The 57,671-nt window shown below is 39.1% G+C and carries 49 protein-coding genes and 1 tRNA gene; 16 read left to right on the top strand and 34 right to left on the bottom strand.

What is annotated here, in order from left to right; all coding sequences use genetic code 11:
• The 8 genes from LG369_RS05205 to LG369_RS05240 all read right to left on the bottom strand — a co-directional run.
• Positions 1-5,722: Spy0128 family protein (locus LG369_RS05205; protein WP_225750502.1), on the bottom strand; the 5,722-nt coding region annotated here is incomplete at its 3' end.
• A 379-nt stretch (positions 5,723-6,101) separates the two neighbouring features.
• Positions 6,102-9,278 carry a carbamoyl-phosphate synthase large subunit gene (gene carB, locus LG369_RS05210; RefSeq protein WP_225750503.1) on the bottom strand — a complete coding sequence of 1,059 codons (3,177 nt, stop codon included), beginning with the start codon at positions 9,276-9,278 and terminating at the stop codon, positions 6,102-6,104.
• A gap of 200 nt (positions 9,279-9,478) precedes the next feature.
• Positions 9,479-10,558 (bottom strand): carbamoyl phosphate synthase small subunit, encoded by a 1,080-nt coding sequence (locus tag LG369_RS05215; protein WP_006151564.1) that lies wholly within the window; start codon positions 10,556-10,558, stop codon positions 9,479-9,481.
• A gap of 49 nt (positions 10,559-10,607) precedes the next feature.
• Positions 10,608-11,531: an aspartate carbamoyltransferase catalytic subunit gene (locus LG369_RS05220; RefSeq protein ID WP_225750504.1), complete on the bottom strand. Its 924-nt coding sequence runs from the start codon at positions 11,529-11,531 to the stop codon at positions 10,608-10,610.
• 17 nt (positions 11,532-11,548) lie between these two features.
• Entirely contained in the window at positions 11,549-12,070 is a 522-nt protein-coding gene (gene pyrR, locus LG369_RS05225; RefSeq protein ID WP_004252509.1) for a bifunctional pyr operon transcriptional regulator/uracil phosphoribosyltransferase PyrR, read from the bottom strand.
• Positions 12,071-12,279: 209 nt separating this feature from the next.
• Positions 12,280-12,909 carry an endonuclease III gene (gene nth / locus LG369_RS05230; protein WP_004252508.1) on the bottom strand — a complete coding sequence of 210 codons (630 nt, stop codon included), beginning with the start codon at positions 12,907-12,909 and terminating at the stop codon, positions 12,280-12,282.
• A complete protein-coding gene (locus LG369_RS05235) occupies positions 12,910-13,452 on the bottom strand; it encodes a YceD family protein (protein ID WP_070677886.1) in 543 nt (180 codons plus the stop codon).
• A 120-nt stretch (positions 13,453-13,572) separates the two neighbouring features.
• A complete protein-coding gene (locus LG369_RS05240) occupies positions 13,573-13,842 on the bottom strand; it encodes a hypothetical protein (RefSeq protein ID WP_004252503.1) in 270 nt (89 codons plus the stop codon).
• A gap of 323 nt (positions 13,843-14,165) precedes the next feature.
• Between LG369_RS05240 and LG369_RS05245 the strand changes: the two genes are divergently transcribed.
• Both LG369_RS05245 and LG369_RS05250 read left to right on the top strand, forming a co-directional pair.
• Positions 14,166-14,495, top strand: a complete 330-nt coding sequence (locus LG369_RS05245) for a helicase BlpT (protein WP_225750505.1) — start codon at positions 14,166-14,168, stop codon at positions 14,493-14,495.
• Positions 14,496-14,738: 243 nt separating this feature from the next.
• Complete coding sequence (locus tag LG369_RS05250; protein WP_225750506.1) at positions 14,739-16,298, top strand: ATP-binding cassette domain-containing protein; 1,560 nt, start codon at positions 14,739-14,741, stop codon at positions 16,296-16,298.
• Between the two features lie 43 nt (positions 16,299-16,341).
• Here the strand turns inward: LG369_RS05250 and htpX are convergent, their stop codons facing one another.
• Positions 16,342-17,241, bottom strand: a complete 900-nt coding sequence (gene htpX / locus LG369_RS05255; RefSeq protein WP_004252497.1) for a zinc metalloprotease HtpX — start codon at positions 17,239-17,241, stop codon at positions 16,342-16,344.
• A gap of 1 nt (position 17,242) precedes the next feature.
• Complete coding sequence (locus tag LG369_RS05260; protein ID WP_004252496.1) at positions 17,243-17,803, bottom strand: LemA family protein; 561 nt, start codon at positions 17,801-17,803, stop codon at positions 17,243-17,245.
• Positions 17,804-17,897: 94 nt separating this feature from the next.
• Between LG369_RS05260 and rsmG the strand changes: the two genes are divergently transcribed.
• Together rsmG and LG369_RS05270 are read left to right on the top strand one after the other, a co-directional pair.
• Positions 17,898-18,611, top strand: coding sequence for a 16S rRNA (guanine(527)-N(7))-methyltransferase RsmG (gene rsmG, locus LG369_RS05265; RefSeq protein ID WP_004252494.1), 714 nt, complete (start codon positions 17,898-17,900; stop codon positions 18,609-18,611).
• Between the two features lie 312 nt (positions 18,612-18,923).
• Positions 18,924-20,207, top strand: a complete 1,284-nt coding sequence (locus tag LG369_RS05270; RefSeq protein WP_004252492.1) for a uracil-xanthine permease family protein — start codon at positions 18,924-18,926, stop codon at positions 20,205-20,207.
• Positions 20,208-20,285: 78 nt separating this feature from the next.
• Here LG369_RS05270 and LG369_RS05275 read toward each other — a convergent pair whose 3' ends face one another.
• The 5 genes from LG369_RS05275 to LG369_RS05295 all read right to left on the bottom strand — a co-directional run bounded on the left by LG369_RS05275 (position 20,286) and on the right by LG369_RS05295 (position 26,068).
• Positions 20,286-21,197 (bottom strand): DMT family transporter, encoded by a 912-nt coding sequence (locus tag LG369_RS05275; RefSeq protein ID WP_004252490.1) that lies wholly within the window; start codon positions 21,195-21,197, stop codon positions 20,286-20,288.
• A 9-nt stretch (positions 21,198-21,206) separates the two neighbouring features.
• Positions 21,207-22,139 carry a serine hydrolase domain-containing protein gene (locus LG369_RS05280; RefSeq protein ID WP_004252488.1) on the bottom strand — a complete coding sequence of 311 codons (933 nt, stop codon included), beginning with the start codon at positions 22,137-22,139 and terminating at the stop codon, positions 21,207-21,209.
• Complete coding sequence (locus LG369_RS05285) at positions 22,136-22,861, bottom strand: CppA family protein (RefSeq protein WP_225750507.1); 726 nt, start codon at positions 22,859-22,861, stop codon at positions 22,136-22,138. The genes LG369_RS05280 and LG369_RS05285 overlap by 4 nt, the downstream gene beginning before the upstream one ends.
• 148 nt (positions 22,862-23,009) lie before the next feature.
• A complete protein-coding gene (locus LG369_RS05290) occupies positions 23,010-23,828 on the bottom strand; it encodes an endonuclease/exonuclease/phosphatase family protein (protein ID WP_225750508.1) in 819 nt (272 codons plus the stop codon).
• A 53-nt stretch (positions 23,829-23,881) separates the two neighbouring features.
• Positions 23,882-26,068, bottom strand: a complete 2,187-nt coding sequence (locus tag LG369_RS05295) for a PTS transporter subunit IIBC (RefSeq protein ID WP_225750509.1) — start codon at positions 26,066-26,068, stop codon at positions 23,882-23,884.
• Positions 26,069-26,259: 191 nt separating this feature from the next.
• Between LG369_RS05295 and LG369_RS05300 the strand changes: the two genes are divergently transcribed.
• From LG369_RS05300 to LG369_RS05320, 5 genes are read left to right on the top strand one after another with little or no spacing between them, the layout of a single operon-like run.
• Positions 26,260-27,207 carry a TIGR01212 family radical SAM protein gene (locus LG369_RS05300; protein WP_413252025.1) on the top strand — a complete coding sequence of 316 codons (948 nt, stop codon included), beginning with the start codon at positions 26,260-26,262 and terminating at the stop codon, positions 27,205-27,207.
• Positions 27,191-27,748 carry a tRNA (mnm(5)s(2)U34)-methyltransferase gene (locus LG369_RS05305; RefSeq protein WP_225750510.1) on the top strand — a complete coding sequence of 186 codons (558 nt, stop codon included), beginning with the start codon at positions 27,191-27,193 and terminating at the stop codon, positions 27,746-27,748. The genes LG369_RS05300 and LG369_RS05305 overlap by 17 nt, the downstream gene beginning before the upstream one ends.
• On the top strand, positions 27,741-27,995 hold the full coding sequence (locus LG369_RS05310; RefSeq protein WP_006148185.1) for a hypothetical protein: 255 nt from the start codon (positions 27,741-27,743) through the stop codon (positions 27,993-27,995). The genes LG369_RS05305 and LG369_RS05310 overlap by 8 nt, the downstream gene beginning before the upstream one ends.
• Positions 27,996-28,006: 11 nt before the next feature.
• Positions 28,007-30,061, top strand: coding sequence for a cation:proton antiporter (locus LG369_RS05315; RefSeq protein WP_225750511.1), 2,055 nt, complete (start codon positions 28,007-28,009; stop codon positions 30,059-30,061).
• 38 nt (positions 30,062-30,099) lie between these two features.
• Positions 30,100-30,963, top strand: a complete 864-nt coding sequence (locus LG369_RS05320; RefSeq protein ID WP_225750512.1) for a YihY/virulence factor BrkB family protein — start codon at positions 30,100-30,102, stop codon at positions 30,961-30,963.
• A 172-nt stretch (positions 30,964-31,135) separates the two neighbouring features.
• Here the strand turns inward: LG369_RS05320 and LG369_RS05325 are convergent, their stop codons facing one another.
• A complete protein-coding gene (locus tag LG369_RS05325; protein ID WP_225750513.1) occupies positions 31,136-32,077 on the bottom strand; it encodes an ATP-grasp domain-containing protein in 942 nt (313 codons plus the stop codon).
• Positions 32,078-32,091: 14 nt separating this feature from the next.
• Entirely contained in the window at positions 32,092-33,342 is a 1,251-nt protein-coding gene (locus LG369_RS05330; RefSeq protein WP_225750514.1) for a dicarboxylate/amino acid:cation symporter, read from the bottom strand.
• Between the two features lie 245 nt (positions 33,343-33,587).
• Between LG369_RS05330 and LG369_RS05335 the strand changes: the two genes are divergently transcribed.
• From LG369_RS05335 to LG369_RS05345, 3 genes are all read left to right on the top strand, one after another.
• Positions 33,588-33,947, top strand: coding sequence for a DUF3397 domain-containing protein (locus tag LG369_RS05335; protein WP_025170162.1), 360 nt, complete (start codon positions 33,588-33,590; stop codon positions 33,945-33,947).
• 109 nt (positions 33,948-34,056) lie between these two features.
• Positions 34,057-35,727: an N-acetylmuramoyl-L-alanine amidase gene (locus LG369_RS05340; protein ID WP_225750515.1), complete on the top strand. Its 1,671-nt coding sequence runs from the start codon at positions 34,057-34,059 to the stop codon at positions 35,725-35,727.
• A 165-nt stretch (positions 35,728-35,892) separates the two neighbouring features.
• Complete coding sequence (locus LG369_RS05345) at positions 35,893-36,651, top strand: hypothetical protein (RefSeq protein ID WP_225750516.1); 759 nt, start codon at positions 35,893-35,895, stop codon at positions 36,649-36,651.
• A 161-nt stretch (positions 36,652-36,812) separates the two neighbouring features.
• On the opposite strand, the gene LG369_RS05350 is transcribed toward LG369_RS05345, so the two are convergent.
• From LG369_RS05350 to LG369_RS05425, 16 genes are all read right to left on the bottom strand, one after another.
• Positions 36,813-37,127 (bottom strand): hypothetical protein, encoded by a 315-nt coding sequence (locus LG369_RS05350; RefSeq protein WP_225750517.1) that lies wholly within the window; start codon positions 37,125-37,127, stop codon positions 36,813-36,815.
• A 183-nt stretch (positions 37,128-37,310) separates the two neighbouring features.
• Positions 37,311-38,096 (bottom strand): ABC transporter permease, encoded by a 786-nt coding sequence (locus LG369_RS05355; protein ID WP_225750518.1) that lies wholly within the window; start codon positions 38,094-38,096, stop codon positions 37,311-37,313.
• Position 38,097: 1 nt separating this feature from the next.
• Positions 38,098-38,916 (bottom strand): ABC transporter permease, encoded by an 819-nt coding sequence (locus tag LG369_RS05360; RefSeq protein ID WP_225750519.1) that lies wholly within the window; start codon positions 38,914-38,916, stop codon positions 38,098-38,100.
• 1 nt (position 38,917) lies between these two features.
• Positions 38,918-39,910, bottom strand: a complete 993-nt coding sequence (locus LG369_RS05365; protein ID WP_006151906.1) for an ATP-binding cassette domain-containing protein — start codon at positions 39,908-39,910, stop codon at positions 38,918-38,920.
• A gap of 315 nt (positions 39,911-40,225) precedes the next feature.
• The gene (locus LG369_RS05370; RefSeq protein ID WP_036753482.1) at positions 40,226-40,771 is read right to left on the bottom strand and encodes a histidine phosphatase family protein; all 546 of its coding nucleotides are present in this window, start codon (positions 40,769-40,771) and stop codon (positions 40,226-40,228) included.
• Positions 40,772-40,822: 51 nt separating this feature from the next.
• Positions 40,823-41,755 carry an alpha/beta fold hydrolase gene (locus LG369_RS05375; protein WP_225750520.1) on the bottom strand — a complete coding sequence of 311 codons (933 nt, stop codon included), beginning with the start codon at positions 41,753-41,755 and terminating at the stop codon, positions 40,823-40,825.
• A gap of 130 nt (positions 41,756-41,885) precedes the next feature.
• Positions 41,886-42,767, bottom strand: a complete 882-nt coding sequence (locus tag LG369_RS05380) for a class II fructose-bisphosphate aldolase (RefSeq protein ID WP_016466093.1) — start codon at positions 42,765-42,767, stop codon at positions 41,886-41,888.
• 147 nt (positions 42,768-42,914) lie between these two features.
• The gene (vncS, locus tag LG369_RS05385; protein ID WP_225750521.1) at positions 42,915-44,234 is read right to left on the bottom strand and encodes a sensor histidine kinase VncS; all 1,320 of its coding nucleotides are present in this window, start codon (positions 44,232-44,234) and stop codon (positions 42,915-42,917) included.
• Complete coding sequence (vncR, locus tag LG369_RS05390) at positions 44,231-44,887, bottom strand: response regulator transcription factor VncR (RefSeq protein WP_225750522.1); 657 nt, start codon at positions 44,885-44,887, stop codon at positions 44,231-44,233. Before vncR ends, vncS begins: the two co-directional genes overlap by 4 nt.
• A gap of 71 nt (positions 44,888-44,958) precedes the next feature.
• Positions 44,959-46,338, bottom strand: a complete 1,380-nt coding sequence (gene vex3 / locus LG369_RS05395) for an ABC transporter permease subunit Vex3 (protein WP_225750523.1) — start codon at positions 46,336-46,338, stop codon at positions 44,959-44,961.
• A 43-nt stretch (positions 46,339-46,381) separates the two neighbouring features.
• Complete coding sequence (vex2, locus tag LG369_RS05400; RefSeq protein ID WP_225750524.1) at positions 46,382-47,029, bottom strand: ABC transporter ATP-binding subunit Vex2; 648 nt, start codon at positions 47,027-47,029, stop codon at positions 46,382-46,384.
• A gap of 13 nt (positions 47,030-47,042) precedes the next feature.
• Positions 47,043-48,320, bottom strand: a complete 1,278-nt coding sequence (locus tag LG369_RS05405; protein WP_225750525.1) for an ABC transporter permease — start codon at positions 48,318-48,320, stop codon at positions 47,043-47,045.
• A 132-nt stretch (positions 48,321-48,452) separates the two neighbouring features.
• Positions 48,453-48,538 (bottom strand) — tRNA-Leu (locus LG369_RS05410).
• Between the two features lie 77 nt (positions 48,539-48,615).
• Positions 48,616-49,191 (bottom strand): cysteine hydrolase family protein, encoded by a 576-nt coding sequence (locus LG369_RS05415; protein WP_225750526.1) that lies wholly within the window; start codon positions 49,189-49,191, stop codon positions 48,616-48,618.
• Entirely contained in the window at positions 49,191-49,979 is a 789-nt protein-coding gene (gene codY, locus LG369_RS05420; RefSeq protein WP_225750527.1) for a GTP-sensing pleiotropic transcriptional regulator CodY, read from the bottom strand. The genes LG369_RS05415 and codY overlap by 1 nt, the downstream gene beginning before the upstream one ends.
• 272 nt (positions 49,980-50,251) lie before the next feature.
• Complete coding sequence (locus LG369_RS05425; RefSeq protein WP_225750528.1) at positions 50,252-51,826, bottom strand: DEAD/DEAH box helicase; 1,575 nt, start codon at positions 51,824-51,826, stop codon at positions 50,252-50,254.
• Positions 51,827-52,167: 341 nt separating this feature from the next.
• Between LG369_RS05425 and LG369_RS05430 the strand changes: the two genes are divergently transcribed.
• The 4 genes from LG369_RS05430 to LG369_RS05445 all read left to right on the top strand — a co-directional run bounded on the left by LG369_RS05430 (position 52,168) and on the right by LG369_RS05445 (position 56,895).
• Positions 52,168-53,484: an FAD-containing oxidoreductase gene (locus LG369_RS05430; protein WP_225750529.1), complete on the top strand. Its 1,317-nt coding sequence runs from the start codon at positions 52,168-52,170 to the stop codon at positions 53,482-53,484.
• A gap of 87 nt (positions 53,485-53,571) precedes the next feature.
• Complete coding sequence (gene murT / locus LG369_RS05435; protein WP_225750530.1) at positions 53,572-54,915, top strand: lipid II isoglutaminyl synthase subunit MurT; 1,344 nt, start codon at positions 53,572-53,574, stop codon at positions 54,913-54,915.
• Positions 54,915-55,697 (top strand): lipid II isoglutaminyl synthase subunit GatD, encoded by a 783-nt coding sequence (gatD, locus tag LG369_RS05440; RefSeq protein ID WP_225750531.1) that lies wholly within the window; start codon positions 54,915-54,917, stop codon positions 55,695-55,697. Before murT ends, gatD begins: the two co-directional genes overlap by 1 nt.
• Before the next feature lie 115 nt (positions 55,698-55,812).
• Positions 55,813-56,895 carry a M24 family metallopeptidase gene (locus LG369_RS05445; protein WP_225750532.1) on the top strand — a complete coding sequence of 361 codons (1,083 nt, stop codon included), beginning with the start codon at positions 55,813-55,815 and terminating at the stop codon, positions 56,893-56,895.
• A 45-nt stretch (positions 56,896-56,940) separates the two neighbouring features.
• Here LG369_RS05445 and LG369_RS05450 read toward each other — a convergent pair whose 3' ends face one another.
• Positions 56,941-57,483 carry a GNAT family N-acetyltransferase gene (locus LG369_RS05450; RefSeq protein WP_225750533.1) on the bottom strand — a complete coding sequence of 181 codons (543 nt, stop codon included), beginning with the start codon at positions 57,481-57,483 and terminating at the stop codon, positions 56,941-56,943.
• Positions 57,484-57,671: the final 188 nt, after the last annotated feature.

Here is a 57,671-nt window from a genome sequence, read left to right on the forward strand (position 1 = left end):
GTGGTGTTGGTGGTGTTGGTGGTGTTGGTGGTGTTGGTGGTGTTGGTGGTGTTGGTGGTGTTGGTGGTGTTGGTGGTGTTGGTGGTGTTGGTGGTGTTGGTGGTGTTGGTGGTGTTGGTGGTGTTGGCGGTGTTGGTGGTGTTGGCGGTGTTGGCGGTGTTGGCGGTGTTACCTTGTTGTTAAACTCAGTATCTTCAGGCATTTGTGAAGTAAGAGTTAATACTTTACCGTCCTTCGTCACAGTAACTCCAACAGTCGCTACCATCTTATCGTACTCAACTCCAGCCTCTGTACCTTTCACTTCTTCTACATGATAAATATAAGTACCTTCTTGACCACGTTTGAATTCAAGAGCTGAGAACTTGATCTTACCTTCAGCATCATTGCTTACGGTTTCAATCACGTTACCATCTTTGTCCTTCAATACGAAGTTGAATTCACTAGCTTTCAACGCACGACCTTCTAATTTCTTCGTGAAGTTGAATTCAACTTTCACTGGAATATTAACAACACGTTTTTCAGTTGGTTTTTCTGGTTTTTCAACTGATTTCTTAGTTGGATCATATTGGTGAACAATTTGAGAAGCTGTATTTTCAATATCTACACCTTCTTTAGCAGTTCCCTTGATACGTGCTAGAATATCAAACTTGTAGTAACGTCCAAATGCTAATTTAGCAGTGTCGATTACTTGAGTATTTTCTGCATCTCCAAGAGACATAGTCAAGTCAGCCTTAGATGTAGCAGTAATGACACCATCCACAATTGAGATATCAAACTTAGCTGTTACATCTTCACCAGTTACTGAATCGTAAGCTTTAATATTAGCTACATTAACATCCAAGTTTTCACTGTCATATTTATCTGTAATTCCAACAGATTGAATATTGTGAGCTTCTGTAAATTTAGTTGTATCAAGCCATACTTGGTAAACAACCTTATCACCTTTATGGAGTGTTTGAGTATTGATATTTTGCGCTTCATTATTATCAACTTTGTCCGCATATGGATCTTTGTTGGTATCAGCTACTTTATCAGTTAACTCTTTATCATCATCCAGAAGTTTAGTTCCAGTAATGTCAAATTTCTCTTCGTTAAGAATATATTTTTCTGGGTTAAACTCAGGAGTTTCTGGAGGAGTCACAGTGTTATTGAACTCTTTATCTGGAGCATCAGTTAGTGTCTTCACAAGTGCTTTAGCTGTACCATCGTATTTAACTTCTACTGTGATTTCAGCCTTCATAGAGTCGTAAGTGACTGTCGCATCAGATCCTTTAACTTCTTCTACAGTGTACTTATGAGTTCCAACTTGGGCTTTAGTGAATTCAAGTTTAGCGAATTTCACCTTGCCATCTTTATCGTTCTGAACCGTTTCGATTTCAGTACCTTTAGAGTCTTTCAATACGAAGCTGAACTCACCAGCTTTCAATTCACGGCCTTCCAATTTCTTAGTGAAGTTGAATTCGACTTCAATTGGAACTGAGTTTACACGTTTTTCAGTTGGTTTGCTTGGTTTTTCAACTTTCTTCGTAGATGGGTTGTAGTAGTTCACTACTTGAGCCGCAGTATTTTCGATGTCTACTCCACCTGCAACGTCTGCTTTAACAGTTGCTGGGATATCAAATTTGTAGTAACGTTCAAATGCAAATTTTGTTGTGTCAATGATTTGAGTTTTTTCTGCATCACCCAATGACTTCGTGAAGCCAGCTTTAAGAGTTGCGGTCATCACACCATTTTCAACCTTGATGTCGAATTTGTTTGTTACATCGTCACCAGTTACTGAATCGTAAGCTTTAATTTTAGAAGCAACGACATCAACCTTCGTTTCATCGAAGTCATCAGTGATTCCTACTGATTGAACGTTTTCTTTGTTAGTTGCTGAGAATTTAGTTGTATCCAACCATACTTGATAGTAGATCTTATCTCCGCGGTTAACAGTCTTGGTATTGATGTTTGCTGCTTCGTTGTTTGAAGTTCCATCAACATATGGATCAGTATTTGTTTCACCATATTTATCAGTCAACTCAGAATCATCATCAAGAAGTTTGTTATCAGTGATTGAGTATTTTGCTTCATTCAATACATACTTCTCTGGTTGGAACTTAGGTTCTGTTGGAGGAGTTACTGTATTGTTGAACTCTTTGTCAGTTGGTTCAGTTACGTTAGCAATCAATGCTTTTGCTGTTCCATCGTGTGATACTGTTACAGTTACTTCTGCCTTCATAGTATCGTAAGTGACAGTTGCGTCTGTACCTTTCACCTCTGTTACAGAGTAAGTATAAGTACCTTCTTGACCCTTCTTGTATTTAAGGGCAGTGACTTTTTCACCAGCTTTATTTGTGTACTCTACTGGAGAGAATTTAATCTTACCATCTGCATCGTTGGTTGCAGTCGCAATCACAACATCGTCGCTGTCTTTCAACTCAAATGTAAATTCGCCAGTTTTAAGCTCACGACCTTCCAAACGTTTTGTGAAGTTGAATTCTGCAGTAATTGGTACACTATTCACACGTTTTTGAGTTGGTTTTTCAGGTGTTTCTACAGATTTACTTACTGGGTTGTAAACATGAACGATTTGGTTGGCTTTATTTTCAATATCAGCTCCTGCCTTAACTGTGTCTTTAACAGTGGCTGGGATATCGAATTTATAGTAGCGACCAAACTCGAATTTAGTTGTGTCGATAACTTGAGTATTATCCGCATCACCTAAAGACTTGTTCATAGAAGACTTGGAAGTTGCTGTGATTACAGCATTTTCAACCTTAATGTCAAACTTATCAGTTACATCTTGGCCAGTTACACTGTCATAAGCTTTGATGTCAGCAGCGTTAACTGTTACTTTTTCAGCATCATATGTATCAGAAATACCAACAGATTGGATATTGTTCTTATCTGAGAAGTTTCTAGTATCTAACCATACTTGGTAAACTAATTTATCGCCACGTTCAACTGTCTTAGTATTGATGTTTTCTGCTTCGTTATTAGTAGTTTTATCAGCGTACGGATCAGCATTGGTTTCTGTATACTCATTAGTCAATTCGTTGTCATCATCGACTAATTTAGTACCAGTGATGTCATACTTTTCTTTGTTAAGTACAAATTTTTCTGGTTGGAATACAGGCGTTTCTGGAGGAGTAATCTTGTTGTTGAATACTTTATCTTCACTACCATCAGTTGATGCTCCATTATCGTCCACACCGCCAGCAGAAACTACGTTAGTTACTGTTGTTAATGTGTGACCTTTTTTAGAAACTTCTACAGTAATCGTAGCCTTCATAGAATCGTAAACCATTCCAGCTTCTTTAGCTGCAGGTACAACTTCTTCTACAGTATAGGTATGTGTGCCAACTTTAGAGTTGTCAAACGCTATTTCTGTGAATGTTACAGTTCCATCCTTTTTGTTGGCTACAGTCTCAACTTCTTGACCATCAGAATTTTTAAGAACGAAGTTGAATTCTCCATCTTTAAGATCGCGTCCAGCCAATTTTTTCGTGAAGTCAAATTTAACTTTTACTGGTGCTACAACATAGTTGTTGAAGATTTTATCATCATCACTTGATTTGAATCCACCTTCAGCACTGTATTTAACTGTAGCTCCTAGGTCACCTTTAGAATTCTCAGTTACAGTAACGGTCATGGTAACAGTCATTGCGTCGTAATCAACGTCTGTATCAGAACCCTTTTGTTCAGTGATCTTGTATTTATAAGTACCAGCTTTGTTAAAGGTAAGTTTGCTGAATGTAGCTTTTCCATCCTTGTTGGTAACAGTCTCTTCGTGCTTATCAGGAGTACTTTTCTCTTCTGTTAATTTGAAAGTAAACTCGCCGTCTGTCAAGACACGTCCGTCCAATTGTTTTTCAACTTCAGGAATTACTTCAGCTGGTTCTTGTTTCACGTAATAGTAAATAGGTTGTTTGTACGGTGTCAATGAATTGAGCAAGTCAACGTTTGTACCGATACCATTTACTCCACGAACCAATTGTTCATTAGGAGAAAGGTGACCAATGTTATCTCCCAAGAATGGAACAAAGACAGTCTTATACGGTGTATATCCTGCAGCTTTTTGGAAGTCAAATGGAATTTCCTTACCATTTGCATAGTTTACACCTTTACTATCTGTGAAAGGAATGGTGTTAAGAGGTGATTTCTTAACATTCAATTCTTGTTTGTTATAATCACCAGGTTTAATCGGTTTCGTTTCTGCTAGCAACATGTAGCCATCAGTGCTCAAGCTACCGTCAGAACGTTTGCTTTGTTGTTTTGGATCTAGAAGATAAACACGAACGACTACTGATCCGTCTTCGTCTACAATTTCTTTAATCCGTTTAATTCCTGCACGCTCAGCGTCCATGAATTTGGTACCAACAGTATAAGGGCGGCTTACATAACCAGATGTTGAATCTGGATCTGCCGTTTGATACAATTTGTAGCCGTCAAATTGACGCTCACCAGATGCTGTGAAGTTTTGTCCTTCCATGGCTTTAGTGGTATATCTAGCCAAATCTTCTTCATTGCCATTTGGAACGTAGTCTTGAACAGTTTTATCTGTTTTATTGGCGTTAAATGTCGCATTGTTTTTGTCAACTACTCGATAGTAAGTTGTTTTATTAACAAAACGTGGGATCTTACTATTAGTATCCGTAATTGTACGACCATTATAAGCTGGTTCTACAACGTTAATAATGTCTGTTGATGTACGAGCAGCATATACAGCATCGTATAATTTTTGCTCATCTGGAGTAAGGTTGTGACCAGAAGCGACTAAAGCTTGGATACTTGCGCCAACTTCATAACCGTATTGCAGGAATGGTTGAGCTGGTTCAGCTTTACTAGCAGGTGTCCCTTTATCATAATCTACTTGATAAGTTAACTCTCCCCTCGATGCAGTCGCAGTAGTTGTAAATTTTTGAATACCACTTGATGCAGTAATCGTTCTAGTTTCTACTACATTACCAGTCGTTTTATCAATCAATTCAACAACTGTATCTGTAGAATCATCAAATCTCTTATAAGCACGAGAGTAATATTTTGTGTTGTAACGTTCGTTGAAGCGAGTAAGGTCTACGATACTATATGTATAGTAATCACCTTCTTTTCTTGCATATCCAGCTGGTACAGTTTGAGACCCAACCGTAGCTCCATTTGGATTTTGTATAGTTGGATCAACTGTTTCACCATCTTTTAGATATGTACTAACACTTACTGGTTTAGTGTTGTGATCTCCAGTAACTGCATCTTCCGTTGTAGCACGACGATTACGTACTCTTGGTTTGTTTGATTCGTCTGTAGCTGGTTTTACTTCAGTTGCTGCTGGTTTTGCTTCTTCTGCTTTTTCAACCGGCTTAGCAGTTTCCTTATTTGCAACCTCAGTCTCAGTTGAAGCAGGTTTTACTTTTTCTGCTTTTTCTGAAGACACTGGTTCAGATTTAGCTTCTTCTGTTTTAACCTCAGAAGCTGCTTTTACTTCTTCAAGCTTATTTGTCTCAGCAAGCTCAGTTGTTGCAACATTTTCTACAACATTCTGTTCCTTTTTAGAGGAATCCTCGCTACTATCCTTTTTTACCAACTCTGTTTTTTCTTCAGAACTTGGTTGTGTAGGAAGTTCAGAAGCTTTTACCGCACCTCCATTTGTTAACATAAAACTAAGAGTTGTTCCCAAAAATACGGATGCAACACCTACCTTATATTTCCTCAAAGAAAAACGTTGTTGTTCCTTTCTTATCATTTTGATAAGTTCTCCTTTTATATTATTTCACTATCAGCAGAGGAATTATACTATATTTGAATCTAGAATACAATATTTTTCTCTAACTTTAGCCCTTATATCATACCATAAGTCTGACCTAACTTCAAATAATTATGTGCTCCTGAAATCGTTTACTTTATTATATTTTAGGCCATTTTAACACCCTGTGATTTGTTATATATAATTATATGTAAATGTGCACTATCCTATATTATGTCTATCTTTTAAAATTAATTAATTTAAAATTATACTATTTTTATATATTTACTTAGGTTCAGGTTTTGCATTTAATTATTTGTGAAAAATGATAGCAACGCTTTCATAATAAAAAAGATTCTCAAATGAGAATCTTTTTTTATTAAATCGCTTCTGTAACAAAACTTCTGCTTTCTAGTACTTTTAACATTGCATCTGCTGTATCCAAAGCTGTAAAGAGAGGAACTCCATGTTCAATTGCTGAACGTCTGATTTGCTCACCATCTTCATCAGCTGTCCGTTTGGTACCAACTGTATTGATGATTGCTTGAATTTTTCCTTTGCGGACGTAGCTTGGAATATCGTGTTCATCATCACCAATCTTTCCAACGACTTGTGCCTGCAATCCATGACTTGCAAAGAACTCTGCAGTTCCTTCAGTAGCAAGGATTCCGTAGCCAATATTTTGGAAACGACGAGCCAAATCTAGTGCTTCTTCTTTTGCATCATCTGCGATAGTGAAGACAACATTACCAAAGGTTGGTAAGTGAAGATAAGAAGCTTCAAAGGCCTTGTAGAGAGCTTTTTCAAGAGTGGTATCAGAACCCATGACTTCCCCTGTTGACTTCATTTCAGGTCCAAGCAGGCTGTCTACCTTAGCTAGCTTGGTAAAGGAGAAGACTGGTGCCTTGATATGAACGCGACTACTTTCTGGATAAAGTCCATCTTGGTAACCAAGTTCTTCAAGACTTTGACCAAGAATCAACTTAGTCGCTACCTGTGCCATAGGGATATTGGTTACTTTAGAAAGGAATGGAACAGTACGACTGGCACGAGGGTTTACTTCAATGACGTAGACTTTCTCATCCTTGATAACAAACTGAATGTTCATCATCCCAAGACAGTTGAGGCCGATTGCAAGGCGTTTGGTGTAGTCTGCGATCGTTTCTTGCACTTTTTGCGACAAGGTTTGAGGAGGATAAACCGCCATGGAGTCACCTGAGTGGACACCAGCGCGTTCGATATGCTCCATGATACCTGGGATGAGGACATTTTGTCCGTCTGAAATGGCATCGACTTCACACTCTTGTCCGACGATATAAGAGTCAACAAGAACAGGGTGGTCTGGACTTGCCTTAACCGCAGTACGCATGTAAGAACGAAGATCATCTTCATTCTCAACGATTTCCATAGCACGTCCACCCAAGACATATGAAGGGCGAACGAGAACTGGGAAACCAATTTTACGTGCAGCAAGTACTGCTTCTTCTTCATTGGTTGCAGTCTGTCCAGGAGGTTGTGGAATATCCAAGTCTTTGAGGGCTTGTTCGAAGAGGTCACGGTCTTCCGCACGATCCAAGTCCGCAACTTGAGTACCAAGGATAGTCACACCAGCTTTTGCTAATGGCTCAGCTAGGTTGATAGCTGTTTGACCACCGAACTGAACAATAACACCTTTTGGTTGCTCCAAATCGATGACATTCATCACATCTTCAAAAGTCAATGGTTCAAAGTAGAGTTTATCTGATACAGAGAAGTCTGTTGAAACTGTCTCTGGGTTTGAGTTCATGATGATGGCTTCATAGCCAGCTGCCTGGATAGCCTTAACCGAGTGAACAGTCGCGTAGTCAAACTCAACCCCTTGTCCGATACGGATTGGACCAGAACCTAGGACAAGTACAGATTCCTTATCAGACTTGATAGACTCATTTTCCCATCCATACGTTGAGTAGAAGTACGGAGTTTCTGATTCAAATTCTGCGGCACAAGTATCTACCATCTTGTAAACCGGGACAATCTTGTTTTCTAAACGAAGTTGGCGAACTTGATCAGATGTAGTGTTCCAGAGTTCAGCGATTTTACAATCTGAGAAACCATTGAGTTTTGCTGTTTTTAGAGCTACTAGATCTTGTGGATGAGAACCTAATTCTTGCTCAATTTCAAAGATATGCAAGAGTTTATCAAGGTAGAAAATATCAATCTTAGTTAAGTCAGCAATCTCTTCTGGTGTATAACCACGACGAATAGCTTCTGATACGTAGAAGAGACGGTCATCTTGTGCCTTAACAACTTTTTCAATCAAGGCATCATCAGAAACATCTGAAAGCTCAGGCATTTCATTATGATGGACACCAATTTCTAGAGAGCGACAAGCTTTAAGGAGAGATTCCTCGATATTCCGGCCGATGGCCATAACTTCTCCAGTTGCCTTCATCTGGGTACCAAGACGACGTTCCCCTTTTTCAAACTTGTCAAATGGGAAACGTGGAATCTTAGCTACCACATAGTCAAGGGCTGGTTCAAACATAGCATAGGTTGAACCTGTAACTGGGTTAATAACTTCATCCAAGGTCAACCCTACCGCAATCTTCGCAGCCAATTTGGCGATTGGGTAACCAGTTGCCTTAGAAGCAAGGGCTGAAGAACGAGATACACGAGGATTTACTTCGATGACATAGTACTTAAAACTGTGTGGATCAAGCGCAAGCTGAACGTTACATCCGCCTTCAATCTTGAGAGCGCGGATAATGCTCAAACTAGCATCACGAAGCATTTGGTTTTCATAGTCGGACATGGTTTGCGCAGGGGCAAATACGATGGAGTCCCCTGTGTGAATCCCGACAGGGTCAAAGTTTTCCATGTTACAAACAACAAGGGCATTATCAGCTGAGTCACGCATGACCTCATACTCAATTTCCTTGAAGCCAGCAATGGAACGTTCAATCAAACACTGGGTAACAGGTGACAACTTCAAACCATTTTCAGCAATTTCACGCAATTCTTCCTCATTAGCACACATACCACCACCAGTACCACCTAGAGTAAAGGCTGGACGGACGATAACTGGGTAGCCAATAGTTGCTGCAAAGGAAACTGCTCCCTCAACTGTGTTGACAATTTCTGATTCTGGAATTGGTTGCTTGAGTTCTTCCATCAATTGTTTAAAGAGATCTCGGTCCTCCGCTTGGTCGATGGCAGACAGTTTAGTCCCGAGAAGTTCTACTCCAAGCTCATCCAAGATACCATTTTTTGACAATTCCATGGCCATATTAAGCCCCGTTTGACCTCCAAGTGTTGGAAGCAAGGCATCTGGACGTTCCTTACGGAGAATACGAGTCACAAATTCAAGTGTAATCGGTTCGATGTAGACCTTGTCTGCAATCTCTTTATCCGTCATGATGGTTGCAGGATTTGAGTTAACCAAGACAACCTCATACCCCTCTTCTTTCAAAGACAAGCAGGCCTGGGTTCCAGCATAGTCAAACTCAGCAGCCTGACCAATAATAATCGGACCAGAACCAATCACCATAATTTTTTGAATATCAGTACGTTTAGGCATAGTTTATGATACAAAGCCCGTCAAGAACACAGTGAAAATAGGAAACTTGGTGCAGACGCCTTCAGCGTCAAATCAATGTTTATCTTTTTCACAAAGTTCTTAGGGCGTGTTCACTTCCGCGAACAATGTATCTTCTCCTTTCTATTCGGCAACTCTCTGATTGCCATTAAATAAATTCTCCGACGATTTCTCACTCGTCTTTAGTTTGCTTGTTTGAAAGCTTCCATCATCTCAATGAACTCATCAAATAGATAACTTGCATCATGTGGACCAGGAGCTGCGTCTGGGTGGAATTGCACAGAGAAACCTGGTAGATATCTGTGACGTACGCCTTCAACTGACTTGTCATTGATTTCTTCGTGGGTGATGATTAAGTGCTCTGGTAAATCTTCACGGCTAACTGCATAACCATGATTTTGACTTGTGAAGTCCACGCGCCCAGTTGCAATTTCACGAACAGCATGGTTAAAGCCACGGTGACCAAACTTCATTTTATAGGTCTTAGCACCATTTGCCATCGCAAAGAGCTGGTGCCCCATACAGATACCAAAGATTGGAATTTTCCCGAGAATACCACGGATCATCTCAAGAGCTTCTGGTACATCTTCTGGATTTCCAGGACCATTTGACAACATAACTCCGTCAGGGTTTAAATGCAAGATTTCCTCAGCCGTAGTTGTGTATGGAACTACAGTCACGTTACAATCACGTTTAGATAGCTCTCGTAAAATAGAGTGTTTAAGACCGAAGTCTACTAAAACAACGCTCAAACCAACTCCTGGAGCCGGATAAGCAGTCTTTGTAGAAACTTGTCTGATATTATCAGTCGGTAAGACAGTTGCTTGAAGTTGATCTGCAATGTGATCCATACTATCGCCAGCATGTGTTAGAGTCGCTCTCATGGTACCATGTTTACGAATAATCTTTGTAAGAGCTCGAGTGTCAATGCCTGAAATTCCAGGAATTTTCTTAGCCTTCAAGAATTCGTCCAGCGTCATTTGGTTACGCCAGTTGCTGGCTCTACGAGCCTCTTCGAAAACCACAACTCCCTTACAAGTAGGACTGATAGACTCGTAGTCGTCACGGTTAACTCCATAATTCCCTACTAGTGGATATGTGAAGGTCAAGATTTGTCCATTATAAGATTGGTCTGTAATGGATTCTTGATATCCTGTCATTCCAGTGTTAAAGACTATTTCCCCTGTTACATCAATATCTGCACCGAAGGCCTTACCTTCAAAAACTGTGCCATCTTCTAAAACTAGAAGTCGTTTTGTCATATTATCACCTCTCGTGGACGCTCACTGGCGTCTTTTAACGTTTTGTGTATTATTTGGCTTTTCTACTTGCCAATACGGATTCTAAGATTGCCATTCGAACAAATACTCCATTGGTCATTTGTTGGACAATGCGTGATTTTGTTGCTTCAACAAGATGATCGGCAATTTCCACATCCCGATTCACAGGAGCCGGATGCATAATGATTGCTTCTTCTTTTAAACGATTATAGCGTTCTTGGTTCAAGCCATGTTGAGCGTGATACTCTTCTTTTGAGAAGACTGCTCCACTTTCGTGGCGTTCATGTTGAACTCGAAGCAACATCAGAACATCCACCTGGTCAACAATCTCGTCAATAGTTACAAATTGACCATAATCTGCAAACTCTTGACTTCTCCATTCCTCAGGTCCTGCAAAGTAAATTTCAGCACCTAAACGTTTCAAAATCTGCATATTGGACTTGGCAACACGTGAATGGTCCAAGTCACCAGCAATGGCAACCTTAAGTCCTTCAAAACGGCCAAATTCTTCGTAAATTGTCATCAAATCAAGCAGACTCTGACTAGGATGTTGCCCTGAGCCATCACCACCATTGATAATCGATGTCATAATGGTTGGGCTCGCAATCAATTCCCTGTAATAATCAACCTCTGGGTGCCGAATAACACAGATATCTACACCAAGTGCAGACAGGGTCAAGATTGTATCATAGAGTGTCTCACCCTTGTTTACAGAGCTTGTATTCACATCAAAGTCAAGTCGTTCCAATCCCAGTTTAATCTCTGCAACTTCGAAGGATTTATGCGTTCTTGTCGAATTTTCAAAGAAAAGGTTGGAAACAATGGGATGGTCTTCGTAGGGCAACTGGGCTCCATTTTTAAACTCGATCCCTCGTTTAATCAATTTTATAACCTGATCTACAGTAAGATCTTCCATGGACACCACATGTTTGAGTGCTTGTTGATTTTCTGACATGGCTACTCCTTTAGCTTTTAAGCTTCTTCAGTAATCAAAACTCTATCTTGGCCATCAAGTTCCGTCATCTCAACGATGATTTCTTCAGAACGACTAGTTGGAATATTTTTCCCAACGTAATCTGGACGAATTGGCAATTCTCTGTGCCCACGGTCCACTAATACTGCTAGACTCACACGGGCAGGGCGACCATGTCCGACAATGTTATCGATAGCGGCACGAATTGTACGACCTGTGTAAAGAACATCATCCACCAAGATAACTTCGCGGTCTGTCACATCAACAGAAATCAAGGAAGTATCTTCACCACTTTTGACATCGTCACGGTAAGGTTTGGTATCTAATTCTACAACGGGAACAGAGATGTTTTCCAATTGTTCCAAGCGCTCTTGGATGCGGTGGGCGATAAAGACACCACGTGTTTTAATTCCCGCTAAAATGATTTTGTTCAAATCTTTGTTGCGTTCGATAATTTCATAAGTGATACGCGTAATTGCTCGCTTGACGGTTAATTCGTCTACAACTTCTTTTGTCTTCATGACAAACCTCCAAAAAGAAAAGTCTCCTTAAACAAGGAGACTTGAGAATGTATCATTAAGCGAGCCATACTGGAAACAGCATAGACTTACTCTTCTACTTTATCGAGCTCCTTGCCTGCCTCACGGGACAGGTTTAAAGGAATATTTTATTGTTCTTACTATATCACAAAGCCCAGTTCAAAGCAAGTAAAAACATTCAATGTTTGACCTTATAATGAACTAAAATCATACAATTGTGGATAGTGTTCGCATTCTGGATTTTTCGGATGACAGATAGCACGACCAAAATAAATCATGGCCTGATGCGCCGCCAACCACTTTTCTGGTGGCAAGACATCCATGACACGTTTTTCAACTTCTAATGGTGTAGCTGATTTTTTAACAATATCATGGTGTTTGCAAATGCGCTCCACATGAGTATCTACCGCAAAAGCTGGAATTCCAAAGCCCACACTCATGACTACATTAGCTGTTTTACGCCCAACTCCCGCCAAACTTTCTAATTCTTCTCTAGTCTGAGGAACTTGACCATCAAAATCTTCTAATAACTGTTGCGCACATTTTTTAAGAAATTTTGCTTTATTTCGATACAGACCTAAACGAGAAATATGTTTTGCAATGTCCTTCTCACTAGCGTCTGCCATGGCTTGTGGTGTAGGGAAGGCTTCAAAAAGAGCTGGAGTCGCCTTGTTTACTGCCGCATCTGTCGTCTGAGCAGACAACATAACTGCAACTAAGAGTTCAAAATGATTGCGAAAATCTAGACTAGGTTTTGCATCTGGAAAAAGAGCTATGATTTCCTCAATGACATGACGGGCACGTTTCTTGGATAAAACCATCTATTCGTCTCCATCAAACAGCCCTTGTAAACCTGCAAAAGGACTATTTTCTTCTTTTTTGACTGCTTGTTGAGCTTGATATTCTTCCTCAGTCATGATTTGCCAGTCATTTCCAGACACAAATCCCTGACCTGCTTCTTCTTCTGCCGTTAAGACCTTGATTGGAATATTTAGCAAGATATTGTCCGAAACACTTTCAGCAAGGTCGATTTCCCCATTTTCGATAGGTAAAACCAAGTCATCATCTAGAACTTCTTGGTCTAGTTGATTGGTTGCTCCCTCCATGAAGACTTCTGTCACCGGATAAGACTCTGCTAACTCAACAGGTTCCATACTACGACTAGAAGCAAGTACGATGGTATAAGACAGTTGATAATCTAGGAAAAACATACGGTCTTCATACTGAACCTTCCCAACTGCGACAATATCTTTTACGTCTAAAATTTCTTGGTTACGCTCACGTAAGTCAGCTGACATGTCTAGAGTTTGCTCAAAATACAAACCTTCAGGCTGCTTACGAACTTCTTGAATATTTAATTTCATACTTCCTCCATAAAAATTTACTTCCTTGATTATACTATGTAGTATAGATATATTGTACCATAGAACGCGTAAGCTTTATAGGGTTACGACCTCAAAAAGTAATTACATTGCCCTAGGTTCTCAATAATATAACTGTAACAATGTATCAAAGTCATCTCTATCCACTTTCTGACTGTTTTGTTTTATTTGTTTAATAATTTCATTCCTTGTTTTGATATCAAAAGGTAACTCTTGAAATACTTCCTCTTTAACTAAGAATTCCCCGTTTTCTCCTTGAAATTGTCTAGTGATTTTTCTAATATCTGTTTCAAGTTCAATAGATTGAATGATTTCATAATCGACATTATCTTCAATTGCGTCTAGCAACAAACTAATTGATATCTTAATCATCTTTACTCACTTTCGTAAACTTAATCGTAAACATCCTATCATTATATACTACTATCTAGAAGGCTAACAAAAATTTCTCCATTAAAAGGCGCTAATAATTAGTTGAATCATAAGAAATAACAATATTTTTTTTCAACTCATTATCCTCTGTCAACGGATAAATGTCAAATATTTTTAAGAATTTTTTACCTCTGCTTCAAAATATTTCTAGACTTTAATTATGCTATCTAGAGAATTATTATTTTTTGATATATTTATTATGACAAATTTATTTTTTGTGCTATACTATAGGCATCAATACATGAGCAAAGGAGGACGCTCATATGGAAGACAAAGTTCTTTTAGCTGAAGCCTATCAACTCGTTTCAGAATTAAATCAAACTATACAAAACTGTAAACAGGGATTACCAGATGATCTACGCTTACAGCAAAATATAGACGAAATTCTCAGAGCACTTAAAAAAGCTGAGAAAGTAGACAACGCCATCTTAATTGAACTGGAATCTTTTTACCAACGGACTAGTCTTTTGATTGGACTTGGTTCACTGAAATTAAATGACCAAGCCCGCACTGCTTGGAGAAACTATGACAAGTTCCACTACGCTCAAGTTAAGCACGTTTTGACACTCTATGGACCTGTTTTTGGGTTTTAAAAATAGAGGATTTTCTGGCTTAATCTTGACAAATTTTCTCAAAAAGAGTATGATGATTGCAACAATACTCGGAGGTAAGGGAGACATGAACAACTAAGTCTATCAAATAAAGAACCTTTATTTAGTAGATCTTGTTTCTGTCTCTTTTTTGTATGCTCTTTTTTCTACTGGATTTTCAGCCCTTTTAAAAGAGTTTTTTGACATAGACGATTGGCTCTACTAGGTAAAGTAGAGCTTTTTGTTATGCAATATGGACATTCTAGAAAGGGAAATAATATGATAAAAATCAGTCATCTGACCATCACACAAAACAAAGATTTAAGAGACCTTGTTTCCGATTTAAACATTACCATCCAAGACGGAGAAAAGATCGCTATTATAGGCGAAGAAGGAAATGGAAAATCAACCTTACTTCGAACTTTAATGGGAGAAAGATTAACTGATTTCTCTATCAGGGGAGAAATCCAATCTGACCTTCAGTCCCTGGCCTATATTCCCCAACATCTTCCTGAAGACCTGAAAAAGAAAACTTTACATGACTACTTCTTTTTAGAGTCTACAGATTTGGACTACAGCATTCTCTATCGCTTGTCTGATGAATTACACTTTGACAGCAGTCGTTTTGCAAGTGATCAAGAAATTGGTAGTCTCTCGGGTGGTGAAGCTTTGAAAATTCAGCTCATCCATGAATTGGCCAAACCCTTTGAGATTTTATTTTTAGATGAACCTTCAAATGACCTGGATATAGAGATGGTTGATTGGCTAAAAAATCAGATTCAAAAAATGAGGCAAACCGTTATTTTCATTTCTCATGATGAAGACTTTCTCTCTCAAACAGCAGACACCATTATCCACTTGCGACTGATCAAGCACCGGAAAGAAGCGGAAACGCTAGTAGAGCATTTAGACTACGATCGCTATAGTGAGCAGAGAAAGGCTAATTTTGCCAGACAAAGCCAGCAAGCTGCTAACGACCAGAGAGCCTATGACAAAACCATGGAGAAGCATCGTCGCGTCAAGCAAAATGTAGAAACTGCACTTCGAGCTACCAAAGACAGTACTGCCGGTCGCCTATTAGCTAAAAAGATGAAAAATGTTCTTTCTCAAGAAAAACGTTACGAAAAAGCAGCTCAGTCCATGACCCAAAAGCCACTTGAAGAGGAACAAATCCAACTTTTCTTTTCAGATATAGAGCCATTAGCAGCTTCTAAAGTCTTACTTCGAATGGAAAAGGAGACTTTATCCGTTGACCAGCGAGTTTTGGCTCAGGAGCTACAACTGACTGTCCGCGGCCAAGACAAAATCGGCATCATCGGTTCCAATGGCATTGGCAAATCCACACTTTTAGCAAAGATACATCAACTACTAAGTGATAAAAGAGAAATCTCACTTGGATTTATGCCACAAGATTACCAAGAAACACTGCAATTGGATCTATCCCCAGTAGAATTTCTCAGCCAAACTGGACACAAAGAGGAAATACAGAAAATCCAATCTCACTTAGCCAGTCTTAATTTCAGCTATCCAGAGATGCACCACCAAATCCACTCCTTATCTGGAGGTCAACAGGGGAAACTCCTTCTTTTGAATTTAGTTCTGCGAAAACCAAACTTTCTCCTTCTGGATGAACCCACACGAAATTTTTCTCCAACTTCTCAACCAGAAATCAGAAAACTCTTTGCCAATTATCCTTGTGGCCTCATCACTGTTTCGCATGACAGGCGTTTTTTAAAAGAAGTCTGTAGGAGTATCTATCGTTTGACAAAAAATGGTTTAGAAGTAGTTGATTTACAAGATCTTTAACTTTTTAAAATAAAACATCCAGAGGAAAACCCCTGGATGTTTTTTACATATGTTTCAAACGCTCAATTCGTTCTGAAATAGGTGGATGCGTATAAAATAGTTTTTTCAAGAAACCTGGTTTTTGAGGATCGTTAATATAAAGTGCACTACTAGCATCATCCACATGATGACTCATGGGTTGACTATTTTCTAATTTTTGTAAAGCATTGATCATCCCTTGCGGATTGCGTGTTAATTCCACACTTGAAGCATCCGCTAAAAATTCTCGTTGGCGAGAAATGGCTAACTGTACCAAAGTTGCTGCAAGAGGTGCCAAAACTATGGCTAGGAGAGAAATGACTAACATAATCACTTCAAGTCCTCCACTGTCACGGTCACTATTTCTTCTACTACGTGATGCTCCACCCCACCACATCATACGACCAGCCATACTTGATAACAGTGTAATGGCACTGGCAAGGGCAACCGCAATCGTAGAAATCCGAATATCTAAGTTGCGAATATGACTAACTTCATGCCCGATTACAGATTCTAATTCCTCACGATTCATGATCTCTAGAAGTCCTGATGTCGCTGCTACAGCAGCATTTTGAGGATTCGAACCTGTGGCGAAAGCATTCAAACCCTGGTCATCAATTACATAAACTCGTGGCATAGGAATTTGTGCCACCATTGCCATATCCTCAACAACATGATAGAGAACTGGTTCTTCATTCCTATCAACTTCACGCGCACCATTCATGCTCATGACAATCTCTGTAGATTGAAAAATCATGGTCAAGGCATAGATAAAGCCAAGAATCATGGCTACGGTCACGCCCCAGATACCTGAGTTCATGAAAAGATATCCAACTGCATAACCTACAATAGCTAACAAAAGAAAGAAAACAATTAATAAAACCCAAGTTTTACGTTTATTACTAGCGATTTGTTTGTACAGCATCTTAGTCACCTAAACCACTAAAATCAACTCTAGGAACAGCCTTTTCTTCTTCTGGAGTCTGAAGGAAATCCGCCGCCTTAAAGCCAAAGATAGCCGCAACCAGATTACTTGGAAAAGTTTCTAATTTAACATTGTAGTTGCTAACGACACTGTTATAAAGTTGGCGAGAATATGATATTTTGTTTTCTGTGTTAGTCAGTTCTTCTTGTAAGTGAGCAAAGTTGCCACTAGCCTTCAAGTCAGGATAGTTCTCTGCAACCGCAAAGATACCAGATATCTGACGTGTCAGTGCATCACTGGCCTTCATGGCTTCTGCAGGTGTTGTTGCTGTAGCTACTTGTCTACGGAGTTCAGTCACCTTTTCAAGAGTAGAACTTTCGTATTTAGCGTAACCTTTAACTGTTTCAATTAAATTTGGTAAGAGATCATTTCGACGCTTCAACTGAACATCGATTTGGCTCCAAGCCTCCTTGGTCTGCATACGATTTTTCACCAAACCGTTATAGCTAACAATCACAAAAATAACAATCAGAGCCAAAACTCCAAGAATAATCCAAGTCATAATCTTATTCCTTTCTGCTTTTAGATTAGTACAAGTATATCAAATTTCCATGTTTTTGTGGTAAAATAAGATGATATATAAGAAGGATATAACTATGAAACCAGAAACTTTTTACTCATTACTTGACCAACAGAATATTAATCTTACTGATCAGCAAAAATTTCAATTTGAGCGCTATTTCGAACTCTTAGTTGAATGGAACCAAAAAATCAACCTGACTGCAATTACAGAAAAGGAAGAGGTTTATCTTAAGCACTTTTATGATTCTATCGCTCCTATCCTACAAGGGTTGATAGAAAACCAAGAAATTAAGTTACTGGATATTGGCGCTGGTGCAGGATTCCCAAGTCTTCCTATGAAGATTCTCTACCCGCAGCTAGATGTGACCATCATTGATTCTCTGAACAAGCGCATTAACTTCCTTCAGCTTCTGGCTGAGGAGCTTGATTTAGAAGGGATTCATTTCTACCATGGACGCGCCGAAGACTTTGCCCAAGAAAAGAACTTCCGTGCCCAATTCGACATTGTGACAGCTCGTGCAGTTGCACGCATGCAAGTTCTCTCAGAGTTAACCATTCCCTACCTTAAAGTTGGTGGAAAACTTTTGGCACTTAAAGCCAGTAATGCCCCTGAGGAATTGACAGAAGCCAAAAATGCTCTCAACCTTCTCTTTAGCAAGGTTGAGGACAACCTTAGCTACACACTTCCTAATGGAGACCCTCGCTACATCACCATTGTAGAAAAGAAAAAGGAAACTCCAAACAAATATCCACGTAAGGCTGGTATGCCAAATAAACGCCCGCTTTAGGATATTTTAAATTGATACTCACAAGATTATACCTCGCGTCTTTATTTCCTTGCTCGGGAAAAAATGATTTACAAAATCATGCCTCACTCTCTTGTTTCAAGGCTCGGGAAAAAATGATTTACAAAATCATTTTTTTCTGCTATACTATCACAAGCAAAGGTTTTTAATGTCATCCCGTGAGGTGACGAAGACGCAGATATATATGAAAATTTTTAAATATTGGGATAACCATGTTTTAAAGATGTCTTACTCTGAGAGCCTATTGCTGTAAAATAATGGGCTCTTTTTTGATGCCCAAAAAGTGAGGTATTTATGAAACAAGAATCAACTGTTGATTTGTTACTCGACGTTGACCAACGTCCTTCTTTTGGTAAGGGAATTCTACTCAGCTTCCAGCACGTGTTTGCCATGTTTGGTGCTACCATCTTGGTGCCACTGATTTTGGGAATGCCTGTATCTGTTGCCCTGTTTGCATCAGGTGTCGGAACACTGATTTACATGGTATCTACTGGCTTTAAAGTTCCGGTCTATCTCGGTTCTTCTTTTGCCTTCATCACTGCAATGTCTCTTGCTATGAAGGAAATGGGTGGCGATGTTTCTGCTGCTCAAACAGGGGTTATCTTAACTGGTTTAATCTACGTTCTTGTTTCAACTAGCATCCGCTTTGCTGGTACAAAATGGATTGATAAACTTTTACCACCAATTGTTATCGGACCAATGATTATCGTTATCGGTCTTGGTCTTGCAGGTTCAGCTGTAACAAATGCTGGTCTTGTTGCTGATGGCAACTGGAAAAATGCTCTTGTAGCTGTAGTTACCTTCCTCATCGCTGCCTTTATCAATACAAAAGGAAAAGGATTCCTTCGTATCATTCCTTTCTTGTTTGCCATTATCGGTGGATATATTTTTGCAGTCTTTCTTGGTTTAGTAGACTTCACACCTGTTCTTCAAGCTAACTGGTTCGAAATTCCAGGCTTCTACCTACCATTTAGCACAGGTGGTGCCTTCAAAGAATACAACCTTTACTTCGGCCCAGAGACAATCGCAATCTTACCAATCGCGATCGTAACAATCTCAGAACACATTGGTGACCATACAGTATTGAGCCAAATTTGTGGCCGTCAATTCTTGAAAGAACCAGGTCTTCACCGTACCCTTCTTGGTGACGGTATCGCAACATCTGTATCTGCCTTCCTTGGTGGTCCTGCTAATACAACCTACGGTGAAAATACAGGGGTGATCGGTATGACTCGTATCGCTTCTGTCTCAGTCATCCGTAACGCAGCCTTTATCGCAATTGCCCTTAGCTTCCTTGGTAAATTCACTGCTTTGATTTCTACAATCCCTAGCGCCGTACTTGGTGGTATGTCTATCCTTCTTTATGGGGTTATCGCCAGCAACGGTTTGAAGGTTTTGATCAAGGAACGTGTAGACTTTGGTCAAATGCGTAATCTTATCATCGCAAGTGCAATGCTCGTGCTTGGACTTGGTGGAGCAATCCTTAAACTTGGTCCAGTTACACTTTCAGGTACTGCCCTATCAGCAATGACAGGTATCCTTTTGAACTTGATCTTGCCATACGAAAATAAAGACTAATGTAAAAAAAATAAAATCCACTCTCTTGAGTGGATTTTTTATATTCAATACTAACTTTTTGATAAGGTAACATAACATCTACGCTGATTTCTTTCTCTTTTCTAGCATTAAATCCTTTAAAGAAATAATAGTCACAGCCAATAAAATCATTGCCATACCAAGAAAATCTACAGGATAAAAGATATCTCCCATAATCATGAAAGCAAAGAATACCGCAGATATTGGCTCAATAGAGGCCAAGAGACTAGATTTGACTGGTCCAACCATACTTGCTCCCTTAAGAAAGGCCGTGTAGGCAAAAACAGTCCCGATGAGAATAATTCCAGCAAATGCTAAGAAAATATCAAAAGACATAGGTAGACTAGCACCGATAAACCCAGTAAATGGCACTGCTACAAAACCTGAGATGGTCATACCAACACCAATAACCAGAATGCTCCCCCATTTTTGAATGAGTTTAATGGGTGAAATGATATAAAGAGCATAGGTTAAAGCAGAGAACAAGCCCCAAAAGAGACCTGCTGGTGTCATAGAGAGCTGATCCAACTGACCATGAGTCGCAATTAAAAAGGTTCCACCTATTGCTAAAATCATAGAAAGGATTTCGGCTATAGTAGGTGCTACCTTATCCTTTATACATGTGTAAGCCAAGATTCCAACAGGACAGACATACTGAAGCACCGTCGCTGTACCTGCATTTGTCTCCTGAATAGCCGATAAATAAGCCAATTGATTCAGAAAGAGGCCAAATAAAGAAAATAGTAAGAGAGAAAAGAGACTTGATTTATCTTTTAGAAAAGCCAAAAATTGTTCCTTAGACTTTGTATAGGACAAGAGAACTAAGAGCAAACCTGCAACAATTAAACGAATATTGGTTAGGACTAGAGCCGATACCCCATGAGCCATTAGGTACTGACCACTGGTCCCAGACAAGCCCCAAGCAATACCAGCAATTACTGTAAAAAGAGTTCCTTTAAGAGCTTTTGACATACTTCCTCCCTAGTCTGCTTCACGAATTAGGTCCATGACCTGATTACGGTCTATGATCCACTGCGCACGCTCGTCTTTTTCGTAGGTTCTATTGGACAAGAAAATCGCAGCTTCCTGCTTCTTACGATTCCACATGATAAAGGTTCCAGTATAGCCTGTATGGTCTAGCCAATCACCTTCAAGATTCCAGGCCAAGGAGCGTTCCTTATCACTCAAATCTGAAAAATTCTGGCTTAATCCGTCAGCAAAATCATCCTGTAAATAATGCTCAAGGAAGATTTTTAAATCCTTCACAGTTGAAAACAAGCCTGCACTTCCAGCATGTTTACCTAGTAAACGTGCCTTAGGATCATGCACCACTCCTGCTTTCTGTCCCCGAACAGTTGGAACAGCACTGCTAACTGGTCCAAACTGAGTTTCCTTCATCTTCCATGGATCGAAAACTTGCTCTTGTAAAATCTGTTCTAAATCTTTTTCAAAGTAGTTCTCTAGGAGAAAACCGAGCAAGAGAAAGTGCACATCCGAGTAGAGAAAGGCTCTCTTCTCTCGGCGATTCAAATGAAACATAGCTTCTTTCAATTCTTCTGCATTCAACTGGTCTCTATTGATAATAAACGGGTCCAAGTCCGTAGAATGTGTGAGGAGTTGACGAATGGTGATATCTGGATAATCCGCCTCTGGAAGATAGGTCTTTATGGATTGATCGAGCTCAATCTTGCCTTGCTTCCACAAAAAAGTTAAGACAGTCCCAACTCCGACGACCTTGCTCACACTTGCCAAATCATAGACTAAACCTTGACAAGTCTGCTCTCCAATTTCTGGATTTGCTTCTCCGAGGTAGCAATCAAACCATTCACCATCCCGATAATACGCAAAAGAGGCACCAGGATAAATCCCTGCCTCAATTTGTTGCTCTATTTTTTGAATGATTTCTTGTTTCATACTTCTTCAAACCACAATTCGATATTGTTGGCATCCTTGGTTAGGAAAAACTTCTCAGACTTAGGAATAAAGTAGCCTGCAGTTTCAAAACGTTGACGCAGACTAGCCAATTCAAGTTCTTTTACTTGGAATTTCAACATAGACAAATCCCAAGTTACATTATTTTCAACAAGCAAATCACTACCTTGAGCTTGTTTAAAAGTTATGCTAGTTTCGATTTCCTCTTTTTCAAGCAGGCTCGTCGTTTCAGCAGGCAAGTTAATTTCTGCTGAAATATCAAATGCTGTTAAATATTGCACTTTCTCATCTTTTGGGAAAGTAACAGTTTCATCAAACTTTTTCAAATCTTTGATGTCATCTTCTGAATGGATTAGGACAAGATCCCCTTCTGGTGAAAGGATTTCAAAAGCATATCCCTTGTTTCCTTTATAGAGTTGAGGAAGTTTTTCCATTCTACCTAGTAGTGCTTCAACCTCGGATGGATTCGCTACTTTTACAATCAATCTAGCTAATTTTTTGATCCCTTCAACCTTACGGCTTCTCATACTTGGTGATTCTTCTAAAACCAATTTTTCAATGCCTGACTGGTCTCCTAGCGATAAGAAAGCCGACTCTTCAAGCAAGGGTTTCATACCCAAGGTTTGGATATAAAACAATTCATTTAATCTTCTATTATTTATCTTTAGCGTCGGGATCATACGCACAATTTGATTTACATTCATAAATTCCTCCAACACATTTTATTTTAAAGGATTTTATTTCATTTTACAAGTTATTCAACTAAAAACTTTAACTATATTAACCCCTTGAATAAGGAACCCCCTTCGCATATCCGAAGGGGGACTCGTTTTATTTTAGTAAAATTCTTTGTTAGTTCTTCCAAGAAAGTTCTGCTTGAAGACCGTAGTGATCACTGACCTGCGGACTTGCTTGGCCATCAAAAACTACCTGTAACTTTTCTACCTTAAAATCTTTTGTCGTAAAGACGTAATCAATTCGAAGCGGTTCTGTATTTCCCTTCCAACCATCAATTTCTGGAGGAACAGTGTAGCTTCCACTTCTCTCTTTTGCAACTTCATAGGCATCCTGTAAGCCTAGCGGACTAGTTAGGATAGCTTGATATCCTTCCTGTCCTGCAGGGTTGTTAAAATCTCCTGCTAGTAACAGAGGTTTATTCAACTCTTTTAAAACTGCTTCAAATCTTGCCCATTCCTCTTGGAATCCTTTATCCCACCAAGAGAGATGCACACTCGCAACCGCAAGCTCTTTACCTTCTACTACTGTTTCTACTAGTGCAACTCGACGAGTGTGATAATCAGTTGGATCATCTACATCTGAAACCAAAATCTCACGCGCCTCAATCGGTGTTTTAGATAGAATTGAAACTCCCTCATGATAACGGTCATATCCGATATGATTATAAGCCCATGTCCAATAATAGTCCAGTCCTTTTTCAGACAACTTCTCTACCAAAAGACGAACATAGTGGTCTTGGTGAATGGGTTCTGCTGAAGGTAACGGATTGTAAAGTGGTCCAGACTCTACTTGAGGTGATGTAATTTCTTGGTTGATTTCTTGAAAACAAATCAAATCATAACTGTTTTCAAGTATATCTTGAAACAAGAGCTGAAATTTTTCTTCAGGATTTTTTTCCATCCAACTATGAGTATTGAGTGTTAAAAACTTCATGTTTTTCTCCTATAAACAAGAGGTTGGAAAACAGCTTCCAACCCCTTAGTGTATTACAATTCTACTTTTGCAACTGCTGTTTTAGCTGCAAGAGAACCGGTTTTTTCTAATTTAACTGACTTGATGGCATCTCCATTTGTAAAGACTACTACAGTTGTAGTTTCACGCTCAGCAGCCTGAATAGCTCCGAGGTCAGCTTTGACCAAGAGATCACCAGCAGCTACTGTTTGACCTTCTGAAACTACCACTTCAAATGGTTTTCCTTCAAGACTTACAGTATCAAGACCAATATGAACAAGAACTTCAAGACCTGCTTCAGTTACAAGACCAAGAGCATGTTTAGTTGGGAATACACTTGATACAGTACCAGAAACTGGAGATACAATGTTTCCGTTTGCTGGTTCTACTGCAAATCCATCACCCATCATTTTTTGTGAGAATACTGGATCCTTAACTTGTTCCAATTCAATCACTTGACCATCAGCAACTGAGTACACTTCTTCAGTCACACCTTTGTATACAACAACGTCTTTTTGAGATGCTGCCATTTGACTTGGAAGAGTTTCAGGAATCACTTCACCTGAATCAAGAATATCTTGGATATCTGATTTCAAAACGTCAGCTTTAGGTCCGTAGATAGCTTGGACACCTTGTCCTTTCATGACAAGTCCCATAGCTCCTTCAGCTTTCCATTGTTCTTCTGTTCCAACTTTTTCAGCATCTTGTACAGTTACACGAAGACGAGTCATACATGCGTCGACATCAACGATGTTCGCACGTCCACCAAGAAGGTTGATGATGTTAACAGCTTGAGAAGCTTCTGCAACTTTAGTTTCTCCAGCAGATGAAGATTCAGAAGAACCATCTGCATTTTCATAGTTACCGTTACGTCCTGGAGTTGCATAGTTGAATTTCTTAATCATGAAGTTAGCGATGAAGTACATGATAAATCCAAAGAGTACTGTAACCCAGATAAAGTTAATGATATCCATACCAAGACCAGCATTGATAGCTAGTGGAGTACGAGTCAAGAATTCGATTGAACCGAATGAGTGCACACGAAGGTTCACAATATCAGCCATTGCAAATGCAGCACCTTGAACCACAGCGTAAACAAGGTAAAGAGGTGTTGCGATGAACATGAACATGTACTCAATTGGTTCAGTTACCCCTGTCAAGAATGTTGCAAGAGCAGTTGCGATCATCATACCTTTGTATTGGTGTTTCTTATCTGGATCAACGTTACGGTAGATAGCCACAATGATACCCATCAAGATACCAAACGAACCAATCATTTGTCCAACTTTAAAACGAGCTGGATGTACTGTATCTAACAAGTGTTGGTATTGACCTGCGTCAGTACCTTTAAGGTTTACAAGGTCAGTTACCCATGCAAGCCAGAGTGGATCTTGACCAAATACTTGAGTACCTTTTGCTGCACCAGTCATGACATCATAAGTACCACCAAGAGCTGTATAGTTCATTGGGATAGTCAACATATGGTGAAGTCCAAATGGCAAGAGTAAGCGTTCCAAAGTACCATACAAGAATGGTGCTAGAACTGGAGCTGTTTCTTGTGAGTTGGCAATCCAGATACCGAAGTTGTTGATACCTGTTTGAACAAGTGGCCAAAAAATTGAAAGAAGGATTGCAGCGATTGCTGAACGAAGGATAACAACAAATGGTACAAATCGTTTTCCGTTAAAGAAAGAAAGTGCATCAGGAAGTTTACGGAAATTGTAGTATTTGTTAAAGGCAGTTGCCCCTACAAAACCAGAAATAATCCCTACAAACACACCCATGTTAAGTGCTGGAGCTTCAAACACGCTGATAAAGTAATCAGAAACTTTGATAGAGTTACCAAAGATTGTTGAAACCATAGCATTAGGATCTTTCAACATATCACCACTAACACTAAAGATAGCACCAGTGATACGGTTAATCAAGATAAAGGCAAGTCCTGCTGCAAAGGCACCACCTGCACGTTCTTTTGCCCAGCTACCACCAATAGCAAGAGCAAACAAGATATGTAGGTTACCGATAACTCCCCAACCAATTTGCTCAAGGATTCCACCTGTAACAACAAGTGGCGCAAAGTTAGGGTTAATCATTGCAAGTGTCTTACCGATTGAAATCATCAATCCAGCCGCTGGCATAACAGCGATAACCACCATTAGAGCCTTACCGAATTTTTGCCAAAACTCGAAAGACAAAACATTTTTGAATGTAGCTTTCATCATTCAAATCTCCTTATTTTATTTTAGTGCAAACGATTTACGAAAACGTTTGCACCGTCAACACCTCTATTATACCACTTTAATTTTTTTTGTAAAGGATTTATATAAGATTTTTTGATTTTAAAAATTTCTTACTTCTCTTCAATTGTTTACTAACTTTGAGTTTACTGGGGTTTTCTGATATAATATTAGCTATGAAATCCTATAATACCTTGAATGATTATTATCGAAATTTATTCGGAGAAAAAACTTTCAAAGTTCCTATCGATGCCGGATTTGATTGTCCCAATCGTGATGGTACGGTAGCTCATGGAGGTTGTACTTTCTGTACTGTTTCTGGATCTGGAGATGCTATTGTTGCACCTGACGCTCCTATTCGTGAGCAATTTTATAAAGAAATTGACTTTATGCACCGTAAATGGCCAGATGTAAAAAAATATCTAGTCTATTTCCAAAACTTTACTAATACTCATGAAAAGCTCGAAGTCATTCGTGAACGCTATGAACAAGCTATTAATGAACTCGGTGTTGTTGGAATCAATATCGGTACACGACCAGATTGCCTGCCTGATGAGACTATCGAATACTTGGCAGAACTGTCAGAACGAATGCATGTTACTGTAGAGTTAGGTTTACAAACAACCTATGAAGAAACTTCTGAATTGATTAACCGTGCCCACTCCTATGAACTTTATGTGGAGACAGTTAAACGCTTGAGAAAATATCCAAAGATTGAGATTGTTGCCCATTTGATTAACGGCTTGCCAGGTGAAACTCATGACATGATGGTGGAAAATGTTCGTCGCTGTGTGACTGATAATGATATTCAAGGGATTAAACTTCACCTACTTCACCTTATGACAAATACTCGGATGCAACGTGATTATCACGAGGGTAGACTGCAGCTTATGAGTCAAGATGACTATGTGAAAGTTATCTGTGACCAACTAGAAATTATTCCCAAACATATAGTCATCCATAGGATTACGGGTGATGCGCCTAGAGATATGCTGATTGGTCCTATGTGGAGTCTCAATAAATGGGAAGTTCTAAATAGCATAGAAGCTGAAATGAGACGTCGAGGTAGTGTCCAAGGATGCAAGGCTGTAAAACAGGAGTTTATGAATGAAAAAACCACTTGAAATGGCGCATGATTTTCTTGCCCAAGTCATCACAAAAGATGATGTTGTTGTAGATGCAACAATGGGAAATGGAAATGATACACTTTTCCTTGCCAAATTGGCTAAACAAGTCTACGCTTTTGATATACAAGAACTAGCTCTTCAAAAAACAAGTCAACGTCTACAAAAAGCCGGTTTGACCAATGTCGAGTTACTTCTACAAGGTCATGAAAACGTAGATCAGTTTGTAACTGAAGTGAAAGCAGCCATCTTTAATCTAGGTTATCTTCCTTCTGCCGATAAGTCTATCATTACTAAACCTCACACAACCATTGAGTCACTTGAAAAACTCTGTCAGATGCTCGTTAAAGGCGGACGAATAGCCATCATGATTTATTACGGGCATGAAGGCGGAGATATAGAACGGGATGCAGTTATGGATTATGTTAGTCAGTTACCGCAACAAGAATATACTGCTACTATCTATCGCACCCTCAACCAAATTAACAATCCACCATTTTTAGTTATGATTGAAAAATTAGAAAGGTATCGACATGGATAAACAATACCTAAAAGATAAAATCGAAGCTCTTCGTCACAACTTTGTCGAGTCAACCCAACATGAACGTGCAGTTGGTATTTTGGATGAAGCACATATGAGTAAAAAAATGCTAAAAATCAAGAAGAAAATGATTTCACTTGAAATGGAGCGTTGTCAGAAAAAAATAGAACATAAGGACTGCTCAAAGATTGATCAAAAAATCCAAGAACAAAAGGAACTTTTTGAAAATTGTCGTAAACAAAAATAGGGAGGTGGAAAATGAATTTACTTTTTTATCTCTTGGTATTTTTACTAGTTCTTATTGTTTCTAGTACGACCAATAAGCTTCTGCCCTTTTTACCCATGCCTCTGATTCAAATTTTGTTAGGGATTGGAATTGGGCTATGCTTACCCAACAACCAATATCACTTAGATACGGAGTTGTTTCTAGCTTTAGTCATTGGTCCGCTACTATTCCGAGAGGCTCAAGAAGCAGACATTACTTCTATCCTAAAACACTGGCGGATTGTCCTCTACTTGATTTTTCCAGTTATCTTTATCTCAGCTCTGAGCATGGGGGGACTCGCTCATGTCCTTTGGGCTAGCCTTCCATTGGCTGCCTGCGTAGCAGTTGGTGCTGCTTTAGGTCCTACTGACCTAGTCGCCTTCGCATCCCTTTCTCAACGCTTTTCCTTCCCAAAGCGGGTTTCTAATATCCTAAAAGGGGAAGGTCTTCTGAATGATGCTTCCGGACTTGTAGCCTTTCGTATGGCTCTCATCGCTTGGACAACAGGAACATTCTCCCTTACCCAAGCCGGAACTTCATTAGCCATTTCTATCGTTGGAGGATTTGCAGTCGGCTTTATAACAGCCCTAATCAATCGCTTCCTTCATACCTTTCTACTCAGCGTCCGTGCAACAGATATCGCAAGTGAGCTCTTATTGGAACTTAGTTTACCTCTCTTGACTTTTTTCATAGCCGAAGAAATTCATGTTTCAGGCATCATTGCCGTTGTTGTTGCTGGGATTCTGAAAGCCAGTCGTTTCAAGAAAATAAATCTGCTTGAAGCGCAAGTTGATACAGTTACTGAGACTGTTTGGCAGACTGTAACCTTTATGCTCAATGGTTCAGTCTTTGTCATTCTTGGGATGGAACTGGAAATGATCGCGGAACCAATTCTTAAGAGTGCTTTCTACAACAAAGTTCTTCTCTTACTCAGCGTTTTCCTCTTGACCTTCCTGCTTTTTGCTATCCGCTTTGTCATGATCTATGGATTTTACGCATTTCGGATTAAGAAGCTTCATAAAAGTTTAGACAAATATGTCAAAGACATGCTCCTCCTTACCTTTTCTGGTGTGAAGGGAACTGTATCCATTGCCACTATACTTTTGATACCGTCTAATCTGGAACAAGAATACCCTCTTCTTCTCTTCCTCGTAGCTGGCGTAACCTTGGTAAGTTTCCTGACGGGTTTACTAGTACTCCCACACCTTTCTGAAGAGAAAGAACCATCTAAGGATCAGCTCATGCACATCGCTATCTTAAACGATGTCGCCATGGAATTAGAGAAGGATTTAGAGAACACAAAAAACAAGGTTCCACTCTATGCGGCTATTGACAATTATCATGGACGTATTGAAAATCTTATTCTTAGTCAAGAAAACAAAGAAATTCAAGAGGACTGGGAAGCTCTTAAGCTCTTGATTCTCAGTGTTGAAAGCGATGGCTTGGAACAAGCCTATGAAGAAGGAAAGATTGGAGATCGTGCTTATCGTGTCTACCAACGCTACTTGAAAAACATGGAGAAAAATATTAAGCGAAACTTTGCTTCTCGACTAACCTACTACTTCCTTGTCTCCATACGCATTCTTCGTTTTCTACTTCATGAATTGCTCACATTTGGGAAAACATTCCGTTCATGGAAAGACAAGGAAAAACAGAGACTTCTTGCCATTGATTATGACCAGATTGCTGAACTCTACCTAGCCAACACTGAAATTATTATCGAGAGTTTGGAAAACCTCAAAGGGATTTATAAGAGTTCTTTGATCAGCTTTATGCAGGAATCTCGTCTTCGCGAAACCAGTCATATTACGAGTGGTGCCTTTGTGGAACGGGTTATCAATCGTATCAAACCCAATAACATTGATGAAATGCTTAGAGGATACTACCTTGAGCGTAAATGTATCTTTGAATACGAGGCTCAAAAACTCATCTCAGCTCAGTATGCTAAAAAGCTACGCCAAAATGTCAATAATTTAGAAACTTATTCCTTAAAAGAATCTGCTAATACCTTACCTTATGATATGATGGAATTAGTTCGAAGAAATTAAAGTCTATAGAAAAAAGAGAAAAACTGGAGGATTGTAACATGAAAAAGTTGTGGAAACAGCTGACTGATAGACCCTTATTAAAAGTTTTTTTGCACTACTATCAAGCCTCCGATAGTGAGTTAACTAGCGTTGCTGTGGCCTACTATTGGTTGATTTCAATCTTCCCTTTACTCATGATAGTGGTCAATATCTTACCCTACTTTCAAATTCCCGTCTCAAACTTTCTATTAACAATCAAGGAATTTTTACCAGATACAATCTATGAAGTTGTTGCAAAAATTGTCAGAGAAGTTCTGACTCAACCATCAACAGGTTTACTAAGTTTTGCTATCTTATCAGCTCTTTGGACTTTCTCCAAATCCATGGATTTTCTTCAGAAGGCCTTTAATAAAGCCTATGGAGTTGCAAAAAATAGAGGAATTATCTCACACCAGCTGATGAGTCTCTTGGTTAGCTTTGGCCTTCAAATTCTCTTTGCCCTTGCCTTATTCCTCAGTATGTTCGGCCATATGTTATTGGACTTGCTTAAAAACTACTGGAAATCCGAGAGTGCTCTGTTTTCTTATCTACAAGATTTTACAGGACCGCTGATCTATGCCTTTCTTTTTGCTACCGTGATTATGCTCTATTATTTCCTACCAAATGTTAAAGTAAGTCGGATTCGATACGTCATACCTGGAAGTCTCTTTGTACTAGCTACGACGATTGCTTTATTAAACATCTTTGCAGCTTATTTCAACAATTATGTCAATTATCTCGTTGACGTCAGATTTTTCAGTTCGATCGTCGTCGTTGTCATGATGTTCTGGTTCATTATCATTGCCAAGATATTGATTATCGGTGCTGTCCTCAATGCTAGCGTTCAAAGTTTGAAGGATCCAGACTTTAAAGCAAATCAATAATTTTTTATCGATTAATACTCAATGAAAATCAAAGAGCAAACTAGGAAGCGAGCCGCAGGCTATACTTGAGTACGGCAAGGCGAAGCTGACGTGGTTTGAAGAGATTTTCGAAGAGTATAAACAAATCAATCCCCCAGTCATTTGATACTGGGGGATTTTTGAATTTCCTACTTTATTGTCCACTAGTCAGGGCTTGCAATTCTGTTTTTAGATACTGAGCCAAATGTTGGTGGGCAAAAATATTGGCATTCTTTTCTGCGGTAGGATTGTAGTTGGTATTGGTATTTACATCATAGACATAAATGTCTCCACTCTCTGATTGAACCCATTCAATCGCCGCAACTTCAATCTGAGCATTTTTCAAGAAATTCTCATAAGCTTCTCTCCGGTCATCTGGTAGAGGTTCTGTAATCTGGAATTTTTCAGACGTTTCTAGTTGCTCTGGTCTCTTGCCGATTTGGCAACCATCTGCTGGACACAGTTGGAATCCATCTGAAGAATCAATCGAAACAGTATAGAGAAACTTTTGATTGATAAACTCTGAACGACGGATACGTCCATCACTTGGCTTGATGTAGGCTTGTAACAAGGTAATCCCGTCCACTGATGGTTCAAAGAGAGGGCTATTGACATAAGCTGCCAGTTCCTCTTCATTTTGGAAGAGTTGAACGCCTAATCCCTTACCTGCTCGATTGTGCTTAGTAATCAAAGGATAGATATTCAATTTTCTTGCTGCTTCAATAATGTTCTCTTGCCCTAAAACTGCAACTGTTGCAGGAGTCTCGATACCAGATTCGTTTAACTTCAAATATTGTTTGACTTTACTGATTTCAAGGTTGATAGCCCCTGTTCCATTCACAACTTTGCGTCCGTGTGCTTCTAACCAAGTAATCACTTGCTCTGTAAATTCTGGCGCATAACGATGTCCTCTTGTGTGAGAAGAGGCAGACATACGATTGTAAAAGATACCTTGCGGCGGTGGGCTTTGCAAATCTAAAATCCCACTAGACAAATCCCATAGTTCATAAGGGACTTCTAATTCTTCCAACCATTTCACTAAATGTTGAGTCCATTCTAGATTCTCATGAATCACATAAACTTTTTCTTCACTCATTACTTAAAAACTCCTTAAGAAAAGCTGACTGATAATTGGCTTTCCTTTTCTTCTTCTAAAATATATCCTTCTGTTTTTTCAATAACGCTAACTGTTAAGATTTGACCCAAAACATTGATCATGGTACGGCCGGCATTGACAAAGAAATCAACTGCAAAAATCAAGGCCACTCCTTCAACTGGTAAGCCCAATTGAGGTGCTGCAGCAAGTAAAACCACAATAGCTCCTGATGGTACGGTTGCCGCAGTTTTTCCAATCAAGGTCAACAATAAAACAGTAAACAAGAGACTTGATAAAGAAAATTGAATACCATAGGCGTGGGCGATAAAAATTGTCGCTACTGAGAAATAAACTGCTGCTCCTTCTAAGTTAAAAGTATATCCTAAAGGAACAACTAAATCAATTGTATGCTCGTCATGCCCCTGTTTTTTCAAATCTTTAAGAAGTGATGGCAAGACCACACTAGAACTTCCAGTAACAAAAGCCAGAGTCAAGAGACTCCAATTTTCACGAAAGGCTGATAAATACGGTACTTTAAAGAAGAAAGCAATCAAAGGGAAAATAAGGAGAACCAATACAGCATAAGCCAGATAAGTTCCAATGACAAACTGACCAAGCCCAATCAACTTGTCAACACCAGTAGTTGCAACATCTTTAGCGATAAATCCAAAAATTCCAATCGGTGATAGTTTGATAATTACTGCAACAATCTTGTAAATGGCTTCAATCCAGATTTGGAAACCTTCGATAATTTTCTGAGATTTATCAGACTTAAGATTCCCAATTCCGTAACCAAGAAAGATGGCAAAAACGATAATTGGCAATAGAGCGCCATCTGAAAGAGATTTAACGATATTTGATGGAATGAAACCAAGCAAAAATTCGCTGAACTTGACATTGTTAGCAATCCCATCAAGGTTTCCACCAGTTTGACCGATATTCACTCCTTGACCAAATCCTAAATAGTAACTAGCAAATACAAACAAAAGAGTAATGGCAGTTGTTACGGCAAAAAAGTAAACCAAACTCTTGGTCAAGATTTTTCCGAAAGATTTTTTTCCGATTACTCCAGCTACTGCAACAACGATGGTTGGGAAGATTAGCGGAATGATAACCATATTGATCAATTTAATAAAGGCTTGACCTAAAAATTGATAAAAGCCTGCAAATTGTGGCCAGATAAGGGCAGCGATAACACCCAAGACCAAAGCCACCAATAATTGAATACCTAGTGAGAGTTTTGACCATAAAGTAACTAATTTCATAAGAAACTCCTTTGTTTTATTTGCTACTCATTCTACTACTATTCTTCTCTCCTGACTAATATATATTTTTTATTGTCACCATAAAAAAGATTTATAATGAAGGTTCAAACTACTCCAACTTTACAAAGTAAATCACATTGATGTTTGATATAGTATAAAAAATCAGTTTCTAAACAAAAATTTTTAGAAAAACACTGTTAAATCAAGGAATATGCTTTCCTTTTATTCAAATTTTATGATACAATATTGTTATGATTTTAATGAAACTCGCTTCCGTCTTGCTTTTGGTACTAACCTTGGCTTTGGCTATTATCTTTAGTAGATTTTTTAAGTTAAAGAAAAAGGGGATTAACTTTGCAGATTTGGCTTTTCCTTTTCTGATTTTTGAATACTATTTAATCAGTGCAAAGGTTTTTACCCATAATCAACTTCCCATTTTGGGGGCAGCCCTATCTTTGCTAGCTATTATTTTGGCTTTTTTCTTCCTGAGCAAAAAACGCAGCTTTTATTATCCAAAATTCCTTAAATTCTTTTGGAGAGCTGGATTTCTACTCACATTGCTCATCTACATCGTTATGATTGTTCAAATCTTCATGATGAAATAAAAATAAATCATGCCAGCACCTCAACAGTTGGCGACTAGTTCTTCCACATGAGGTGCTTTTCTAATGACATTTTAAAAAGAGATTATTAAAAAAATAGGAGATCAAACAAGTGAAAAAAACGCTCTTGGCAAGTGCCATCACGCTTACTTATCTAGGAATAACAACAAACCCAGCTTTAGCTGAAGAAAGTAAAGTACAAACTACTTCAGCAGAAACAACGCAACAGCCTACAACGGCTAACAAGGTTGAAACGAAGGAAGCAGTTCCTTCTACTGAAGCAGGTTCAAGCGTACCAACAACTTCTACAACAAATCCAAGTGAAACTCCAGCTAAGAAAGAGGAAGACAAGGCTCCAGAAGTCAAAAAAGAAAGTTGGGTATTAGAGGAAAACCACTGGAGTTTCTATGAAAACAATGCCCCTGTTCTTAACTGGAAAAAAATTCAAGGAAAATGGTACTACTTCAACAAAGATGGCATCATGCTGAGCGATACTATTTTTGACGGATATATCCTGACTAGTAGCGGGGCTATGGTCGATTCTGGTTGGAGTAAACTCCAAGATAAATGGTATTACGCTAACGCTTATGGAAAAATTTCTCAACAAAAATGGGATAAAATCGGTGGTGTCTGGTACTATTTTGATCAAGACGGAGTCATGCTCAGCAACACCATTTTTGACGGTTATCTCTTTACCAATAGTGGCGCCATGGCTGAGAATTCTTGGGTAAAACAAGATGGACAATGGTACTATGCCCTTTCTTCTGGTAAAGTAATCAAAAACAAGTGGGATAAAATTAGTGGTACCTGGTACTACTTTAACAAAGATGCTACTATGGCAAGTAACCAATGGCAAGGTAGCTACTACCTAAAAGCTAGCGGGGCCATGGCTGAAAAAGAATGGATTTTCGATAAAAATTATGATAGCTGGTTCTACTTAAAATCTGGTGGTGCTTACGCAGCACGTGAATGGATTGGCTCCTACTACCTCAAGGCAGGTGGCTACATGGCTAAGAGCGAATGGATTGACGACAACTACTATAAAGCCCGCTACTATGTAGATGAAAATGGAGTCTATGTTACAGGGACCCATAAAATCAATGGGCAAACTCATCAATTCCAAAGCAATGGGAAGTGGATTGGTGAAACTTCTGTGAGTCGTGGTTTTGAAAAAGGGAAATATAACAATATTATCTTCCTAGATCCTGGCCATGGTGGTAAAGATCCTGGTGCATCTTATTATAACATCACTGAAAAAGAACTGAATATGCAAGTTTACCAAAAGCTACGCAAGGAACTTGAAGGACTTGGCTATACTGTTCTTTCTTCAAGAGACAGTGATGTCTTTGTAGACTTTGTCACCGAACGTTCAAGAATGGTTAATAAGACTGATTCAGATATCTTTATTAGTATTCACTTCAATGCTAGTGGCAGCCCTGCTTCTAACCGTTCTGGTATTCAGACCTATTCTTACGAAGAAGCTGCTGGTTATCCTTCTAAGATTAATCCATACTGGCATAACCATCCCGACCGTATCAGTGAAAGCAATCGCCTAGCTGCAGATATCCACTCTTCCCTATTAGCTGAAACTGGTGCTAAAGATGCAGGACTCCTACAAAGTAGTTTTGCGGTCCTTCGAGAAACTGATAAACCAGCCGTTCTATTGGAATTGGGATATATTGACAATTTCAATGAAAACCAACAAGTTCGTAGTGATGCTTACCAAAATAGATTGGTAGCAGGGATTGTCAAAGGTATTCAAAAATATTACGCAGGTAAATAAAGTAAAAGCCTCGAGAAATCTCGAGGCTTTTTGTGTATAAGAATTCTGAATGAAAATATTTTTTTAAAAATTATAAATACTTGACAATATATACATATATGATACAATAAAGACAATAAGGTTCGCCTTAGAAATATAATGAAAAATTAAAGAGGAGATAAAACAATGAAAAAAGTTTTATTAACAAGTGCATTAGCATTATCAGCAATCGCTAGCGTTTCTTATGCAGCTACTGAAGTTCCTTCTATCCCAGGAGTAACCGCTTCAACTGCTGGAACAGTTACAAAGGCAAATGCTGCTAATAACCATAACAACCGTTTTGGTTTCGCTGTTTCTCCATTAAACAAGAAAGCTTTCAGTTTTGCAGGTGCTAAGACTTATCCAGCTAAGCCATATCCAGGAACAGACGGTAAACCTTTGAATGATTCAACTCGTGAGTTTGGACACAACACTCGCTTTGGTGCAGGTTTTAACGCTACTAAATCAGCTACTCCAACTACTCCAGCTACTCCAGCTAAGCCAGCTAAGCCAGCTACTCCAGCTAAGCCAGCTACTCCAACTACTCCAGCTAAGCCAGCTACTCCAACTACTCCAGCTAAGCCAGCTACTCCAGCTAAGCCAGCTACTCCAGCTACTCCAGCTAAGCCAGCTACTCCAGCTACTCCAGCTAAGCCAGATCCAAAAGCAATTCCAGGTGTAACACGTCCAACTACAGAAATTGTTACTGAAGCAAATGCTGCTAACAACCACAACAACCGTTTTGGTTATGCTGTTTCACCACAATATAAAGATGCTTACAGTGTATCAGGTGCTGAAACTTATAATACATCTGCTCCAATTGAAGGAACAGATGGTAAACCTTTGAATGATTCAACTCGTGAACTTGGAGATAACACTCGCTTTGGTGCAGGTTTTTCAAAATAATCTAAGGAATTTATCAATTTTATTTAACTTTTAAATAAGTTAAATAAATATAGGAGAAAACCAAGTTGGTTTTCTCCTTTTTCTTTTTTTGAAAAATGTTCAACTTTTTCATAATTTTGGCTTTTACTTTAGTGATATTATTTTTTCATATTCAGGTTAAATTACCTTGCTTTAATATTTTTTTCTGGAAAGAGGAAACCAATCCCCACGCAAGCCAACACTCCAGCACCGATTACCAACCCACTTGAAAGTGGCAAGATATCAAAAATAGCATTTGCAATGATAAAGGCAATAATCAAGCTCATGAGACTGGCCTTATAATCTTTTTTAACCAAATTCTCAAGAGTAAAGAATAGGAATAAACCTACTGGGAATAGTGCCCAGATGTTAACATCCAAACTTGGCCATCCAACTAAACCAAAATACAAAACTGCTGCTGCAACGACTAAAAATCCGATACCTACTACTTTTTTCATGATATAACCTCATTTTCTATTTTGTTAGGAAGCTTTATCTCCCCTTGACAATTACTACTATAACAGAAATAAAAATCGCAAACAATAGGTTTTGCCTATGTGGTAGTCATGATAGACTATGTGGTCAGAATTTTATAAGAAAGGAAAAAAGAAGCCTGTCCTAAGACAAGGCTTTATTTATTTTTAAGAACCAGCACTTTCGTAGGCATCCAATCCCCTGTCCCAAAGTTTAAGGGAAATAACAAAGAAAACAAGGGAAATCAGAATCAAACCACCAATATTAAATAGTCCATCCTTGTCCTGCAAGAAATAGCTGGCAGGATAGTAGGCCGTAAAGGCGAAAGGCACAATAAAGCTAATTAACCAACGAAGGAGCGAATTGTAAATGGAAATCGGGTACTTGGCAAAATCATTAAACATATAGAAAATATAAATCATGGCACCTGACTGTTTGGTCCAAAAAGCGATGCTAGCTGTCGCAATTTTCAAGGAAGTATAAATCAAGGTCGCAAAAGGAATACAAACTAGAAAAATCAGGAATTTTGGAAGAGTCCAAGCAATGCTAGTCGCCGTTGTCGCTAGTAAGATTCCACCGACCAAAAGTTCACCCAAGGCATCAATCTGAAAGGTCTCAACGAGGATGTGAAAGAGAGGATTGATAGGACGAGTCAGATACTTGTCAAACTCCCCTTTTCGAACTAGTCGTTGACCTAAAGCCCAGAGATTGTCAAAAAAGAGATGATCTAGTCCCTTTGGAATTAAGGAAAATCCATAGATAAAGGCAATTTCTTGAAAAGTCCAACCTTCTAGCGAGGGGATGTGTTGAAAGAGTACATTAAGAAACAAGAGGTTCAGGCCTTGAGTCAGAAAGACTCCCAACACACCAACCACAAAATCCACCTTGTATTCCATGATTTGCTTGATGTATTGTCTAATAAAAATCAGATGCATGCGTTGATATTTTTTCATCCTAACCTCCCTGAATGGTGATAAATGACTGGACTCGTTTCCAAATCAACTGAGACAAGCCCACCATCACTATAAGCCAGAAAAACTGAAGCAAAAGTGCTTGAAGAATCTGACTGGCATCGTATTTCCCAACAATAATCATGACCGGAGTGTAAATTAAGGATGAAAATGGCAAGAAGGACAGAATATCTGAAACGATTTTCGGAAAGAAAGCCAAGGGAATTAAACTTCCAGACATAAAGGACACTATTGAAGTCTTGAGTAGGTTGGAACCCCATAGATTTTTAAACACAAAAGCTGAAAAACCAAAGCAGATATTAAAGAAAAAGTTAATCAGATAAGCCAGAGTTAAGCTAAAGAGATAAAGGACAGTTAATCCCAGCACTTCTACAATACCTTGCCCAGATAAGATTTTCATCAAGACAATCACACTTAGAAATGGCAGGCCAACAGAGATAAAAATCAACCACTTGGAACCAAGTTCTGTGAAAAGATAAGAGGCCGCAAAATGCACTGGTCTCAGCAAGCGCATGATAATGGAGCCATCCTTGACCTCATCACCTATCATAAAGGAGCTATCAGACCTGGTCAACAGATTGGTCACAAAACTCATGATGATGTAGAGGGTGATATCTGCCATACTAAAGCCCTGAATCAAAGACTCCTGCGAGGAGTCAAAGACTGCCTTCCAGAGATAAAAGGCCACAAAAGCCCCCATGACATCACCAATCCGATAGAGAATAAAATTGACTCGATAGGTAATCAACTCCTGAACCCCTGCATTGATAAAGGGTTTATAACGTCTCCACAATTTGACCATCTTAGAGCTCCTTTCGATAGAAGCGACGGATAATATCCTCAATATCCGTATCTACCATCTTCAAATCACGGACTTCAAAATCAGACAGGGTTTGTTTGATAATATCAGCTGATTGGTAGCGGGAACTATCGAATTCAATATTGAGAGTATTTCCTTGTCTATCAATGGATATATCAGGCAAGCCCTCATAATGAGAGATGGGATGACTTTGACCTGGCGTCAGTTCAAAGGAAAGAGTCTTCATCTTGCCAAAGGTCTCCTTGAGCTGGCTAACCGTTCCATCAAAAATCTCTTGCCCCTTGTCAATCATAAAAATCCGATCACAGAGTTGCTCAATGTCGCTCAAGTCGTGAGTGGTCAGGAGAATAGTAGTTTCTTCCTCTTGATTGATTTGAGTAATAGCCCGGCGAATGTTATCCTTGACCGACACATCCAAACCAATAGTCGGCTCATCTAAAAAGAGAACCTTGGGATTGTGAAGCAAGGAAGCCGCAATATCCGCCCGCATCCGTTGACCCAGTGAAAGAGTCCGCACAGGATCCTTGATAAATTCCTTCAAATCCAAAACTTCATTCAAAAAGTCCATGCGCTTATGGAAAAGCGAGTCCGGTACATCATAGATCTCTTTCAAAACTGTGTAGGTCTCTTGCAGTGCCAAATCCCACCATAGCTGGGTACGTTGTCCGAAAACGACTCCAATATCCTTGACATAATCTTGTCGATTATCCTGGGGAATCTTGCCGTTAATCCGACAAAAACCAGATGTCGGTTTTAAAATCCCTGTCAGCATTTTGATGGTGGTTGACTTCCCAGCACCATTTGCCCCTATAAATCCTAAAATCTGCCCTTTTGGAACTTCAAAGGTTAAATCCTTGACCGCTTCAAATGTCTGCTTTTCAGGATGAATAAAGGAGCGCAAAGCTCCCTTCAAGCCCGGTTCCTTAACAGTCTTCACAAAATTTTTCTGAAGATGTTGCACTTCTATCATTGCCATATCTATCTCCTTATCGTAAGAAACAACATTGTATTTTTGACTACAAATATTCTAAATCCTTACTTTCTACACCTTTTCAATATTATTACAGAAGGATTTATACCAACCTATTATAATCCAATAAAAAAAGGAATGCAAGCGTTTGCTTATTGATTTTGAAATTAGAGATTTCTCTCTTAAAATAATGCTTTTGAGTCAGAAATTCTGGTTTAATAGTTTCCTTAAAACACCAAAAAACCTGCCATTAGGGGCAGGCTACGAATTGTAAAAAAGCAAACTATTTTGATCAATATGAATCACTATTTAATCAAAGAACTAATCTTTCATAATTCTTTTCACAATCCCATTTCTATCAATTAGAAAACAATCTGGAAAGGTCATCTGCTCCCATTTTTCATAATCAAAACTGGAATCAAAGTGATGTAGTAGTATTCCTATCAGATTCCCGTGTGAACTAAGTAAAATCGTTTTTTCTGAGTATCTCTCTTCCAATTCCATTAAAAAATTTAGTACTCTAGCTAGTGCATCTTGATTTGATTCCCCTCCTGAAAGAGATTCACTGGGATTTTGCCATAAATATTTAATACTGTCTTCAAACTCAGAATCTTTTATAAAGGTTGAAGATAATTTTCGCTCTCGTAACCGATTATCAAGAACTATTTTATCAAATTGAATTGGCGAGCTATTAATCGTTTCAAATGCTCGTTTATAAGGACTAGAAAAATAATGATCAATATTAAAAGAATTCAAAAACTCTAACTGGTCAAGAGATGAAAATCCTTTTTCTGACAAAGTTCTATTAAAATCATCACTTGAAAATTTTGAATGAGCATGTCTAAGTAAAATATAAGAATTATTCATAAGTCATTACCTTTCAATTATTGTCATCAGTCTCAATGGATTTTTAAGCCCTCAATTATTCTCTAAAAATTCTTTAATGCGAGAAATAAGTTCATGACTTTGATAATGATAAAGTTCGTGAGGCGCATCCATATAGATGACCTGAACATTAGACTGGTCGCTTGCAAATTTCTCTGCATAATGTTGCCATTCTGATTGGCTAAAGGTCGTGCCTTCACCGTTAGAAACCAGGAGTAAGGCTGGAATTTTCGGATTAATACTAGATGGAACTTTCTTGGCATTTTCCTTTACCAAACGGGATTCATGAAGCATGGTTTGTGACATCAACTGCTTATATGCTAGTAATTTATATTGTTGTCGTTCAGTTTCAGTCAGAGTTGGATTTTTTATATAAAAGGACTCAGGGAAATAGCGTAATAAACCAATCTTACTGCTCCAATAAGCCACAGTAAGCAAGGTCTGATTATCCTTTAAATCCTCATAACTTGCTGGTAATGCCCAATCCAGACCAACCAAGGCTTTCACTTCATCAGGATACTTTTCCTGCCAAGCCAGACTTTCAAGACTAGCCATGGAATGAGACAGAATGATAAAAGGTCCTGATATATTTGCTTGTGATAGAGCTTGACGTGTCTCAGACAAAACTTCCATCACATCTCTGGACTGATTACTATCCTCGCTATAACCATAGCCAGCTCTCTCGACTACGACTACCTTATATTTTTTTGATAAGGAATCTGTTAGATTCTTAAAGTCTAATATAGGTGAAGCAATTCCAGCACCTGATAGAACTACTATTGTCTCTGGACCATCCCCCTCAACGTAGACATTAATTTTGTGCCCATTAACGAGAACAGTTTTACCCATAGGAGTTAGAGAGGCTTGTTCCTTTTCTAAGCTGACACGATGAAAGATAAATGTCCCTACTAAAAACAAAAGAATGAAACTAAGAAGCCCTAGACACCATTTTTTCAGTTTTTTCATAGCATTATTGTACAAAAATTAGACTCTTTTAGCAACTTAAGTATAAGAATTTTCCAGTATAATCTGTCTATATCCAGAAACAAAAAACCCACCTTCACAGGCGGGTTTGATTTTTTATTGTAAAACTAGATTAAGCTTTACCTTCTGAACCGAATACGTCGATACGTTCTTCAACTGATGCTTGGATAGCTTTGACACCGTCAGCCAAGAATTTACGTGGGTCGAAGAGTTTCTTCTTGTCGTATTCTGCTTCGTTTGCTTCGTAGTCACGAGCAAATTTACGAGTTGCGTTAGCGAATGCGATTTGGCATTCAGTGTTAACGTTAACTTTAGCAACACCAAGTTTGATAGCTGCTTGGATTTGGTCATCAGGAATACCTGATCCACCGTGCAATACGATTGGGAAGCCTGGAAGAGCTTCTGTCAATTTTTGCAAGTGGTCAAGGTCAAGACCTTCCCAGTTTGCAGGGTAAGGACCGTGGATGTTACCAATACCAGCTGCCAAGAAGTCAATACCAGTTGCAACCATTGCTTTAGCGTCTTCGATTGGAGCCAATTCACCTTTACCGATGATTCCGTCTTCTTCACCACCAATAGTACCAACTTCAGCTTCTACTGAGATACCTTTAGCGTGTGCTTTTTCAACTACGTCTTTAGCCAATTTAAGGTTTTCTTCAACTGGAAGGTGTGAACCGTCAAACATGATTGAAGTGTAACCAACTTCGATACACTCAAGTGCATCTTCGTAGTGACCGTGGTCAAGGTGGATAGCTACTGGTACAGTGATACCCATTGATTCTACAAGGTTAGCGATCAAGTTGCGAGCAACTTTGTAACCACCCATGTATTTAGCAGCACCCATTGAAGTTTGGATCAAAACTGGAGCTTTTTTAGCTTCTGCTGCGCGCAAGATAGCTTGAGTCCACTCAAGGTTGTTTGTGTTAAATCCACCAACTGCATAACCGTTGTCACGAGCTGCTTGGACAAATTTTTCTGCTGAAACGATTGCCATTTTATCAGGCCTCCTGTATATTTTTATGGGATATCCCATTTACATTGTTCATTTTATCACTTTTTGACAAAAAAATCTAGTTTTTCCTGTAGTTTAGATTGAATTTCTTCTATCTAAAAATATGGAACTCTCCTCAAAGTCCTAATCTTACAGGTCTTTGGGTAGGTTCATATAAAAGGCTAAGTGGTCTTCATAGCGTTCAAATCGATAGTCAATTTCTTCGTTTTCCAATAAACTTTTCACTACGAAAAGTCCCAAACCAGCTCCCTTACTTTGTCGACTAGAAACCGTAAAGGATTGTTCAAATTTATCTTGCTCCTCAGGAGTACAGGCGTTCTCAATGAAAACCCAGCCATCTTCTGTCCCAATTTTTAAATAACCTCCTTGAACAGAGTGTTTCACAGCATTACTGATAAGATTGGAAAGAATCAGCTTTAGTACCGAAGGATTTAGATAAGTTTGTTGGTCAGTCAGTTGATTCACAACTGAAATTTCCCTCTCTTTGGCTAATAAATCATAATCCTTTAAGAGAAAATCTGTCATTTCAAGAAGGTTGATTTTTTCTTTCTTATCTCGCAATTCTTGCACTGAAGAAAGGGATAAGATTTGCTGGACATGGTGAGTCAAATCATCCACGATACCCAAAGAAACTCCCAGATAATGGTCCCGATCCTTATAGCGTCCAATATTGGCTTTCATATTCTCCAGAAGAATCTTTAGACTAGCTAGAGGTGTTTTCAGTTCATGGGAAGCACCTCGCAAAAACTCAACCTTCATCTTTTCCAGCTGGAGGATGGCCTCGTTCTTTTCATGCAAGTCTGCAATGACCGTCAAGAGATGCTGATAAAGGCTGTTGATTTGTTCTTTAAGATCGCCAATTTCATCCTTAGAATCCACGCGCAACCTCACTTCTGCATCCAAATCCATCATCCGTCGAGTCACTCGTTTGATTTCCAAAATAGGAGCAACAATGGTTCTAGCATAGATAAAGGCGATGAGGAGCGAAATGATGAAAGACGCTAATAAAGTATAAGGCAGAAATTGAAGACTGATGTCTTCTGCTTCTTTCTGCAAATCCATAGAAGCTAAAAACTGCAAGGTCATCGTCTGACCATCCTTAGTTTGAACTTCTCTTTCCTCAATAACCAAGGAGGCCGTTTGTCGTTGTTTATCAACGGGAAGATTATCATTGACTTCCAACTTATCCTGAGTCATCTCTCCCTTAACAGCTCCCTTAATATCACTGCTTTTAGAATAAAGTTCAAGGACTTCCTGAATAGCTTGACTATCTTTGCCTTGGAGAGACTGGGCAATTTCTGTAGCCTTTTGCCCTATGCTCTCCTGACGATGACTGAGATAGGTCGGAGGAAAGAGGAAATAGATGGCCAAATGCAAACAAATGACCAAGGTAGAAAATACCGAGAAGGTATAGATAAAAATTTTTTTAAATAAACCTGAACGTCTCATTTTCTCTCCAATTTATAACCAACATTGCGCACGGTAAGAATACAGTCTAAATCCAATTTTTTCCGTAGTTCCTTGATATAGACATCGATCACTCTGTCAAAGGGAACCTCATCTGTCATCTTCCATACAGCATCGATAATCTGCGACCGTGTTAAGGCTCGACCTTCATTTTTAACCAGATAGTCTAAAATTTCCAGTTCTTTTGCATTCACTGCAACTTCTTGACCAGCTACTTTAGCGCTATAACTGTCAAAGTCTACCTCGGTGTCTCTATAGGTAAAAATACGACCAGTATCATAATAACGTTTAAAGATGGCATCCACTCGTACTTTTAACAAAGATAGAGAAAAAGGCTTTTCCAAATAACCATCTGCTAATGCAGCAAAGGCACTCATCTTATATTCTTCGTCCTGAAAGGCTGTTAACATGAGGACAGGAACTTGACTACTTTTTCGGATTTCTGACAAAACCTCTAAACCATTGAGTTTAGGCATTTGAATATCTAAGAGAACCAGAGCTACTTGGTGATGAGAAAATTGTTCTAAGGCTTCTTGACCATCTGCAGCCTGAATGGTTTCATAGCCACAATCCGCCAAGTAATCACTAATTCCCTCACGAATCATGTCTTCATCTTCTACAATTAGAATTTTCATATAAATCCTTTTCTATCAAAAATGCTACCTATATTATATCTCATTTGAGTGAGAATAGGTAGCAAGTTTTTTTATTCACTATCCAACAAGAGTTCTTTTGGTTGTTTAAATAGGAGATTACTTGAAGCAAGTGCCATAACTAGTACCACTAGAACTAATCCAAGTACAAAAACGATAGCAAAGTCTGATGGTTGAATGGATATATCTAAACTTGAAAGAGTCTTGCTAAAGCCGTCCACTTCTGCTCCACCACCGAGATTGGAAGCTTGTGCTGCCTTACTAGCTTGCTTGGCCACATCTGATGTGACATTGGCAAGAACTGTATTTCCAATAGCACGCGCTGTATAGTTGGCTAGGAAGTAGGCTGAAATAAGAGCTGGAATAGCAATCATAACTGCTTCTGTGATAAATTGACCCAGAATACTTACTTGTTTAAGACCAATGGAAAGAAGAATTCCAACTTCTTTACGACGAGCATTAATCCATAGCGTGAGTAAGAGAGCAAGCAGGAGAACCGAGAAGCTCAAGCTACCCCAGAAGAGGAGATTAGCCATCTTGTACATGCCTGAGATAGATTGTTCAAGAGCAGGATAGTTTGATGAACTCTTAATCAAGCTATACATCTTCCAGTTGATACCGTTGATAGAGCCTATTTCTTGCATGACACTATCTAGGTTCTTATCTCCAGCTACAAAGAAAGTAGCATCTCCATAAATCGCGGTATCTTCTGTATAGCCATAGAGCTGGGCAGCTGTGTGAATATCTGTGATTGCTGTATTTTCATATAGTTCCTGTGAGTAGGTCACAGCAGATTTGTTATGTCCATCAAAAAGTCCTTTGATGGTTACTTCTACTGTTTCTTTGGCTCCTTTTTCATTATCTGCATCGTAGATATTGGAGTTGAGTTTGACCTTGTCTCCTACTTTCCAACCGTGTTTAGCAGCCAGGTCTTTATGCATGAGAATCTGATATTTGTCATCGTTTGTTAAATGCTCACCTTCGACCAGTTTGTAAGAGCCTGATACAAACTTATCTTCCTTAGAAGAGTCATTAACACCTGTTATCATCAAACTACTTCCAAAACGTTGAGCTCGATCTGGCGTTAGATTTTTCTTGGTTTCAGGTGTCACAATTAGTTCATAACCAGTTAAATCACCGATAGCATTAATCCGTTTGATGTAGGATTCAATGGCCTTATTCTCAGTAATTTTTTTGATATCTTCACCCTTGATATTCCCTGCACCACGTGGAGTTCCTTGGTTGACTCTACGATTGATTTGCATCGAAAAACTATTGGTGATATTTTTAAAGGTTTCTTGAGAAGCCTTGGCTGTCGCACCCTTGATAGACAAGCCGACCAAACTCAAACTAGCCATCAAGAGAATGATGAGAAAGATCACAAGAGACTTGAAAAATTTTCTTGTGACATAGGCAAATGCGTTGTGTAACATAAGATTCCTTTCTAGGTTTACTTCACTTATATATTTAAAAGATTTAGTTACTATTTTTTCTTGTTTCAGTCAGTTTCTTATCCTTCAATTCAAGTGTAATATCTGACGCTTGAGCAACTTCCTTACTGTGGGTCACAACGATCACACACTTGCCTGTTTTCTCAGCAAGAAATTTGAGGAGTTCGATGATATCCCCAGCTGTCTTAGGATCTAGGTTTCCGGTTGGTTCATCCGCTAAAATCACGGGTGCTTCAGATACAAGGCTACGAGCAATGGCAACACGTTGTTGCTGCCCACCTGATAATTGAAGAACATTTCGCTTGATCTGACTTTCATCTAAACCAAGTTCAAGTAGCGTATCCTTGCTGGCCTTCTTATTAACCAAGCGGATATTTTCTAATGGAGAAAGATAATCAATGAGGTTATAATTTTGGAAAACTAGCGAGATATGGTGCATTCTGTGGTAAGAATAACCTTGTTCACGAATGTCCTTTCCCTCAAACTTAATAGCACCTTCTACTGGGCTATCAAGTCCTGCTAATAGGGACAAGAGCGTGGATTTCCCTGCTCCTGATTCTCCAATGATGCTATAGAATTTTCCAGGTTCAAAATCGTAATTGATTTTATATAATACTGCTTCTGCAGTGTTCTTGTAACGATAAGTAAGATCTTGTAATTGTAGTAAAGTCATGATTTCTCCTTTATTAACTGATGGATGATAAAATTTCTTTCGGTGATTTTCTAAATAAAAATAGGAAACAAAGTGCAACTGACAAGCAGCTGATTATAAGTAGGAAGATATAAGATTCTCCAAATGATAGAAGACTTGTTGAAAGATTCGTTGCTTTTGCTAGCGTATCTTGTAGGGCAGCTTGGTCGCCACTTGCTAATACAGTCTTCAAGAGATAGGAAGTAATGGCATTTCCAGCTACAAATGCTGGTAAAATTGCTGCCAATGAAACCAGGATAACTTCCAGGCAGAATTGGCTAAAGATTGCTATTTTTCCTTTTCCTAGCGCCAATAAAATACCAACCTCGTAGACTCGCTCTCGTAACCAAAGTGACAAGACCAAGACCAGAGCTCCTACACCAGCAATCATAATACCATAGAGGAAAATTTGTAGGAAGGTTTGGAAGGCCGAAACTGAATCCTTGATTTGTTCAAAGGCCTTATTTTCCTTTTCCACTTGAAAGCCTTGATTTTCAAGAGATAACTTTTCAACCTCTTGAATGATGTCATCCATATCTTTTGGATTTTCTAGATAGAAACGAGCGGCAGTAACTTGAGCTTCCTTATTTCCAAGAAGAGTTTGGCTACTTTCGTAGTCTGTATAGACCATATTTTCACTAAAGTCAGATGATAGACCGGTAAACTTCTCTTGCTTCTTACCAGTGAAAATACCCACGATTTCATAATCTAGCCTTTGTCCACTATTTCCTTCTACTTGACCAGGATTTAAGCTAATCTTATCTCCTACTCTAAGATTGTTTTTCTTAGCTAAATCTTCGTGGATTAAGATTTTCTTGCTATCCCCTTTTTGGATATGTCTTCCTTCTTTAAGAGTAAAGGCAGAGCTTGTAAAGGAGACATCCTTAGAAGAATCTTCTAAAGCAATCAAACTGATAAGATTTTTTTCAGCCTCTGTCAAATCATCCCTTTGGATACTTTGTTCTCCAGTAACGACTTCTTTGTCAGTTAACTTGGCTATTGTTTCTAGCTCAGGTGAAATCTTCTCAAGGCCCTTTATCTTTTTAAGCTCATCTAGTTGAGACAGTTGAAAAGTCTGATCTGCTTCGATTCTTTTAATCGAAAAAGATGTATTCAGTGAGCGATAAAGATTATTTTCTACTGTTTTGTTGGACTTCATTAGCGTCAAACAAGCTGATATTCCTGCCAATAAAACAAATAGAATCAAGAATAATATGAGACTTCTCAGTCGTTTTCTGCTGACATAAGCCCAAGCTCTTTGAGTGGGATTCATATAGCACCTCCATATTTGTAAATCCATTATAATATTCAAATATGAAATGTTTATGAAATAAAAAAGAGCAAATAAAATTTGCCCTCAAATGGTAAAAAAATAAAGAGCTAGCCAAAGCTAACTCTTTTCCTATGCGGAGAGAGGGACTTGAACCCTCACGACCTAAAGCGGTCACAGGATCCTTAGTCCTGCGCGTCTGCCAATTCCGCCATCCCCGCGTCGATTACTTTACTAGTATATCAACTTTGAAAAAAATTGTCAAGACTTTTTCCAGATTTTTTCATCTTGAAATGTATTATTCTGTAATTTCAAGCAAATTTTCATCAACCAATTTCGCACCAAGTGTATTCTTAAAATGTCCAAGTGCAAAGGCATGATTCTCAGGCCAAATGGATGCTACTGCCGGTTTCACAACTTCTATCTTATAACCAAGATTATAAGCATCAATGGCTGTATGCAAGACACAAATATCTGTAAGAACTCCCGTCAAAATGACAGTATCCACTTTACGCTCTCTGAGACGGATATCCAAATCTGTCCCAGAAAATGCTGAATAGTGACGCTTGTCCATCCAGAAAACACGACTATCATCAGCATGTTCCTGATAGAAGTCGGCTAACTTGCCATACAAATTTCGTCCACTAGTCCCAATAATGTTATGTGACGGGAAGAGTTTACTTTCAGGATGAAAAACATCATTTTCTTCATGGGCATCGATTGTAAAAAAGATATAATCTCCACGTTCAAAAGCCTTTTGGGTCACCCCATATATATCATCAGATATTGCTTGAGCTGGAGCACCCGCAGTAAGTTTCCCATGATCCGCTACAAAATCTTCTGTATAATCAATAGAAATTAGTGCCTTAACCATTAATAGTTCCTCTTTTTCACTTCTTCAAAAATATCTGGGATTAGAACTTTGAGATAAGTTCCTTTCATACCAAGAGAACGACTTTCAATAATCCCTGCTGATTCGAGTTTACGAAGAGCATTGACAATCACCGAACGTGTAATACCGATACGATCTGCAATGATAGAAGCTGTCAATTGACCTTCATTACCATTTAGTTCTCCTAAAATAGCTGATACTGCTCGCAATTCAGAATAAGAAAGGGTATTAACTGCCATAGTGACTGCTGTACGACGACGAATATTTTTCTCGTCTTCTTCACGTTGGAAGTTCAACAATTGAATTCCAACTACAGTGCTTGCAATCTCAACAAGGATCAAGTCCTCTTCTTCAAATTTCTTGTCATTACGCCAAATAATCAAAGAACCCAAGCGGATACCAGAAACATGAATCGGAGCAATTGTTGTCAAACCATCTGGAAAATCTGAACGACTTTCAGTCGGAAAAATAGTCAAATCATGTTCTACTGGAAGGTTATACTCTGTATCATAAATCATGTTTGCTGCTTGAATATATTCATCAGGGAAAATTTTTGATTGGAAAAATTGCTCTACACGGTCATTATTGGTCTTGTAGCGCATAAAGTATCCCAAGAGGCGCCCTTTACTATTCAAAATGCAGGCATTGCAATCAATGATATCAGCCAATTGACGCGTGATTGCGTTGTAGGGAAGATCATCTTGTAATTTCTCCTCAGAACGCTTTAGGATCGATGTAATTTTTCTTGTTTTTTCTAATAAATGTACCATTTTTTACCTCGCATATAATCGCTTTCATTATATCACAAAATTCTGACTACTTCAACAATTATCTGAAAATTGTTTATTGAATTGCAATTCAAGTGTATTCGAAAATTTTTCCTATTTTTTATTATTTTCTTATTGACAGCTTCCTACATTTTTGATAAGATAATATTACAAGATAACAAATATATAAATATAATTTTCTCGTATTACTTTTCATATGACTCTCGGTCTCCTTATATATAAAAGCGATCCACCTCAGTGAACCGCTTTTTTTGTTATTTATCTCCTTTGTTACGAATAACAAAGCCTGTTTTCTTCTCACTTGAAGTATTGCGTGGTTTTTTATGATCCTTACGGTAACGCTTCTCTTTATCAAATCGATCCTTTGAACGTCCACCTTTTCGGTAGTCATCACGACGTCCATTGCCACGGCGTTCACTGTCTCTACGGTCGTCTCCACGACGGCCTCCTCGACCACCCTTACCTTTACCACCAAATCCACCACCAGATGGTTTAAATGGTAATGGTTTCTCACGCGCAATTTCAACTTCTGGAAGACTGTCAGGATCCTGAACCGTCAAGCTAAGGATATACATGGCCAATTCTTCTGGGCTGAATTCTGCAGCCAATTTACGAGCATCTTTTGCGAATTTCTCAAAGTTTCCACGAATGGTTTCGTCAGCAAAATCACGTTCAATCTTCTTAAGTGCAACCTGCTTCTTAGCTTGGAAGGCTTCTTCTGCACTTGCCGGCTTGAGACCTTTCATACGTTTCTTAGTCAAGTTCTCAATGATTTGTAGATAACCCATTTCATTAGGTGAAACGAAGGTAATAGACTGACCTGACTTACCTGCACGTCCTGTACGACCAATACGGTGAACATAACTCTCAGGGTCTTGTGGGATATCGTAGTTGTAGACATGAGTCACACCTGAAATATCCAAACCACGAGCAGCCACGTCTGTTGCAACTAAGACGTCAAGGTTGCCATTTTTAAAATCACGAAGGACACGAAGACGTTTGTTTTGGTCCAAATCTCCATGAATCCCTTCTGCACGGAAACCACGGATTTTAAGCCCACGAGTTAACTCGTCTACACGACGTTTGGTACGACCGAAGACAATAGACAACTCGGGTTGATCAACATCCATGAGACGAGTCATAGTATCAAATTTTTCTTGTTCTTTAACTCGGATATAGTATTGGTCAACCAATTCAGTTGTTAATTCCTTAGCAGCAATCTTCACATGCTCAGGTTCTTTCATGAACTGAACACCAATACGTTTGATGGCATCTGGCATAGTTGCTGAAAAGAGTAAGGTTTGACGATTTTCTGGGACACGAGAGATGATTGCTTCGATGTCTTCAAGGAAGCCCATGTTCAGCATTTCATCTGCTTCGTCAAGGATAAGAGTTTCAATGTCCTGTAGTTTCAAGGCCTTGCGTTTGATCAAGTCTAGGAGACGACCAGGCGTTCCAACTACGATATGAGCACCTGACTTAAGTGCCTTGATTTGTTTTTCGATACTTGAACCACCATAAACAGAACGGACTTTTACACCCTTGCTTCTACCAAAGCGGAAAAGTTCTTCCTGACTTTGTACAGCTAGTTCACGGGTTGGTGCAATGACCAAAGCTTGAATGGTTGCTTCTTCTGTACGAATTTTTTCAAGAGTTGGCAAGCCAAAGGCTGCAGTTTTCCCTGTACCTGTTTGAGCTTGTCCGATAACATCTTTTCCTTCAAGAGCCAAAGGAATGGTTTGCTCTTGGATAGGACTTGCTTCTACAAATCCTGCTTTTTCGATTTCTGCTAACAAATCCGCAGAAAGATTAAATTCATTAAATTTCACGTTATTCTTCTTTCTAAAGATGGTGCGAAGCCATCCTATAGCGCTTAGTTTATACTTTTCTTGTCATGACGTACTTTCATACCTTTTATGAAAGACCGTGTTGCTTCTTTTCCACTAAAGAAAAGTACTGCTTTTTTGCAACTTATCTAGTATAACATAAGACAGGGTCAAAAGATAGTCTAACCACCTGATTAAATCATGTAAACGATTTTTCTATCTTTTGAACTCGATTCATCAAAGCATTCTCGAGACTATTTTGTTTGGATATTTTTTCCCGTAGCAGATTTGTGCAAAAGTTTTTTTCTTGTGCTAGAATGAAAATCAAACAGGAGGATTTAAAAATGTTAACATACGATTTAATTGTCATTGGATTTGGTAAGGCAGGTAAGACGCTTGCTGCCAAACTAGCTTCAGCTGGTAAAAAAGTTGCCCTTATCGAGCGCAACAAGGCTATGTACGGTGGAACTTGTATCAACATCGGTTGTATCCCAACTAAAACCTTGTTAGTCGCTGCAGAAAAAGACTTGTCATTTGACGAGGTTATGGCTACAAAAAATACAGTTACTACACGTCTCAATGGTAAAAACTATGCTACTATTGCTGGTACAGGCGTTGATATCATTGATGCTGAAGCTCACTTTGTTTCTAATAAAGTCATCGAAATTCAAGCTGGTGATGAAAAACAAGAACTGACTGCTGAAACAATCGTAATCAACACTGGTGCTGTCTCAAATGTATTGCCGATTCCAGGTCTTACTACAAGTAAGAACGTCTTTGACTCAACAGGCATCCAAAACTTGGACAAATTGCCAGAAAAACTTGGTATCCTCGGTGGTGGAAATATCGGTCTTGAATTTGCTGGTCTCTACAACAAACTTGGAAGCAAGGTAACCGTCTTAGACGCTTTGGATACTTTCTTGCCTCGTGCTGAACCTTCTATCGCTGCTCTTGCTAAACAGTACATGGAAGAAGACGGAATTGAACTCCTTCAAAACATCCATACTACTGAAATCAAAAATGATGGCGACCAAGTCCTTGTCGTAACTGAAAAAGAAACCTATCGTTTCGATGCCCTTCTCTATGCAACAGGACGCAAACCAAATGTGGAACCACTTCAACTTGAAAACACAGACATTGAACTAACTGAGCGTGGTGCAATCAAGGTCGACAAACACTGCCAAACAAACGTTCCTGGTGTCTTTGCAGTTGGAGATGTCAATGGTGGACTTCAATTCACTTACATTTCACTCGATGACTTCCGTGTTGTCTACAGCTACCTTGCTGGTGATGGCAGCTACACTCTTGAGGACCGTCTCAATGTACCAAACACCATGTTTATCACACCTGCACTTTCACAAGTTGGTTTGACTGAAAGCCAAGCTGCTGAATTGAAACTTCCATACGCTGTTAAGGAAATCCCTGTCGCTGCTATGCCTCGTGGCCACGTAAACGGAGACCTTCGTGGAGCTTTCAAAGCAGTTGTCAACACTGAAACCAAAGAAATTCTCGGGGCAACTATCTTCTCTGAAGGTTCTCAAGAAATCATCAATATCATTACTGTTGCTATGGACAACAAGATCCCTTACACTTACTTCACAAAACAAATCTTCACTCACCCAACATTGGCTGAAAACTTGAATGACTTGTTTGCGATTTAATTATAGAAAGCAGTCCGATAGCGGGCTGTTTTTCTTTTTCTAAAATCTCAAATCTGTCTTTTCCAGCATTTATGATATAATAGAAACATGAAATTAAAAACTACTTTGGGCCTTCTTGCTGGGCGTTCTTCTCATTTTATTTTGAGTCGTCTTGGACGTGGAAGTACGCTCCCTGGAAAACTTGCCCTTCAATTTGATAAAGATATTTTACAAAATTTAGCAAAAAACTACGAGATTGTTGTGGTAACTGGTACCAATGGGAAAACCTTAACAACCGCTCTCACTGTCGGTATCCTAAAAGAAATTTATGGTCAAGTGTTAACCAATCCAAGTGGTGCCAACATGATTACAGGGATTACGACTACTTTCTTGGCTGCAAAATCTTCAAAAACTGGAAAAAATATTGCAGTTCTTGAAATCGACGAAGCTAGTCTCTCACATATCTGTGACTACATCCAGCCTAGTCTTTTCGTTATCACCAATATTTTCCGCGATCAAATGGACCGCTACGGTGAGATTTATACAACCTATAACATGATTTTGGACGCTATTCGAAAAGTTCCTACTGCTACTGTTCTGCTAAACGGTGATAGTCCGCTTTTCTACAAGCCTGCAATTCCAAATCCTGTTCAATATTTTGGTTTTGATTTAGAAAAAGGTCCAGCGCAACTTGCTCACTACAATACTGAAGGTATTCTCTGCCCTGAATGTCAAAGTATTCTGAAATACGAGCTCAACACTTATGCTAACTTGGGAGCTTATATCTGTGAAAATTGTGGATGCAAGCGTCCTGACTTGGACTACCGTCTGACAGAATTGGTTGAGTTGACTAACAATCGTTCTCGTTTTGTTATTGATGGTCAGGAATATGGTATTCAAATCGGTGGTCTCTACAACATCTACAATGCTCTTGCTGCAGTTGCTATCGCTCGTTACCTAGGCGCTGATTCTCAACTGATTAAACAAGGATTTGACAAGAGTCGTGCTGTCTTTGGACGACAAGAAACCTTCCATATCGGTGACAAGGAATGCACACTGGTTCTTATTAAAAACCCTGTTGGTGCTACCCAGGCCATCGAAATGATCAAACTAGCTCCTTATCCATTTAGTCTATCTGTTCTCCTCAATGCCAACTATGCAGACGGGATTGATACCAGCTGGATTTGGGATGCTGACTTTGAGCAAATTACGGATATGGACATTCCTGAAATCAATGCGGGTGGAGTTCGTCATTCTGAAATTGCTCGTCGTCTACGTGTTACTGGCTATCCAGCTGACAAGATCACTGAAATAAGTAGCCTGGAACAAGTTCTCAAAACGATCGAAGCTCAAGACTGCAAGCATGCCTATATCCTTGCGACTTATACGGCTATGCTAGAATTCCGAGAATTACTAGCCAATCGTCAGCTTGTTAGAAAGGAGATGAACTAATGGTTTATACTTCACTTTCCTCAAAAGACGGCAATTACCCTTACCAATTAAATATCGCCCACCTCTATGGGAATCTCATGAACACCTACGGAGATAATGGAAACATCCTCATGCTCAAGTACGTCGCTGAAAAGCTGGGTGCACATGTAACAATTGATATCGTTTCGCTTCATGATGATTTCGATGAACATCACTACGATATTGCCTTTTTCGGTGGTGGCCAAGACTTTGAACAAAGTATCATTGCTGGTGATTTGCCTGCTAAAAAAGAAAGTATCGATAACTTTATCCAAAATGACGGTGTTGTCCTTGCTATCTGCGGTGGTTTCCAACTATTGGGTCAGTATTATATTGAAGCTTCTGGAAGACGCATTGAAGGCTTGGGTGTCATGGGACATTACACACTCAACCAAACCAATAACCGATTCATTGGTGACATTAAAATTCATAACGAAGAATTCGATGAAACCTACTATGGTTTTGAAAATCACCAAGGCCGCACCTTCCTCTCAGATGACCAAAAACCACTGGGGCAGGTCGTATACGGAAACGGAAATAATGAAGAGAAAATCGGTGAAGGTGTTCACTATAAAAATGTCTTTGGTTCTTATTTCCACGGGCCTATTTTATCTCGTAACGCCAACCTAGCCTATCGCTTGGTCACTACTGCTCTTAAGAAAAAATATGGTCAGGACATCGACCTTCCAGCTTATGAGGATATCCTTAGCCAAGAAGTTGCTGAAGAATACAGCGATGTTAAAAGCAAGGCAGACTTCAACTAATACTTAGATTCCAACATGCTATTAGCTGTTGGAATTTTTTTAAGTTCTTTTCCCCTTCTCCCTTGCATTTTCTCCTAATTTTTGCAAAAATAGAGGGGTAGAAAGAAGGTAGCATATGTCTAAATTACAACAAATTTTAACTTATCTTGAATCAGAAAAGCTAGACGTCGCTGTCGTATCTGACCCCGTCACAATTAATTACCTCACTGGCTTTTACAGTGATCCACACGAACGTCAAATGTTCCTCTTTGTCCTTGCAGATCAGGAACCACTTCTCTTCGTTCCAGCCCTTGAGGTTGAGCGTGCAACTAGCACTGTCTCATTCCCAGTAGTTGGCTACGTGGACTCTGAAAACCCTTGGAAGAAAATCCAAAACGCCTTGCCACAGCTTGATTTCAAACGTGTAGCAGTTGAGTTTGACAATCTCATCTTGACTAAATACCACGGTTTGAAAACTGTCTTTGAAAGTGCTGAGTTTGAGAACTTGACTCCATTGATCCAACGCATGCGCTTAATCAAATCAGCAGATGAAGTGCAAAAAATGATGGTTGCAGGTGTTTACGCCGACAAATCTGTCAAAGTTGGTTTTGACAATATCTCTCTTGACAATACTGAAACAGATATCATTGCGCAAATCGATTTTGCTATGAAACGTGAAGGCTATGAAATGAGCTTCGACACCATGGTTTTGACTGGTGATAATGCTGCGAATCCACATGGTATCCCTGGAGCTAACAAGGTTGAAAAAGATGCCCTTCTCCTCTTTGACCTCGGTGTGATGGTTAATGGTTATGCATCAGATATGACTCGTACAGTCGCTGTTGGTAAACCTGACCAGTTCAAGAAAGATATTTACAACTTGACTCTGGAAGCCCAACAAGCTGCCCTTGACTTTATCAAACCTGGTGTGACAGCTCATGAAGTAGACCGTGCGGCTCGTGAAGTAATCGAAAAAGCTGGCTACGGTGAGTACTTCAACCACCGTCTCGGTCATGGTATCGGTATGGATGTCCACGAATTCCCTTCAATCATGGAAGGAAACGACATGGTTATCGAAGAAGGTATGTGTTTCTCAGTTGAACCTGGTATCTACATCCCTGGTAAAGTCGGTGTCCGTATCGAAGACTGCGGTGTTGTTACCAAAGATGGTTTCAATCTGTTTACAAGCACCAGCAAAGATTTGCTTTATTTTGATTAAAAAGTATATTATAAAAAATAAGATGGAAAAGATTAACTTTCCATCTTATTTTTTGATTTGATAATAAATTTTATCAGCGATATAACCTTTTCGTTCAACCGCATTTGGAATCGTCTTCCAAAAAGTCATACCCACCTTTTCCATCACACGACCAGATGCTGGGTTTAAACTTGCATAGCAAGCATCAACCTCTTCAAATCCAATCTCATCTAGACAGTATGATAAAACTGCCTTCAAGGCTTCTGTCATGAGTCCTCGTCCCCAGTAGTCCATCCCTAAGATATATCCAATCTCACAGCTAGAGTTTTCTTCATCCACACTGACCAGACTAATATCTCCAATGACAAAATTTGGATTTTCTTTGAGACAAATGGCCCATTTGTAATAGTTAGGATTGTCGTAGGATGCTACCCAATTGCCAATAGAGTTTCGAGTCTGTTCGACATTCAGGTGTGGATTCCAAGTCACATAAGTCAGATTTTCTGAGCGTGAAGCCCAATTATCAAACATGGCTTCAGCATCACCTTCCACAAATCTCCTCAAGATCAATCGTTCAGTTTCTATAGTTTGTGTACCTAGTGGTTTCATAATCGTAACTCGCTTTCTATTTTATGGATGGGCTCAAACTTACATTAACCTATCTCAGTCTCCTATTTAAAGTTATAAAGCGAAAAAGGTCCTCCGGACCTTATTCGCTATTGTATTTTCAGGCTCGGGGAAAAAAAGTCCCCCGGAGATAATTCTTGCTTTCTAATTTCAAGGCAAGAAGGTAAAAA

Origin of the sequence: Streptococcus sp. Marseille-Q4154 (assembly GCF_916700545.1) — a bacterium.
GTDB classification, from domain to species: domain Bacteria; phylum Bacillota; class Bacilli; order Lactobacillales; family Streptococcaceae; genus Streptococcus; species Streptococcus infantis_I.

Bases quoted from the DNA above. Each gene is read 5' to 3' on its own strand.
- carB (WP_225750503.1), bottom strand. From the start codon at position 9,278: ATGCCTAAACGTACTGATATTCAAAAAATTATGGTGATTGGTTCTGGT.
- LG369_RS05215 (WP_006151564.1), bottom strand. From the start codon at position 10,558: ATGACAAAACGACTTCTAGTTTTAGAAGATGGCACAGTTTTTGAAGGT.
- LG369_RS05220 (WP_225750504.1), bottom strand. From the start codon at position 11,531: ATGTCAGAAAATCAACAAGCACTCAAACATGTGGTGTCCATGGAAGAT.
- pyrR (WP_004252509.1), bottom strand. From the start codon at position 12,070: ATGAAGACAAAAGAAGTTGTAGACGAATTAACCGTCAAGCGAGCAATT.
- nth (WP_004252508.1), bottom strand. From the start codon at position 12,909: ATGGTTTTATCCAAGAAACGTGCCCGTCATGTCATTGAGGAAATCATA.
- LG369_RS05235 (WP_070677886.1), bottom strand. From the start codon at position 13,452: ATGAAATTAAATATTCAAGAAGTTCGTAAGCAGCCTGAAGGTTTGTAT.
- LG369_RS05240 (WP_004252503.1), bottom strand. From the start codon at position 13,842: ATGATTAAGATATCAATTAGTTTGTTGCTAGACGCAATTGAAGATAAT.
- LG369_RS05245 (WP_225750505.1), top strand. From the start codon at position 14,166: ATGGAAGACAAAGTTCTTTTAGCTGAAGCCTATCAACTCGTTTCAGAA.
- LG369_RS05250 (WP_225750506.1), top strand. From the start codon at position 14,739: ATGCAATATGGACATTCTAGAAAGGGAAATAATATGATAAAAATCAGT.
- htpX (WP_004252497.1), bottom strand. From the start codon at position 17,241: ATGCTGTACAAACAAATCGCTAGTAATAAACGTAAAACTTGGGTTTTA.
- LG369_RS05260 (WP_004252496.1), bottom strand. From the start codon at position 17,803: ATGACTTGGATTATTCTTGGAGTTTTGGCTCTGATTGTTATTTTTGTG.
- rsmG (WP_004252494.1), top strand. From the start codon at position 17,898: ATGAAACCAGAAACTTTTTACTCATTACTTGACCAACAGAATATTAAT.
- LG369_RS05270 (WP_004252492.1), top strand. From the start codon at position 18,924: ATGAAACAAGAATCAACTGTTGATTTGTTACTCGACGTTGACCAACGT.
- LG369_RS05275 (WP_004252490.1), bottom strand. From the start codon at position 21,197: ATGTCAAAAGCTCTTAAAGGAACTCTTTTTACAGTAATTGCTGGTATT.
- LG369_RS05280 (WP_004252488.1), bottom strand. From the start codon at position 22,139: ATGAAACAAGAAATCATTCAAAAAATAGAGCAACAAATTGAGGCAGGG.
- LG369_RS05285 (WP_225750507.1), bottom strand. From the start codon at position 22,861: ATGAATGTAAATCAAATTGTGCGTATGATCCCGACGCTAAAGATAAAT.
- LG369_RS05290 (WP_225750508.1), bottom strand. From the start codon at position 23,828: ATGAAGTTTTTAACACTCAATACTCATAGTTGGATGGAAAAAAATCCT.
- LG369_RS05295 (WP_225750509.1), bottom strand. From the start codon at position 26,068: ATGATGAAAGCTACATTCAAAAATGTTTTGTCTTTCGAGTTTTGGCAA.
- LG369_RS05300 (WP_413252025.1), top strand. From the start codon at position 26,260: ATGAAATCCTATAATACCTTGAATGATTATTATCGAAATTTATTCGGA.
- LG369_RS05305 (WP_225750510.1), top strand. From the start codon at position 27,191: ATGAAAAAACCACTTGAAATGGCGCATGATTTTCTTGCCCAAGTCATC.
- LG369_RS05310 (WP_006148185.1), top strand. From the start codon at position 27,741: ATGGATAAACAATACCTAAAAGATAAAATCGAAGCTCTTCGTCACAAC.
- LG369_RS05315 (WP_225750511.1), top strand. From the start codon at position 28,007: ATGAATTTACTTTTTTATCTCTTGGTATTTTTACTAGTTCTTATTGTT.
- LG369_RS05320 (WP_225750512.1), top strand. From the start codon at position 30,100: ATGAAAAAGTTGTGGAAACAGCTGACTGATAGACCCTTATTAAAAGTT.
- LG369_RS05325 (WP_225750513.1), bottom strand. From the start codon at position 32,077: ATGAGTGAAGAAAAAGTTTATGTGATTCATGAGAATCTAGAATGGACT.
- LG369_RS05330 (WP_225750514.1), bottom strand. From the start codon at position 33,342: ATGAAATTAGTTACTTTATGGTCAAAACTCTCACTAGGTATTCAATTA.
- LG369_RS05345 (WP_225750516.1), top strand. From the start codon at position 35,893: ATGAAAAAAGTTTTATTAACAAGTGCATTAGCATTATCAGCAATCGCT.
- LG369_RS05350 (WP_225750517.1), bottom strand. From the start codon at position 37,127: ATGAAAAAAGTAGTAGGTATCGGATTTTTAGTCGTTGCAGCAGCAGTT.
- LG369_RS05355 (WP_225750518.1), bottom strand. From the start codon at position 38,096: ATGAAAAAATATCAACGCATGCATCTGATTTTTATTAGACAATACATC.
- LG369_RS05360 (WP_225750519.1), bottom strand. From the start codon at position 38,916: ATGGTCAAATTGTGGAGACGTTATAAACCCTTTATCAATGCAGGGGTT.
- LG369_RS05365 (WP_006151906.1), bottom strand. From the start codon at position 39,910: ATGGCAATGATAGAAGTGCAACATCTTCAGAAAAATTTTGTGAAGACT.
- LG369_RS05370 (WP_036753482.1), bottom strand. From the start codon at position 40,771: ATGAATAATTCTTATATTTTACTTAGACATGCTCATTCAAAATTTTCA.
- LG369_RS05375 (WP_225750520.1), bottom strand. From the start codon at position 41,755: ATGAAAAAACTGAAAAAATGGTGTCTAGGGCTTCTTAGTTTCATTCTT.
- LG369_RS05380 (WP_016466093.1), bottom strand. From the start codon at position 42,767: ATGGCAATCGTTTCAGCAGAAAAATTTGTCCAAGCAGCTCGTGACAAC.
- vncS (WP_225750521.1), bottom strand. From the start codon at position 44,234: ATGAGACGTTCAGGTTTATTTAAAAAAATTTTTATCTATACCTTCTCG.
- vncR (WP_225750522.1), bottom strand. From the start codon at position 44,887: ATGAAAATTCTAATTGTAGAAGATGAAGACATGATTCGTGAGGGAATT.
- vex3 (WP_225750523.1), bottom strand. From the start codon at position 46,338: ATGTTACACAACGCATTTGCCTATGTCACAAGAAAATTTTTCAAGTCT.
- vex2 (WP_225750524.1), bottom strand. From the start codon at position 47,029: ATGACTTTACTACAATTACAAGATCTTACTTATCGTTACAAGAACACT.
- LG369_RS05405 (WP_225750525.1), bottom strand. From the start codon at position 48,320: ATGAATCCCACTCAAAGAGCTTGGGCTTATGTCAGCAGAAAACGACTG.
- LG369_RS05415 (WP_225750526.1), bottom strand. From the start codon at position 49,191: ATGGTTAAGGCACTAATTTCTATTGATTATACAGAAGATTTTGTAGCG.
- codY (WP_225750527.1), bottom strand. From the start codon at position 49,979: ATGGTACATTTATTAGAAAAAACAAGAAAAATTACATCGATCCTAAAG.
- LG369_RS05430 (WP_225750529.1), top strand. From the start codon at position 52,168: ATGTTAACATACGATTTAATTGTCATTGGATTTGGTAAGGCAGGTAAG.
- murT (WP_225750530.1), top strand. From the start codon at position 53,572: ATGAAATTAAAAACTACTTTGGGCCTTCTTGCTGGGCGTTCTTCTCAT.
- gatD (WP_225750531.1), top strand. From the start codon at position 54,915: ATGGTTTATACTTCACTTTCCTCAAAAGACGGCAATTACCCTTACCAA.
- LG369_RS05445 (WP_225750532.1), top strand. From the start codon at position 55,813: ATGTCTAAATTACAACAAATTTTAACTTATCTTGAATCAGAAAAGCTA.
- LG369_RS05450 (WP_225750533.1), bottom strand. From the start codon at position 57,483: ATGAAACCACTAGGTACACAAACTATAGAAACTGAACGATTGATCTTG.